The organism is Microcoleus sp. w2-18bC1 (genome assembly GCF_036700365.1).
In the GTDB taxonomy this organism is placed as follows: domain Bacteria; phylum Cyanobacteriota; class Cyanobacteriia; order Cyanobacteriales; family Microcoleaceae; genus Microcoleus.
On record NZ_JAUBOS010000006.1, the window covers coordinates 127,395 to 168,165 of the forward strand.

Consider the following 40,771-nt stretch of genomic DNA (forward strand, 5'->3'; position numbering starts at 1 on the left):
CCGTTAATCGCAAAGCCGTTGCTGCCGTTGAGCGTGGACAGGTTGAGGCCCGCACCAAAGCCACTGTTGCTGCCAAATACTACATAACTTTGCCCTGCATTGGTGATGCCGTTGGGGGAGGCACTTCTTGTCGCGGTAATCAGGTCATCAAAGCCATCGCCGTTGACGTCCCCGGCGCTGCTGACCGAGTAGCCTGAGAAGTGATTCGCCGCGATGCCGTTAATCGCAAAGCCGTTGCTGCCGTTGAGCGTGGACAGGCTGAGGCCCGCACCAAAGCCACTGTTGCTGCCAAACACCACATAACTTTGCCCTGCATTGGTGATGCCGTTGGGGTCGGCACTTGTTGCCCCGATAATCAGGTCATCAATGCCATCGCCGTTGACGTCCCCGGCGCTGCTGACCGACGAGCCTGAGAAGTGATTCGCCGCGATGCCGTTAAGCGCAAAGCCGTTGCTGCCGTTGAGCGTTGACAGGTTGAGACCCGCACCAAAGCCACTGTTGCTGCCAAACACCACATAACTTTGCCCTGCACTAAAGATGCCGTTGGGGTCGGCATATTTTGCCGCGATAATCAGGTCCTCAAAGCCATCGCCGTTGACGTCCCCGGCGCTGCTGACCGACGAGCCTGAGTTGTCATCCGCCGCGATGCCGTTAATCGCAAAGCCGTTGCTGCCGTTGAGGTCTGAGAGGTTGAAGGTTGGTTCAAACATAGTGTTAGTTCTTCCTTGTTAGGTTAGTTGAAAGTTTTCAGATCCCGACTTCTGTTGAGAAGTCGGTTTTCTTGCTTTAGCCGATCGAGATCACGCGGCGAATTTCGTCAGTTTTCAACCCGATCGCCATCGGTTGCCGCACTCCGGGCAAGACTTGCACGTCGTATAATTCCTCTACAACTCCTTCAATGCGTAACGAGTGGACGATATCCCCACTTCTGAGGTCAATCACCAGCAGTCCACATCGGGCTTGGGCCTGTTTTGTCTGCAACTGCTCGTCCAAGGCCAAACCGGAAAACGTCTTGTTGTGCCTGGGTTTGGATATCCCCACCACGGCAAAATCACCGCAGAAACTCAAACCCCGCAGATATCCCGGACAAAAGGCTACCGCTTCAAATACTCCCCGTTCCAGGTCTAGATAACCAAATTCCCCACGACCTGAATTGAGCAACCACAGTTTATCCTTGTACCAACGGGGTGAGTGAGGCATCGATAAGCCTGTGGCGATCGCCTGATTGGTGCTAATATCCATCACGCAGCCGCCATCTTTACGTTTATCCCGCCAGCCATCCGCCACATCCGACTGACTCACTGTCGTGACGTAACGGGGTTGACCATCTCGCATCGCCAAACCATTGAGATGGCATCGGTCTTCTGCGGCTAATTTGGAAATAAACGGCGGTTTCCACAAGGGGACAAAGCTTTTCGTTTCGCTAATTGTGGCAAGGCAGCTAAATAGGGTATTGACGAAGACTACGCCCCCTAACTCCCCGTTATTAAGGGAGGGAACTTGTGGTTCAACTTGTTGGTCCCCCCGAAGCTTGGGGGGCTGGGGGGGTTCAACCAGCACTAGATCATGAATATCTAAATCTCCCGTGATATACCCCACTTGCGGTACATAAACGGCATCGTAGCCATCCGCTATTTGTCTGGGTTCTAGGGCATTTTCAAGCCGCCACAGTTGATACAGCGAACTCATATACAGGCTGCTGTTGTGGGCATACAATCCCATACACCGTTCAAATGTCCGTTCAAATACCGACAGTTGCCCGTTTTGTCGTAATCCAATTAAAAAGACCTTCCCCGCCTGATAGGTGGTGAAAACTAAACTGAGATTTTGTGAACCTAACCAGGAAGTGAACTGCCGAGAGGCGTTGATTTCAAAAGCGGGTGTGGCGGTTGTACCTACTGCTTGTGGGAAATTACTAGACGAAGGTGCGGTAGATGGTGGAGTGCGATCGCTATCTGGCATTAATGACATAGTTCAATCTCTATGTGTACGTGGTTCATGGAGTCACGTAATGAGGCGCCTAAATTAGCGCTCCTGTCTTCAGGAATGCTTTGGACTGACTCATTGAGTCCCCCGACCGTGACTTTGATTGCCTCTTGAATTCGGTCTTAAGCTCGATCGGTGCTTTCTTTCACAAGCCGAGGTGAGCTTGGGGCAGCCAGGGCGATACCCTCAAAACAAGTCGCCTATCAATTGATTAATTCCATCTTGTGATCTGCCAAAAATATTATTTATTGCCTCAGTATAAAAAATATACCTGATCGCACTCCAAGCTGTAAATGTATAAAACTTCATCTGTTTTTCACGAGTTCACCTGAACAAATTCACTGACTTCATAAAAGACTTGCTGCCCAATATCAGCTTTTTGCGATCGATAAAACCGTGTGGCGATGCTTTCCCACGAACCATAACGTTCACCGCAGGTATCGCCACGGGGCAACAGTTCTGAGTATCCTGAGAATGCTGTTCACCACTTGTCGGTGGTCGCGATCGGGTTTACCTGTTCGGGGTTTCAGTGGTGGAAGTAGCGGTTTTAACGAATCGCACTGTTCGTTGCTGAAGTCTCCAAGGGTTAATGAGCGTTAACAGCTTGCTCGCCTATTTTCTAGGATACAACGAGGCAAGAAAACACGCCCTAGCCTATGCAGGCTGGTTCATTCGTCCCGCCGCAGGTTTCAATCTGTGACTGAATTATCCATTTTCTGCCTGACTTCTTATCAACTTTTGCACGCTGGCTAAAGCTCGATTTAATTCGTAACTCTTTATTTCTGAATTCTGCAAAAAAGCCTGCTGTTCTTCTTCAATCATTAACACATCCTGCCGCACCAAACCATCTAATAACTTTTGAGCAGCACCGAAACAACGATTTTTGATAAACCTGCGAAACCAAATCGGCAATTTGTGCAGCCGCCAAAACCCATTTAATGAGGTAAAATGAATTAAATAAGCGCGAGTTTCTGTCTCGCTCACCGGACAAACCAAGCAGTAAATCTTAAAATCGCTCCCCAAAGTTGAAACCCAGTGCGGGTAAACATAACTCACCTCCAGCGGTTCCGGGTGCAGTCGGCGCAGAGATTTAAAAAATAACTGAGAAATAGACCAAATTTTATCTATTTTGTAATAACTTTGTGCCTGATAGCGAGCAGTTACTTGATGCTCGTTTTCTTCTAAAGTATCTAACACTGGATTTGCCCAAGCTTGCCAATCATCGTGCAAGTGTCCGTGGTACATATCCATCAAGTTTTCAATTAAAAATGAATAGTGTGCCTGACAGTCGATGGCTGAAACTGTGGCAATATAATTGAGATGTTCCCACTCGGGCAAATCCAGTAAATCTATTTTTTCGGCTTGCATTTCTTCGCCGGGAAACAGCCAGATAAAACCGTTTTTTTCCTGCACTGGATAGGAGCGAATTTTGCAGTTAGGTAGCTTTTGATTTTCTGCTAAATAATCGACTTCGGCACATTCTCCCCTTGCATTTAACCGCCATCCGTGGTAAGCACACTCGATTAAATTGCCTTTAATTTTGCCATGGCTGAGTTTAACTTGTCGGTGCGGACATCTATCTTCTAAAGCGTTGATTTTGCCAGAACTGTCGCGGAAAAGTACGATCGCCCGATTCCAAATTTTCGCAGCTAGCGGCCCAGTTTGCACCTCGCTGCTGCGGGCGATCGCATACCAGCGATCGAGATTAATGCCCAACTCGCGGATATGAGTTTTTTGTCCCCTTACAGAACCCGATTTTATCACGTTGTTTTGCATTACAGATGTTCCCAGATTACGCCCATAAAACAACCCAATTTTACAAAATAACAGCCCGGAAAGCAACGACCGTAAATTTTTCTAAATCTCCGTTCTGACAAATATCTATCGCTAGCTAAATGCTTCAACCATCCAGGCGACAATCGAAATTTTAATAATCTTAAAGCATTGCGAAATCCGTAGTTGGAACAGTCGGGTCTAAAATCTCTGGCAGCACCTAATATGTAGCCTATTGTACCAGGTGTTTCCACTTCCGAAATTTTATCTAAAAAGACGATTTTTCCGTGCGGATTTAACATTTTTTTAATTGCATCGAGGGCGACTGGGAGGTTGGGCAGGTGGTGAAAAGTTGCAGAACTAACTATTAAATCAAATTGGCGATCTAGCGCTAATTGACTGGCATCCATTTGGATGTATTCGATATTGGGAGCGGAACGTTTTTGACTGGCGATTGCCAGCATCTTTGCTGACAAATCGACGGCGACAACATTATCGTAATACTGGGCTAATTCAAAAGCAAGAATTCCAGAACCGCAGCCAATATCTAATGCTGCACCTTTGCTGGTCGATAGGTTGTTAGTAAAGAAATCGTTCTGGTTTTGCAAGGTGGCGGCGAAATCGTATTCTGTTGCAAAAGCATCAAACATTACAGATTTTTTACCAATTTTGCAGTTACTATTCAGCATCTATTATTGCTTTATACTCATTCAATAATATTTTAACCGCATATCCACCCCGCTCAACGCAGATATTTTTTTTGTTCGCAAGCTCTGCCTTTTCCCCTCAGCTAAACCACACCCACAAACCGTAACTCATCTTAGAAAAAGAATGCAACTTTAGGAAACCTCTAAACCCTTAGATAATCAGTCATTCCCATTTTTTCAAATCTAAAATCTAAAATCTAAAATCGTATGACAGGGGGCGGATTTCACCGAGAATACCAGCCGATAATTGACGATTGACAAAACCCGCCCCCACTGCCAAGCTTAGATTTTTAACACGCCTTCGGGATTCACCGTCAAGAGCGATCGCCTCTGCAAACCCTCTTGATATAAAATAGCATTAGCGGCCAACAAACCGCTACTCACTGCTCTTTCCATTAAACCGCAAGGAAACGGCATTTTCACCCAATCTCCCGCAAACAAAAGATTAGGTACAGCGCAGCAAGTCTCCGGGCGTTCCGCATAACTACCGGGCGGATATCCAGAGAAATTCTTTTGATTTACCAATTCCCGGTGCAGCATATTTGCCTCTTTTAATTCCGGTACAATTTCGTACAATTCTTGCTCAAAAGTCGCCAGCAAAACTTCCTGATTCGGAAATTCCTTCTCCTTGTAACAATAAGCGTGTAATTCCACTACACTACCACCAGTTTTCTGATTCCACTCGATGAACTGATCCTGAATTCGGTGGTAAAGCGTAATGCTGTCAGTCAGTTTGTAGCCGGAAAGCGAACTGAAATTGCTGTGTTCCCACGGAAATTCGCGATCGAACCAAAAACGGCCCACCGCAAACGGATCTGCTATTTTTAAGCTCTCTATCCGGCTCTGCACCTGCGGATTTACCTCACCGCTGGCCAAACTAAACAAATGCTGCATCCCCGGAACATCGGCCGCAAAAACATAGTAATCAGCCTTCAATGTTTCCGCCAAATTTTGCGGCTGCGATTGCTTAACTACTGCTACTAACTGTATTTCATCTGCTTTTTCATCGACTACCTTAAATCGAGGCAAATCCCGCTGAGCAGGCCCACTGACAACTCGTCCTTCGGCATCAAAAACGGCCCCGTGACAAGGACAGTGAAATTGACCGTCGTTTTGTTTCTGAACTGTGCAGCCTTGGTGAGTGCAGCTCAGAGAAATTGCCTCTTTCCCCGACGGTGCGGCGGCAAATACGCTGTCCCCAGCGCCGAAATATTTGGTAGAGTTGCTGTCAGTTAATAGCGCGTTTCGCTTCACCCAAAAAGGTATTTTACTTTGCACGTCTCCAGACTGGTAACTCAGAGAATCAATCTTGCCGTTTTCCCAGCGAATCTCACTGACTGCGACATCTGTCAATACTTTGCCACCTTTGCTTTCAATGGCTTTGGCAATAGGCTGCACCAAACTCGTGCCCATATCTTGCCGCGTGCCGTTGAAGGCTAAACCCTCTGGATTCCCGAAAAAGTAAAAGTGGAAAAATTGCATTAATTCTCCCGCGCTCAATTCGTCGGGATCGTTGAGGCTGGATTTGGCAAAAGGCAGAAAATATAAGTCATAAAGTCCGCGCGGGAATTCACCTTTTACCCAGTCGGCAACGGATATATTGTCGAGGCGAGCGAAAGTTTTTTGAGTTTGAAAACCGCCTATTTCTCGAAAGACTTCCCAGTGAGCAGGTTTTGTCAGATTGATTCCCCACTTGAGCCGGTTGGGAGAAGATATCCCCAAATCAACTATATTCCAGGGAAAAGCTGAATGGTTGGGACGGAAAACTTCGGGTTTGTATTTGCCGTCTCGAAACACAACGGCGTAGGATTCTAAAGATACAAAATTATCGGTAATTTCTAGTTCTTCTACCACACTTTTGAGGTTGTAGTATTGCGGAAAAAAACCGTGGAAACCGTGTTCCATCATAAAAGTTTCGTTCCCGACTTGTATCTGCCAACTAGCAATTTTGCCGCCGAGTTGGGGCGATTTGTCGAGCAATGTTACGGCGAAACCCCGCTGGGAGAGCTCGTAAGCACAGGCGAGCCCGGCCAAGCCTGCCCCTACAACTGCAACGGTTTTGCGCTGATTCAGCATTCGCGGCAAGTCAAGAGAATCTTGCACAAAAACGGTGGGCTCTGGCTTGGAAAATCGAGAATAGCCCAGCAGCCCGCCGGCGGCACCGACTCCGAGGAATTTGAGGGCGGTTCTTCGAGAAAATGGTTGGGATAGCGGTGAATTGGTTGATTGACTCATCAGCGGTACGCGGTAACGGGCTTTAAACACAAATACGCCATAAGGCATATATCATAGACCGAAATCAGGATATGTGAAGAAATACTAAGACACATCCCCCAATTGGATCGCGATCGCACTTGGCGCGGTGCGATCGCACACAATGTATAGTGGAAGCAAAAAGGCTTCAGTTATCTAGGAGAGAAGCAAGAATCAACAAGGAAAAAGCGATCGACCGCATAGCGTAAAATCCTCTAAATAATTAAGTGTTTTTATTGATGTTGCTCAACTATTAGCATCCGCCGCCCATGATGTTAAAAAACTAGGAGATTTTCAGGCTAAATCTTAGGCCAAAAGCAGTTTCGGCGAAGTGTACGAAATAACGGGGCCGATATCCAAGGCAAAACAATTAACCAGTCGAACTTTAAGTAAGTTTGCCCGAAAAGACTTAACTCTTTTAAAGTAAGTAAATACAGAGAATATATCTACTGAGGTAACTAAATAGATCGGCGCTCGATTCAGGGGATTTTTCACTTAATACCAAGACCAAGCCCGATTCAACTTGTGAAGTGCAGAGGTGCCGCAAAAAGTCAAAGACGGCCCTAGAGGTAATGCCGGTTAAACTCAGATTTTGCATCATTTTTAAGAACGGCCAAGATGCCCGTTCCACAAGAGATAAATTTTTTGTGGAACAGGCCGGACAGCCTGTTCATAAAAAGATTATTGAGAATGGTGCAACATCTCGGTTAAATGCACCTGGCTGTTATGTAGAAAATAGGACTTACGTGAAGAAATCCGGTTTTTAAGTAAGTCCTGTTTATGCAAAACTTCTGCATAATTTACAAAATTTTACATAAATCGCGAATTTCTTGGTGCGGGGACTTTGTTGGTGCTGGTGTCCACACCCTAGGGCAGAGATTCGCGGTTGGCTTTGAATGCTATAATCGTGCCGCGATCGCCAGCACAGTCAAAATTCCCACCTACATCCAAACTTTTGCCAACTGCTGCCGCCAACGGCGCCCTTAACCGCCCCAAAATCATGCACTACCAATCCCAGCAGCAACGCCAAAAACACACTACTCAGAAAAAAATTAAAATAGCTATTTTTTACTGTTTGACAGCAATATTTTTCTGCTGGAGTACCGCGAACCTCGCTACAATTGCCCAAAACACAGGCCAGGGCGGGCTTAACGGGCAAGAAATGAGAAATTTGCTCGATCGGGGAAACCTCACCGAAGCCGTAACCAGAATCGAAGAAAACTGGGCAGAAGACTATCAAAAATACTTTGAACAAGACTTTGCAGCCCGTGCTAAAACCGCCGAAGCAATATCAAAAACTCTCTCCCGCCTAGCAGTTCAAACAAAGAAAAAACCAGCTTTAATTTACGCTATCCCGCGCACAGACCAACTAGAATTAATCTTAATATTGCCCGATCGCCCCCCCATTCTTCGCAGCGTCCCGTCAGCCAAACAACAGACACTGCTGTCAGTCGTCAAAGAATTCAGCAGCGAAATCACCAACCCCGTAAAACTCAACACCACTAGCTATCTAGAACCAGCCCAACAACTTTACAAATGGATAATTGCACCCTTAGAAACAGATTTGCAAACAACAAAAATTGAAACCTTGCTGTTCTGCGTCGGCCAAGGTTTGCGAACCGTACCGCTAGCAGCAATGCACGACGGAAAGCAATTTTTGATCCAAAAATACAGCCTCGCCCGCATCCCCGCGTTCAAACTCACAGACAGCAATTACACCGACCTCAGAAACGTGCAAGTCCTAGGAATGGGAGCATCAGATTTCCCAGAAACGGCGAAAAAAGAACCGCTGCCAGCAGTTCCATTAGAACTAGGCGCGATCGCCCAACAGTGGCCCGGTCAATCCTTTCTCAACCAAGACTTCACCCTAGTAAACTTGCAATCCCAGCGACTGCAACAAAAATACGGCATCATCCACCTTGCCACCCACGCAGAATTCCGACCCGGAACCCCAAATAACTCCTACATTCAATTTTGGGACACCCAACTGGACCTCGATCAAATGAGAGATTTAAAATGGAACAATCCGCCCCTTGAACTATTAGTATTAAGCGCCTGTAGAACCGCCTTGGGAGACAAAGAAGCAGAACTCGGATTTGCAGGTTTAGCGCTGCAATCAGGAGCCAAATCAGCCCTCGCCAGCCTGTGGTACGTCAGCGATGCGGGGACTCTCGCCCTGATGACAGAGTTTTACCAGCAGTTAAAAATCCGCAGGCCAAACGACCCTCCAATCATTAAAGCTGAAGCTCTCAGGCAAGCACAAATTGCCGCGATCGAAGGCAAAGTGACGATCGAAGGCGGTCAACTGCGAAGTGCCCGAGGCGACATTCCCTTGCCCCCGTCCATCCCCAAACTCGACAGCAAAGATTTATCCCATCCGTATTATTGGGCAGCTTTTAGCATGATCGGCAGTCCTTGGTGAATTCTGATTGAAAATGGCTAAGTTAAAATAACGTTATCCCTCCTCTAATGCAACCATTCTCCGATCGCATATGACCGAAGCCGCCACGATCAACACTCAACTCATCGATACCCTCACCCAAATTATCCTCGCCCTCACCGAGGAAGAGCGCCACATCCTCATCCATAAACTTCTAACTCCAAATCAAACTTCAGACACTACAAAGGCCGATCGAGAAACTCTTAAGCAGGAAATAGCGATCGGTGTAGAACAGCTTCAGACAGGACAATATACAGAGTACGATGACAATTCTCTGCCGAATCTTCTCCTCACTATCAAACAACGCGGACAACAACGCCTACAACAGGAGTAAGTGCCCGTGAATCGCTATCGCCTTTCCCAGCAAGCGGAAAAAGATTTAGAAGATATATAAATTTATCTGGCACAGCAGGACGAACTTGGCGCCGATCTCCAAATGGTGCGATTGCTAGATCGCTTTTCCATGCTTGCCCAATTTCCGAATATGGGGCGAGGGCGAAATGAACTCCTCACAGGATTGAGAAGTTTTCCCGTCAAACCTTATATTATTTTCTACATAATTCTCCCAGAGAGAGTCGAGATTGTGAGAGTCCTGCATCAATCGCGGGATATAGAAGGACAATTTTAGCGATCGAGCCAAATGCCGACTTCTCGATGCCTATCTATCATTCTGAACGTAACTCTTGACCGATCAAGGTGATAAACTGTACAACATATAGTAATTCAATGCCTGTAGCTGCCAAAAAACCACCTACCGCAAACCTTTCAGCAACATAGCGGGGGTCTTCAAGGGGAAAGAAAGATGAAAAAATTAGAATTTTTGCTACAGAAAGAAGGCGATCGCGCCTGGTTGCCCCTAGAAACCTCCGACGTGGAAATTCTAGAAGGTAAATACCGCGTGGTTGCTCGCATTCAGCATCCCAACACCGACATCGAAATTCGCGTTACCCATACCTCCTTCGACCAAGGAGCGCAGCGGAAAGTCCAAAGCCGATCGGCCCGCACCAACCCCGAAGGATTAGTCGTGATCATTCCCTACACCAGGCTCAAACCCGGACTGTGGGAACTATCCTGCTTGCCAGATCCCCAATCAACACCACTAAAACCTTGGCAGTACGGCGTTCAGTTGGAAGTATTGCCCGCAGAATCGGAAACCTCCGAACCCCTACCGCCGATCGACCAAATCGAACCTGCTGCTTCCACCGCAGCCCCACAAATCGCAGTACCGGTCGATCGCCCCGCACCACAAATTGCAGCACAGGTCGATCGTCCCGCACCAACCGAAATCCCAGCAGCCGATTCAGCACCGCAGCAGACCAAAATCTACCAATTCCCAATTCCCCAAACCGCCCAACCTAAACCGCACGTCAAACTCGAGCTCGTCCTCGATCAAGAAACCTTCGTCACCCAACTCGGTCGCCCCTTAATCATTTCCGGCAAAATCGACATTCCCCAACACCCGCAACAAAGCAGAAAAACAGCAACTCTCATCCCCGAATCCGAAGCGCTAGAACTCAAACAACTCATCGGTTCAGCACAACTGCAAATTTACCTGCGCGACCCCCAAACCTCAAAAATTCTCGCAGAAATCCAGCAGCCGATGCCAGAACAAGTTCCCCCCTGCATCTTTGCCTGCGTCACCTACATCCCAAGCGAGTGCAAAAGCCGCCTAATTTTAGGAGAAGCAATTCTCAGCAGCGGCGGCGTCACCCTAGCCACCAAACTATTCACAATTACAGCTCGTTTAGAGCACCTTCTACAGGAAATTAAAGACAATTTCATCGAAGAAAAGCATCAAGCTGAACCCTCCCCAACAGCCTCAAAACCGTCTGGAAGCGCCAAAAATATATCCTTCCTCAAGCTAGTAGAAAAATCCTTAGACCCTCCCTCCCCCGCCGAAGTCCCAACCACTGAAGCCCTACCCCCTCTACTGGCTTCGCGTCACACCCCAAGTGCAGGCGGTTTAGAATTGCCCGCCTTCGGTAACAAACTGCCCGATAGCAGCCGATCGCAATTGCTTTCGGAAATCTCCAATTCGCCTCGAACTACCGAAGAGTCGATCGACCCACAAACCAAACCCTCAGACATCCCAAATCCCACTCAAACAGCCGAAATCGGAGCGATCGACCAAAAAACCGAAAACATCCCCCAACCAGAAACAACCGCCCCAGAAACCCCGCCAGCACCCACAAAACAGGCATTTCAAACCTTAAACGTCGAAAGTCGATTTTGGTCGCGACTGAGTTCCTTAGCCAGCAACGGCGAATCCTCCGACTGGCTGAAAGCAACCACCCTGTCACCAACTCCAACAGCCGCCGCAAATAGCAGCGACGAAATTGCCGTTGTGGAAGAAAGTAGCCCAACCCAGCAGCAACCCGAAACCAGCGAAACAATTTCCGATCCCCAATCCACTAGCCCGGAAGCCAGAGAATTTGTGGTTTTTGACGAGCCCCCGCAACCAAAACAAGTTGCTCAAAAAACCGCAACTGTCGTAGCAGAAGTAAATCCCCCAACTCCCTACGTTTTGCCAGAAGACGAGTTAGTACCGATGCCGGTTTTGGAATTGCCGCGCGCCGAAATCATCGCGGGCCAGGCTGTAAAAGTGCAAGTGCAACTGCCGGAATTAATGCCCCGGATTTATGTAAAAGTTTGGGTGTACGATCGACAAACCTACCTGATTCTCGACGGGCCCCGCTGGATTACCGAATTTAAAGCTAACGGGTTGGGAAACGTGCGAGCAAGTATCGAGTTAGAGATTCCCTACGGCTGCATGGAAGTCGAATTTGAGGCGATCGCCGTCGAAATGCAAACTCAGCGGGAAAGCCACAAAATAAGCGTTCACCGCCAAGTTTTACCCCCAGCAGGGCCAAGTTTACCCCTCGAAGGGTAAGCTCAAATCCCCGTGCATCCGCGTTGCTCCGCTAACATCTGCGGTTAAAAAATCCTACTTACTTCCCGCCAACTGCCGAAACTTCTTCTTAAACTTATTCTTATACACGTAGATCAATCGCTGTAAATCCTCAACTTGCAGCGACATCTCGGCAGCCAAACCCGTGCGGTTCCAAACATCTTCCTGGCACTTGCGGCGACAGAAATTCATCGGTTCCGAGTAAACTTTCCGACTAGATAAAGTCGGCTTCGGGCCGCACCAGTGAATCACCGTCCCCTGAGTACGATCGACTGCAGGCCCGCTTTCTTCCACCGGAAACTGCTTTCTCAGCAAATCCTGGTCAAAATCCGGCACCAACAACTGCATATCCACATTCTGCACCCGCAGTTTGCCTTCTTGAGCGGCGCGGAAGACCATCAGGTTAAAAAAGCCCATGTCTCCATACTTAAATATGTCTGGATGTTCATCATTAAAATCCAGAATCTTTCTATACTCCTCTAAGCTGAAAACACCTCGTTTCCCAAAGAATGTGCCTGGACAGACATAGCGAGAGCGATAGTCTTGCCAACGAAAATCTGGAAAATACTTTTCGACTCCCGGAATGTCAAAGAAAAATTCCGTGATATCCGCATCCGAGTAATCGTAACAAGGCTGGTCAATAATAAAGTCGAAGTCTTCAAAATTAGCCAATTTGAGGACATCTCCCCACACAATTGTATCTGCATCCATCAGGAGAAAATTTTGCCAAGGACTTTCCCAAAAGGGAATCATATGACTTTTTCCCCAACCAAAGCTTCTTTTTCTCAGAAGTGGCTCAGAGACGGTATCGTGATTAATGACGCGCACTCCGTAAACTTTTTCTAGGGGACTCACGGAAAACGTACCGTCAATCAACAGGCAGATGGGAACATCTCCCAGGAAATATCGGATGCTAGCACAGCAACCCTTTGCTAACAAATAATCTTGGTCGCAGCAAGCAATAATAACACCAAAATCTTCCATAAACCCTCACTATTTTACTAACTTGCCTAGCCACAGCGTTTCGTTTTTTTGTTCTGAAAGCAGCTCGATTTTCAAGTTTTGCATTTTAGCCAGCTTAGCACTAAACTTCTGCGATAGCCCGTAGACAAAAACATCACTAAAACCGCTAGGAATATTGGGTATAGTTGGTCTGTCAAACAACTGAGCTCGACGGCGCGCTTTCGGGTCAAGCAACACCAATTGCAGCCGCACTTTCGGTTCTAACAAATGACTCATTGACAGTATATTTCCCAGACTGACTTCCGAGATATCACTGACAAGCAGCGGCTTTGGGGCACGATCGATCCTGCGAGTAATTTCGGGATTTTCCCGGCCCCATTCCTTAGTCCACCAAGTCTCGGCTTGAGAACTAACGGCATTCGACAGCACCCCGCCCGTTAACAGTACAACTGTCAAAACTTTCCACATTTGTCGTTTCCAGCTTGGCACACCCAGCGCGGTAATTTTAGTTGCTAACAGGTAAGCCACAGCGATTTGCATCCCCAAATAAGTCGGAAATAGGTAGCGAGCTTTAGTCGATCGGATTCCTCCCAATATAACATCCGGCAGCACGAGTGCCAGTGCTGTCACCGCCATCACCGTCACCACAAACAGCCAAACCTGTTTCTTCGTCTCTGAACACAGAAAATAAACTGCATACCCTACGATTGTTAATAAAATTAAAGTCGCTGCCACTAAACCAATAAGCTCTACGGATATCGCATTAGAACTTAGCCCGACATCAAAAAAAAGGCGACCGATATTTCCGGCCCAATTCTTAACTACTGATAGCCTCTGAATTTTTAGATTAGCCCAACTTGTTGCCCCGGATGCTGCACTTTTATTTACCAGTAAAATTACCATCCAAGGCAGCAATGCTAGCAACGACACAGCCATTGCGAGCAAGTAACTCACTAGCTTTTTGTTCGATCTAAAACCGTGAGTTCCTACGATATAAATTCCGTGGCCTAATGCAACTAACAGACCAAATAAATGAGTGTAAACTCCCATAATATTGGCTACTGCGTAAATGCTCCAACTCAGCTTGTTTTGCAGCCGCAGTGCTCGCAGCAGAGACGCACAAGAAAGCAAAATCAGCGCCGACCACAAACTGTAGGGACGTGCTTCTTGAGCGTAAAGCACGTGCAAGGGAGAAACTGCTAGCAATCCCACGGCTATCCACGCCACTTCCGGCGGTGCAAACAATTCTCGGCACAGCCAGTACAGACCCGGAAACGCTAACAAACTCATCCAAGCTGAGAAACTTCTTATCGCCGCAGGAGAATCACCGAATAGTTTTGCCCAACACTTGACTGCCAGAAAATACAGTGGTGGTAGTTGAGGTTCTTCTATTGCCAGACTTTTAACAGTATCACCAAAATTTTTTGTCGCATTGAGGCGCTGATATTTCATTAAATCTTTTGGTGCTACTAACTGACCGCTGCTTATTTCACGAAGCACTTCTGTTTGCGTGTATCCAGAAATCCGCAGGGAAGTAAATGCTTCATCGTACCAATAAAACTTTTTGTCGATGTTGACGAAGCGAAAGAAAAATCCTAATAGCAATAATACCAATACTAACAGCCGCAGTTTTCTTTTCATCCCAGTCAGAGATGGTGTAAAAAATATATATGGTACGCCTCAATTTAACATACCATAGAAAGAACGAGTGCATTGCCCAATCTACAGGTTGTTCGATCGCCCTCCCATAACTTACGGCATTTACTTGTGTTCCTCGCAAATTAAAACCGTCTGGGATGCACTCCTTACTCTCATAAACCCGGTTTTTTAACTTCGATTGAGCGCCTAAAAGGAAGTATTTGCATTCCTCAAACTCGGTTGATGCGTCCTGGACGCCCGGAGAATCAATGGATACTTTGACAGTATCCGCTCCATAATTCGGGGCGTACTACCCACTCAGGAAGGATTTTGCGTCATTTGAGGTGCATCGTTGAGCGATTTATCCCGGATTATTGAGCGGATATCTTTGGCAGTGGCATAAATCACGGAGAAAATGTGCTTTGAGATCCCGAGGCTGTGCCAAAAAAATAACTGGTTGTCAAACGCAAGACAGCGAGGCCACAAAACTATAATTTCAGCTAACAGGGATTCAGTCGGCTGCTGCTGCCAGACCGCAAAAAAATTGTGTTAAAGTAGCGGGAAATTAAACCCGCCGACGGTTAGTCTCAAAAATGGCGATCGTCCTGGCAAGTCCCGGTGGCAGCGGGCATCAAAAAACCAACATTGGTCAAGCCTGAACTTTGGTTTGGATCGGGTAAATCTACCAGCCTTTAGCTCTCAGTTCCCCACTCATGGCGGGAAAATAGCCCCTGCCGGGTCGCGAGGTTTAAAGTTAGGTTAAAAACCTTGACATTATAGGATATAAAGCTGTATAAGGGATGCGACAAGCAGCCACAATCCTACCTATAACTGTCTATTAAGTCTGGCGTAACCGAGGACGCTGGGCAGTTGTCAGTTAGAGGCAGATTGTGGTCGAGCCCGTAGAACCAGTTGTCGATCGTCCGTAGAGCAACTCAAGCAAGTCGGGCGATCGAGAGATGAAATTAGCACGTGATGGTATAATCAACTGTAATGTAATGTGGGCTTGACCTGAATTGATGCCGGGGCGGTATAAGGGGTGGGCCCCCTACGTTCAAGCAGAAGTAGACACGCCTACTGTGAATCAACAGTTATGGATAGGTTCTATTTTGGCAATTATTGTCAACAGGCAAGCAACCACAAAAAATAGCAGTTGGGAATTGCTGCTCGTCGAGTTGAATAGAGTGTGAAGGTGTGAGGAAAATGAACAGAACTTTTTGGAATTTACTGCTAGTATCCCCGGCAATACTGGGGCTATCATCAGTCATGAGTGCCACTGCGATCGCCGCAGAAGCGACCGCAACCCCTGAAGCCAACCAACTAGCTACAGCTCAGTCATCTGAGTCAAAAATTGCAGAAATAGTTGGAGAAATAGTTGCAGAACCAGTTGCAGCAGCCCCTGCTGCCCCAGAAAACCTGGCTTTAAACAGCAGCGTCGAAGCGGCCCAAACCCCGGTCGTTAACGAAGCAGACGCTGAAAAAATCGCCTCAATCGAACCAGAAACCAGCGCAGCAGCACTGCAAACAACACTGCAAACACCAGGGAGCGACATCGGGTTAGCAGCCCCAATCGCTCCGGCCAGCGCAGCAGCGACTGAACCCCTAGCAGCGGCTGGCGCAGCCGAATCCTCGCCCCAAGCATCAGACTTGGCAGAGCAAATCAGCCAGACAGAAACCCCTGGGAAAATTGAAGTGCCAGCAGTCGCCAGCACCCCAGCTACTAAGGTAGAAATTGCTCAGACACCAGCCGCCGGAATGGGCGGCCCCATCGTCCCTGTTGCTCCCCAAGCGCTGCCGGCTCAACCGTCGGGAACCATGTCCCAGGTGACATCAGTCACTCAGCTCTCCGACGTGCGACCGACAGATTGGGCATTCCAAGCCCTGCAATCCCTAGTCGAACGCTACAGTTGTATCGTAGGTTATCCCGACGGCACCTACCGCGGCAACCGCGCCCTGACTCGCTACGAATTTGCAGCCGGCGTCAACGCTTGCTTAGACCAGATAACCCAGCTAATTGGGTCAACAGGTAACTTAGTTACCAAAGATGACTTAGCCATCCTGCAACGCCTGCAAGAAGAATTTGCAGCCGAACTCGCTACCCTGCGCGGACGAGTAGACGGCCTAGAAGCTCGCACTGCAGAACTCGAAGCAAACCAGTTCTCCACCACCACCAAACTGGCTGGAGAAGCCATTTTTGCTGTCAGCGACACCTTCGGAGATCCTATACAAGCTCGTGACGCCAACGGCAATCATATCCGCGATCGCGACGACCAAACGTCTACCAACTTCGGCTACCGGGTGCGGTTGAACTTCAACACCAGCTTCACCGGTCGAGACTTGCTCAGAACCCGCTTGCAAGCCCTCAACGTCGCCAACTACTCAGCAGCAACAGCTACGGGCACTAACATGGCTCGCCTAGCGTTTGATGGAGCTGAGAACAGCAATTTCACACTAGACGAGTTGTACTATCGGTTCCCGATGGGTAAAGCTACAGTCTTTGTCGGTCCTAAAGGGCTTGACCTAGATGAAATTGCAGACCAGGCTTCTACCTTTGGTAACTCTACGAGTAACGGTTCACTTTCCAGATTTGGAGTTCGCAACCCGGCCGTATTCCGCGGCCCGCAGGGAGCAGGCGCAAGTGTGAGTTTCAACTTGGGCAGCTTCCGAGCTACCGCGGGCTATCTCGCAGGCGACGGCGATGCTCCCAACCCCGCAGATGGCAGGGGCGTTTTCGACGGTTCTTTCAGCGCTCTGGGTCAGATCGGCTTTTTTAGCAGACCGTTTGACTTGGGCTTGACTTACACCCGGAAATACAATCGGGCAGGCGATGTTAACCTCATGGGCGGCGTCGGCAGTTTGTTGGCTAATCGGCCCTTCGATCAATCACCTACCGCATCAGATAACTATGGCGTGCAAGTTAACTTCAAACCCAGCAGTCGCTTTCAGATTGGCGGTTGGTACGGTTATACGAAGGCTGAACAACTGCGGGGTGGCAACAATGACGCTACCATCCAGAATGGTGCTATCACTGTGGCCCTGGGAGATTTTGCCCGACAAGGCAACGTCCTCGGCTTCGTCTTTGGTGTACCGCCAAAAGTTACCGAGAGCGATGTCGCCAGAAATCGCAACACCTCTTATCACTTAGAGGGTTTCTATCGCTTCCAAGTCAATGACTTTATTTCGGTGACACCTGGCGTTTACGTGATTCTGAATCCGGAACACAACAACAACAACGAGGATATCTGGGTCGGACTCCTCCGTACTACCTTTAGTTTCTAAGGTTTCCAGACATCTAGTTACAGGTAAAAGCGGCAGGCGACTGCCGCTTTTATTTATTGGTCATGAGTGGCTAGATTTTAGATTTTAGATTGTCAACAGTTAACACTCATCAGTCAACAGTCATCAGTCAACAGTTCACAAATTATGAATTTTGGCGGCAAATCCCGAATACGGATGTGTAGCCGTGCAGAAATGTGCTGCCGCCGACGGGACCAATTTCGCCGTTGCAGAAAAAGCCGCTCAAGGGGATGTTTTTGAGGTATCGGCCAAACAGTCGGGAGTCAAAGTTCGATTCGCCGTAAAGCCCTTCACCGCGCCCCAGACAAGAGAACATCAAGGCGCCGGCGCTGGATGTACCACTGTACTCGGCGGCCCGCTGATAGCGATTGAGCAGCATTTCTAGGTCTTCTGCGGAGGTGCGCGCGTCCCGCAGGTGAAATTGGATGCGCTGTCCGGGACGGACTCGATCGCCGATCGCTATTGCCCCCACTTTCGGATCTACTCCCAACAGATTGCGGATCAAAAAATCTCCCGGCTCTAATTTCAGCTTGAATTCATCGCTGACTAAGCCTACAAATAACGAGTGCTGGGCTAATTCTCGGTCTTCTTCGCTCAAAGTTTGAACTAACTCTCGCAAAGCCTCTAAGGGCGATCGTTCGATGCCGGCGCTGCCCGTATCGTCGGTTTGTTCTTCGAGTTTCAGCAAAATATTGCGATCTCCTTCCGTCACCCGATAAGGATGCCCGATCGGCCTGCAGCCTTGAGCGACGATCGTTTCCAAAACTATATTGCCACTCAAAGCTACCCCAACCGTCCCTTCTCGGTAAAGCTGATAGTCGCAAAACAGCGCCGCGCCTCTGCCCGCACCGTCCCCCCCGGCGAGTCCCCCTACCTTAGCCGCGCCCGGATAGGCATAATCGAGCCCTTGGAGCAAATCGTTAATTTTTGCGGAAAAGGGGTCAGCCAAGATGATGAACTGCGGTTCTTCCTGGGCCGGCACGCCCAAGAGATCCACCCAAGTATCCGGGGGACTATCTAAGTCCGGCAGTTCTTCTGCACCGACGTGAAAAGTTCTGACATTCACTCCCGGCAAGCGCGCCAGACTCAGGCTGACTGCGGGAGATCCCTCTACTTCTTCGGTGAGGCCGCCCCGGTTCGTGCCGATGACTCCTCCCCCGCCACATCCCAGGATCGCGGTCACTGGCAGCAGTTCTCGGAGTAAAGGCATCAGCCGAGAATACTCGCTGGCAAAGGCAGACGAAATAAATATCAGCGCTAAATCAGCCGGGCCTTCTAGGTTGCGATCGGCTTGTTCTATAACTTCTTTAAGGGCGGATTCCAAAGAGGGACGGGTTGATAAAGCGCTGACCCATTGCATTTGGTTTTGGGTGTACATAAGGCAAATTTCTCTATAAAACTATCTCTATACATTAGGCTAACCGGAACTGGCCACTGGGGGGAGGCTATTCTTGGGCGATCGATTCCCCCTCGATTGCCGTTCTTGTGTTAACATAAGTTAACATGAGTGTCCCGCTAATCTGTTTCGTGTTAAATGCCGTATTCAGCTAAATCTTAAAAGATAAAGCTCAATACAGTTTGACACACCAACATCGTGTAATGTTTTCATCAAAAGTAAGGTCAGCTCGACCTACATTGATGCCTGTGAACCCTTCCCCCGCCGACGGGGTAGAGTAAAGCAGGAAGTAGAGACGGCGGCTGCGATCGCAGTTATGGATGGTTTCTCTCTGGGCTGCTGCAACAGCAGCGCATCTCAAGCTATTATTAGCTGGGGTTGCCAGACCGAAACAGCAAATCCCACCCAAACTAACATCCAAAAAGAAAACCTTTCTTACTTAATAAGGTCAACGATCCAGGTCTAAAGACACGCTCGCTTCGAGCCTAGACTTAAACCACAGTTGACCCGCCGTATACTTTAGAAGTCTACGTTTTTTGAGTTATGACACCAAGCGGCTGCTTAGCTACTCCCTTGCTCTGTCGTTAACGGTTAAACATCTTTATTTGGGTTAAGGACGTGCCGTTAGCCGAACAAGCTCACTAAACAAAGGCGCGTGCTAACATTACCTAGAAATAGGTCGGGGACCACCATATTCTCCTACACATTCATACCAACAAGCTTTATGACAACAACACCCGCAGGCAACATCCAAGAGAAAATTGAAGAAGAACTAGAAAGCGCTCGTACCGTCTGTGACCTAAAGGGCGCAACTTCCGGGGAATGCGCGGCGGCGTGGGACGCAGTTGAAGAACTGCAAGCAGAAGCTTCCCACCAAAAGCAAGTCAAACCTAAGAATTCCTTTGAAAAATTTTGCGACGACAATCCTGACGCTGCTGAGTGCCGCATCTACGAGGAATAAACGAGCCATTTAGCTCTATGCCTTCCCTCCCGCGCCGAAATCTAACTTTTGGCGCGGGAGAATTTTATTTTAGGGGTTGAGTCTTGAAATAATGGCGAGATTGGCCCTCTATCCCAATACGGTTCAAATCCGCCAGCTTCCCCCTCGCCCCCAAGGGGGACAATAATTTGCTCTTGCATCCCCCAAGGGAGGCGAGGATGGGAAGGAGATATCTGAGGAATAAACAGTTTTAACTCAAGGGTATTGCCGTCTATCGTGTCTCAAGTACCCTTCAAAGCGCGCCAAGTACCTTAGAAAAGGTAGCAGTAACTATAAACATTAAGACCGTGTTCTGGTTGCTGATTTTTTAGCATTTTTGTAGTAAAATTTGTGACAAATAAGTGAGTATATTTTCCCAAAGATGTTGAGTCTTTTATTGGCAGCCACCGGGCCTTGGTTTCAACCGCTAGTCTGGATGGATTACCGGTTGTCTGTGTTATTAACAATTTCGATCCCGCTGGTAGTGCTGATTTGGGCTGTTGTGGCAAAAGCTGAGGCGATCGTCCGTTTGTCGATTATTTATTGGCGGGTGGCGAGTTTGCTGGCCATTACACTTTACCTGATGATGGCTGCGCTGCCTGTGAGCTTTGTATCGTCGGTGATTGGGAGGACCTTAATTCCTGCTAGTCTGTGGTTTTGGGAGGATTTAAACGAAGAAATTGCCGATCGACCGCAGTCGCCCCTGAAACTGGCTTTTACAGCTTGGCGGTGGGCGATTACTGTTTACAGCGGTTTGGGCGCTCTAGCTCAACTTCCCTTCTTAAGCTGTGCTTTTAAATCTCAAATTCAAGTCATTGATGAACCTTTTTGCCGCGTTTGGTTAGACCCACCTTGGCTCTACAAACAAATGTTTCACCCTGCGGCAAACCCTCAATTTTTGGGATTGTTGGGTCTGATAGGTTTAGCAATTTATGTAATTTACTTGTCATATTTTGTGTTAATTAGACTAGGAAAACAGGGGAGATCAGCAACCGGAAATTAAGTTGATTTTAAGTAAGTATTTGCCTCCTAAATTACCGCTAAAGTCTTCAACAAAAAGCTCAAAAATCCTAACTCACAAAAGCCGGGCGCATCTATGAAAGAATCAAAATAACAGCATGGTGGCTGACGTAAACCGCCCACAAACGGGTACTTGCGAACGACTCCTGTCGTGGAGATATAAAAATTTTAGACTCAGGTACAAACTCCCAGATTCATCTGTGGATAAAATCTAAAATCTAAAATCTAAAATCTAAAATCGACTGACAGCAATGTTATTGGTAAAGACTGTGATGGATAGCAAACAAGCCTACTTACAGTGCTTAGAAAGGCTAATTTGGGCGCTCGATCGCCTGGAAGCAAAAGTCGAACCAAGTGAAGTCGCTCGGATTGCCGAACTGATTGTTCAGCCGATGATGGGGCCCTGGCGGTTTTTTCACACTCCCGAACATATTTTTGATGTGGGGGGAAAGGAAGACGCGATCGAGGTTTTGGCAGCTTTATTTCACGATACCGTCTACGTGCAAGTGGATCGCAGCATTAACTTTAACGTCAGCTACTACATCACTCCTGTTGCAAAAGAGGTTAACAAACAACTACAAATTCGGGATAAATCTGAACTGTCTGCCGATGCTACCTTCGAGATGGTGATGCTAGTATTCAATTTTGAACCGGGCGAAGTCCTCAATCCTTTCGCTGGACAAAACGAATTTCTCAGCGCTGTCGTAGCAGCAAAAGCTCTAGAACCATTTCTCACACGCGAGCAATTGCTTCAAATTGCAGGCTGCATTGAAGCAACAATTCCGTTTCGCGCCGCCGATGCAGGAGTAACGGTAAGCCAGCGCCTTTATGACCGCTTGCAAGCAATAAATAGCCTGTTTAACCTCAGTTTGACTGACGGGGAAATGCGGGAAACGGTGAAAAAAGCTGTGCGAATCTCTAACCGGGATGTGATGAGTTTTGCTCACCATAGTTCAGCCCATTTTTTGGCAAATACCTGGAATTTACTGCCGGAAACCAATCACAATCTCATCTGGTGGGGTTTTTACACGGTTCGCGACTACCGAGTTGCTTTGCTCAAGATGGAAGGTTTTCTGAATTATCTTAAGCCAGAAATAATTTTCCGACAGTTTGAGGGATATCCAAACGATCGCACCTATCAGCGCTGGGAAGCTACTGCTAAGTACAATATCGAAATTGCGAAGCTTTATTTGGGGTGCAAACTGTCTGCCCTAGCCCTACTAGAAGCTCTTTCTTCGGATTTGGAGATTGAGGTTTCTCTGGCGATGATGATGGGAGGAATTCCGGCTCAAGTTCCTAACTGCGTGCGCCTGGAAAGCTTTTTTCCCGAAATAGAGAAACCTTATAAACCTAAAATTAGTTTAGAAGCGGAAGTATTGAATTTATTAGAAAATGGGCGGGCTAAAAGCACTTCTAATACCGATTTGGAGAGTTCGCCCCTGACAACGTTTGTGGTAAAAATTGTTGGCTTTGACGAAATGCGCTATCAGTGCGATCGAGCTAAGGAATTTTTTCGAGAAAATCTCAACGCCGACGACTTTATTTCCGATTTTAACCCGATAGTTACAGAAATTGTCATTGATTCAATTCTCAAGTTGTTTGACAGCCGGAAATCTACTATCTACCGATTCTACGATATCACTTCTAAGTTAAAGTCCCAACCCCAGAGCTATTTTCCCGATCGGCCTTTTCGCTCACATGGTTAACTAGCTTTAAATACAGTATTTTTGCCTCCTCTATAGAAAAGACCATTACTCAGCTTATACAAGAGTGGAGCGATTACACCGTGACAGGATTGATTGCCTCGCTTTCCCTACGTCAATCTGCCTATCCATCCCGACACCAACAGCCCTACAGGTATGGTGTGGGGCTTCCGGCAAAGATGCTAAAAGTTGATAAAAAATGGAAATTAGCTGCTGTTTGCCTTTGACAATTATTTTATACAAAACGGATTTGATAGCTGCCTGTCACTCATCTGAGCTACCCCAGATAAGCGTCACTATAAAAAGCGACTGTTAAAGCACTTCCCCCCACAGCTACAACTGGGGAATAGCAAGTTCAAACGACTTGCAAACCACTAATCCCCAATCAAACCATGCAAACCACAAATTCAATTTACGCTCAATTGCCTCTTTGCTCTTCACTACCCACACTGAAACGAAATAATAGCACCACTGCCAATCAAAACGTGCGCTATCTCCAACAATCCTTAGTTAAAAACGGATATCCCGTCTCAACTGATGGATTCTTCGGCCCAAAAACCGAACAAGCAGTCATCAAATTTCAAAAGGATAATAAGATTGCTGTTGATGGTATTGTCGGCCCTCAAACTTGGAGTCTATTAGGCGCTTGTTATACAGGTGAACCCGGATGTTAAATCCAAGTTAACTAATCCTAGGCCCACGGGTAGCAAGAAACAAGGTTTTTTCACAGCAATACTTTTTTTCCGCCCTCATAAACGCTAAAAAACCTAGTGGTTGAGGGAAGCCGAAACCTCGTTTATGCCCGTCAAAAGTGCATCCAGGACTATTAATTAACATCTTTTCCGCACTTCTCTGCTTTTAAACAACTTGCAAACAACCAATGGAGAATTAAACCATGCAAACCACAAACGCAATTCGCACTGAATTACCTTCCTGCCGTTATTTTCCCCTACTCAAACGCAACGATGGCGTCACCCAAAATGAGGACGTTCGCTATCTTCAGCGACTCTTGAACGCCAGCGGATTTTCTGTAAATACTGATGGAGGATTTGGCCCAAAAACCCAACAAGCCGTTATCAATTTTCAAAACAAACAACAAATCGTTGCTGATGGCATTGTCGGCCCTAAAACATGGAATAAATTGGGTGTTTGTACAAATATATTTTAAAGTTTGTGCAACCATCTGTTAAAGAGAGTAGGGCGTGCAGTGTGCGCCCTATTTTTCCGTCGAAGTTTCCACCCCAGACCACCCCTCTGGGGCTCCGTACATTCGATACTTGCGAGAGCGTTTGAAATACAGCATTGCTACCCGATCGTCCGGATTGATTTGTAAAATGTTTTGAAATACTTTTTGGGCGGCAACAAATTTTTGCTCGTAGTAAAAATTGAGGGCTTCTTGAAAAACCTCCGCCGTTTGCTGCTTGAGTACAATGCTTTCCTCTGTTTCTGTATCGTAAATTTCAAACACCGACACAGCATTTGTCTTTCCTTTCACCGTTACTCGATCGACAAATCTGTACTTATATTTTTCTGGATCGTCTAGGCGATCGATAATTGCACCGCTAACTAGAATGCCCGATCCGTAAACCTTAGTCAATCCTTCCAAACGAGACGCGAGATTGACGGCATCAGCAATCACCGTACTTTCCATCCGTTCTCGTTCGCCAATTGTACCCAACATCAAATTGCCCGCGTGCAAACCGACGCCGATCGCGATCGGAAACAAGCCATTTTTTTCTCGCTGCTGGTTGTAGATATTCACTTCTTTCTGCATATCAATTGCTGCTCGTACACCATCATCAGGAGATGTAGGAAACAGTGCCATCACTGCATCACCAATGTATTTGTCAATAAACCCGTTGTTTTTCCTGATGGCAGGGCTAACCTTTCCCAAATAAGTATTAATAAATGCAAAATTTTCAGGTGGTGTCATCTGTTCTGAAAGCGCCGTAAACGAGCGAATATCAGCAAACAGCACTGTCATATCTCTTTCCTGATTTTCGCCTAGTTTTACTTCAATAATACTCGGCTTTTCCAGCAAGTTTAGAAAATCGTGTGGCACAAACCTGCCGTAGGCTGCATTCAGTTTTGCTAGGCGAATTTGCGTATTAATTCTCGCCAACAATTCCTTTTTGATAAAAGGTTTAGTTACATAATCATTTGCTTCTAAGTTAAAAGCTTCTACCAAGTCGGTAGTTAGATTTTTGGCCGTCAGCATCAGAATCGGCATTTCTAACGGCGAGTATTTTTTGCGGACTTCTCGACACACTTCATAACCCGTCATCTGCGGCATCATTACATCGAGTAAAATTAAGTCCGGCTTAAATCCTGATTCAATCAGATTTACAGCTTCTAAGCCGTTGCTCGCTTGAGTTATTTCGTAGTTTTCTATAGAAAGACTGTTAATGATAACCTGAATATTAATGGGTTCATCATCGACTACCAAAACTTTTATTTTTTCAGTTTCTAGCAAGTCGCTATTGTCTGAGATCGGAGAATTTATTAGAGATGATTGGCGACCCAATTCAGGAGTGAGAAAAATGGGAGAATTCTCGCTTAAAAGCGGCTGCAGCCTGCTAACATCCGGTTGACTCTCAGATACGGGCAAAGTAAATATGAATTGGGAACCGACGCCTACAGTTGAAGATACCCAAATTTTACCTCCGTGCAATTCCACTAATTGTTGGGCAACCGTTAACCCTAAACCAGTGCCGCCATATTCTCTAGCAGTGGAACCGTCAGCTTGTTCAAAGGATTCAAAAATTCGCTCTAATTTATCTTCGGGGATGCCAATACCGGTGTCGGATACAGTAATTGCTAATTGGGAATTAAGGGGTGATTGTGCCTTGCCAGTTACCAATTCTGCTGAAATTTCTACTCTGCCACTTTCGGTAAATTTAATCGCATTGCCGATTAAGTTGTAAAGTATTTGCTGCAACCGATTCTCGTCTGCTGCTATTGGCGGCAATTCAGGAGCGACTGAGTTAATCAACTGCAAGTTTTTTTTTCCTACTAATGGCTGAGACAAAGTGAGAATTACAGAGACGATTTCTCGAAGGCCGATGGACTTAATTTGCAGTTCGAGCTTTTTGTGTTTGAGCTGAGAAAAATCCAGAAGATCGTTAATTAAAGAAGACAATCTTTTCCCTGAAGATGTAATCAAAGCTAAGTTAAAATTTGTTGAGTCTGGCAGTTGTCCGGTAGCACCGTCTATTAAAGATTCTGCAATCCCAATAATGCCGTTGAGGGGAGTGCGGAGTTCGTGGGAAGTATTGGCTAAAAATTCGTCTTTCAGTTTGTCGAGTCGCTGCAATTCGATATTTTTAGTTTCTAAGGCAGTAAAAGATGCTTGCAGTTGTGCTGCCATGCTGTTAAAAGCAGCGGCAAGTACGCCCAACTCGTCGGAGCGATCAAGCTTTACAGTTTGGTCAAATTGTCCTTCAGATAAAGCTATTGCTGCATTTTTTAATTTTATAAGAGGTTTGATAATCCAGCGAGAAGTGAGAAGCCCTAACACAGTTGCCATGCCCAAAGCTGCCAAGCATAGCAAAACTGTAGTTCGGTTGCCGGCATGAATTTGTTCCATAAAGTCGGCTTCTGGAACGACGACTACAATCAGCAAATCTAAACCCTTGTCGTCTTGGAAGGGCAGGACTTTTAAAAATTTCTTCTGGTCGTTTATCTCAACATTTATTTGCTGGGCTTTTGTAATTTGGTGTAAGTTTTGAAAGTGAGTTTCTAAATATTTAGCTGTAGTTTGCGTTACTGCATCGCTGCTTTCTGTAACTTTAAACAGTTCTTTTTGACCGTTTTGGCTGCGGAAAGGTTTTTCGGGTGTGGAAGTTGCCAGCAGCGTGCCGTTTCTTTCGATAATAAATGTTTGACCAGATTTACCTATTTTGAGGCTGTTTAAAAATTGACCGATACTGTCGAGACGTAACGCAGCAATTAATACTCCTTCTAGCTGTTTCTGGCTGTTGTAAACTGGTTGCAGGGCGCTGAGAATCAAGGTGGGTTCTAGGAAGGATATATAGACTGAGCTCCAAGTTGGTTTGGCTTCTAAAGCTGCATAGGCGTAGGAAGGGTGCTGCCGGATGTCGAAGTTTTTAACGGCGGCGGCTACTGTAGTGCGATCGCCCGTATCATTAGTATTGTAAGAATAAAAATCAAAATTTGTCGATGGGCCCGATGCGTTAATCAATAAAGTGCCGTTAGACATCTTTTCGCCAGTGCGATATTCTCCATCTTGATTAGCGATCGACGTAAAATTGATATAAGGATATAATTGCACTTGTCGCCACAGATACTTTTCCCAAGCGGACAAGTCTTTCATGTTTACAAAACCCAGTTTCACCGCATCCAGCTTGCTTTGATTGATTTGGTGCGGAGTTTGCAGATAAGTTCTCAAATTTTGCTCAATGCGATTGCTCACCTCCCCCATCAATTGATCCGCCAGGTCATTCACTGCTCTTTGAGAGTTCCTAAATGATAAATATCCTACAATACCCACCGCTGCAAATACTTGCAAGACAAACGGAACTATGAGTACGGTTTGCAGCGTTGCTTTTCTTGAAAGTTTTCCCACTAAGTGCTTGAGAGAAGGAGTGGACATAACATTAGTTTAGGTTGAAAAACCCAGTTAATACTTGGAGCGAGTCCTTACCGCTGGTAAGCATTATAAACCATTTTGTACTTAAACACAACTTACACAAGGAAGAGCCGATCTCGTTTCTACAATATTTCATCTTATACCAAATTATTAAAAGTCAAAGCGAACCGTAGAGACACGGGATTCCCGTGTGCTACTCTCCGCGCCAGACAAGGCATTTCTTTGTCCCTACCGATGTTGACATACAATATATCTGTATCACTACTTTTCATCCAAAGCTTCTATCCCCCACTATCCTTCAGGCACTCCAGACATTCCATTCTTTAGAGAGCGCTGAGAGTAAATTGCTGCTAACTTATCTTGAGGCTTTCTTTCGCAAATCTTATTGAATAATTTTTGCGTCTCAGGAAAATTTTTCTAGAAATAAAGCTCCAGACATTTTTGAAATTCAGCAGCATTTGCCTGTTTTAGTTGAATCCTTTGTTCTGTTTCTGCATCATACAGAATATTCTAGGTTGATGAATTAAACCGCGCTCTCACGGGGTTTCTTTACAGTTCTCCCATTTGGTACTGATTCGGTTGATCGAAACCCGGTTTCTCCATACTAAATCTACATAGAATATGCTGTAAAATATTGAACAAGTAAGTTTTGCCGACGGGAAATATTGCAGATGTTTTTTACAAAATTTATATGATTTGTGCTTACTTCCTGCGGTTAAAAAAGGTCGAATTAAAAATAAAAATTTAGCGGGCTGTCCCTGAAATTAGCCACAAAATTAAGCTATATTATAGCAGATTTCAGGAAAGTGAGATTTGCTATGGCTGACTCTATTGCTCGTCGCTTGGAACAATACACGGTAAAACGATCGCACGAAGTTTTAATCGTTAAGGCCGAAATTGACGGCGAATTCGATGAAATTGCTATTTTTAAAGGCTTTTCTAGCTCCCTGACGCGATCGACCGCTTTCGATCCAGATGTTCCTGTTTTGCCGGAGGAAGCAAAAATTGTCAGTGTCGATCGCGTGGAGAGTCCCTACAATCCAAATAACCCCCGCTATCTTCAGCAGGGGTTATCTTGGGAAACAATGCAATCTCTATTGTCCGAGGCGGGAGTTTAGCGAAACATTAGGGACACAACGCGAGAAAAACAGTAGGGACACAACATTGTTGTGTCCCTACTACAAAAGCACTATGTCCTTAACCTTAGAGCTAGAGCGTGCCGCCAGCAGCTTGGAAACGAGCTCTCGCGCGTTTGATTGCTTGCTTAGCTTGAATTTGCTCTTGCAAAGTGCCGCTAGTAGCCTTTTCCAAACGAGCTTCTGCCTCGGTGTAAGCAGTACGAGCAGCTTCTTTATCAATGGTTTCGCCTTTTTCAGCGCCGTTGACAAGAATAGTAACTTTGTTTTCTTGGATTTCTGCAAAGCCACCCATCAGAGCAATAGACACCCATTCCTTGCCGGGACGGACGCGCATCACTCCGGTATCCAAAGCTGTCAACATTGGAGCGTGACCGCTTAAAATACCCAGTTGGCCTGTGGTGCTCGGCAGAATTACTTCTTCAGCATTAGAATCCCAAACAGTTTTGTCTGGGGCCACTACGCGCACAGTTAATGTCATAAATTGTCCTTAGTCATTAGTCATTAGTCAGCAGTCAGCAGTCAGCAGTCATTAGTAATTAGTCATTAGTCAGCCGTCGGCTATCATCAGTCACTTAGTTGTTAACTGTTAACTTTTAACTGTTAACAACTAATGACCAATGACTAATGACTAATGACTAATGACTAAAATTACTTGGCGTCAGCTTTCATTTTTTCAGCTTTGGCGATCGCCTCGTTGATATCGCCCACCAAATAGAAAGCTTGTTCCGGTAAATCATCAAGTTCACCAGCCAAAATCATCTGGAAGCCCTTAATGGTGTCTGCCAGCTTGACGTACTTGCCGGGGGAACCGGTGAACACTTCAGCCACAAAGAACGGTTGAGACAAGAACCGTTCAATTTTGCGAGCGCGAGAAACGGTCAAGCGGTCATCTTCAGACAGCTCATCCAAGCCCAAAATTGCAATAATGTCTTGCAATTCCTTGTAGCGTTGCAGAGTTGACTGCACCTGACGAGCAACACCATAGTGCTCTTCGCCGACAACGCTAACTTGCAACATCGTAGACGTAGAATCCAGCGGGTCAACAGCAGGATAAATCCCCTTCGCAGCCAAACCGCGAGACAACACAGTTGTAGCGTCCAAGTGAGCAAAAGTCGTAGCCGGTGCGGGGTCAGTCAAGTCATCCGCAGGTACGTACACAGCTTGAACCGAAGTAATCGAACCTTCGGTAGTCGAAGTAATCCGTTCTTGCAAGTCGCCCATGTCTGTACCGAGAGTCGGCTGATATCCCACAGCCGAAGGCATCCGACCCAACAAAGCCGATACCTCAGAACCCGCTTGCACAAACCGGAAGATATTGTCAATGAACAGCAGCACGTCTTGCTTGCTGACATCACGGAAGTATTCGGCCATCGCCAGAGCCGACAGGCCCACGCGCATCCGAGCACCAGGCGGCTCGTTCATTTGACCGTAAACCAGAGCAATTTTTGATTTGCTGCGGTCTTCTTCGTTAATAACCCCCGACTCGATCATTTCTTTGTAGAGGTCATTACCTTCGCGGGTGCGCTCGCCCACACCACCGAACACGGACACGCCGCCGTGAGCCTTGGCGATGTTGTTCACGAGTTCCATCATAATCACCGTTTTGCCGACGCCTGCGCCGCCGAACAAACCGATTTTGCCGCCGCGACGGTAGGGGGCCAGCAGGTCAATCACCTTGATCCCCGTTTCAAACACCGAAGGCTTGGTTTCCAGTTCGGTGAAAGCCGGCGGGTTGCGGTGGATGGGCATACTTTCGGAAGTATTGACCGGGCCGAGGTTGTCTACGGGTTGGCCGATGACGTTAAAAATCCGGCCGAGAGTTGGGATTCCGACGGGAACTTGGATCGATGCCCCGGTATCTACTACTTCCATGCCACGCACCAAGCCGTCGGTGGTACTCATGGAAACTGCACGCACTTGGCTGTCTCCGAGCAGTTGCTGAACTTCGCAGGTAACGGCAATGTCTTGACCTGCTTCGTTTTTGCCGGAAATCGTGAGAGCGTTATAGATTTGGGGCAGTTTGCCGCCTGGGAATTTTACGTCTACAACCGGCCCAATGATTTGGGTGATGTAGCCTACGTTCGTTTTTGTTGCGGTGGATACCATGAATAGTGCCTTTGTTAGGATGCTATTTTTCCCGTTATGGAAAAAGTCTTAACATTTAGAAATGCTATTCCTCAGATTACCACTGAACAGACGCACTATTTAGATTTGTATGGGGCTCGTTAAGAGTCATTTTTAGGGTTCCTGCCCTCGCTTTTTTTTTCTGCGAGTCGCAGCCAAAGCCCCGATACCCAGCATAGTCCCGAATACTGTGACTGGTTCGGGGACTGGTTCGGGGACTGGTCCGGGGACTGGTCCGGGGACTGGTTCGGGGACTGACTGAGCCGACACGGTGAAGTCTTTGAAGTCAAGCCCGGTTCCTGGTTTGGCATCGTGCAAATCGTCGAAGGAGATTTGTGTGCCATTAGCCAGTTGGGCCATTGTGAGGGATGAAAATTGCTCTGGGCCTTTACCGCCGTTGATGTTTGTAAATGAGTCGCTGGAGTTGGGGTTGAGCATAAAGTTACCAAACACAGCAAGCTGACATCCGGCCACCCCACATTCATCTCTTCGGAACTGGGTGTCGGGGGTCCACCATAGGGTGCTGTTCATGAAGGTGCTTGACGAGACGTATTGCTCGCGAGAGTTGCCACTACCCGTGTCGCTCCACAGCAGCAGGGCATAAGTTTGATTCTTCAAAAATCTGAAGGTTTGGGTGATGGAGCCGTTTTCGGAGGTGACTGCGTTGCCGAAGGTTCCTTCCCAGTTGTTGGCAGAGCCGTTATCTGAAGCTTTAGTCTCGTAAAACAGTCTAGCGATGTTGGTGTAGCCATTGTTTTCTGGCTCAGCTTGGGCAACCCACAAGTTTGACTGGTAAGGGCTGCGAGATCGGTCGAATGAAAAGTTTATATTGGTATCTTGATCGAACTGGATGCCGGCAGTGCCAAACGTGAAAGCTCGGACGGGCGTGCAGATGCTGAGCAACATTGTGGTTGCCAAGCTGGCGACTGTAAAAGATGTTTTTTTGACTAGCGTTAAGGTAGTCATAACCCTGATTCCTCCAGTATTGTTAGGTAGTAAGGCGGAAAATGCCCTAAATGCCATGTTGCCGTGACGCGAATAGACGATCGCGAGCCTGCTATATTTAGGGCGATCGTCAAACCTAAAGAAGAGGCTCCACACCAGTGAATATACATACAGATGTCACTTAAGGGTGTTTTGGAGTAAATGAGTGCTTCTTCTAAGAGTTTTCACTGACACCAGACTGGCATAGTTTAATCTGTCAGAGCAAGATTTTCATCCTGCGTAGACTTCCAACCTACTACATTTACTTGGTTTCGGTAACGCTCTCAAGTTGAGTGTAAGACTTGCAAATATTGGCTTTCATCAAAAATACATAAAATTTTTGCTCGCGGTTTATAAAGTTTTAGTAAAGTTAATCCATAAAATATAAAGTTTTTGAGAGAAACTCGGCTGTTCGGTTAGTTGCTCCTCAAAGCGCGCTGCAAGCTGCTCGCCGGATGCAAAAATAAGCGGCAGCGGCCGCGAGTAGGAATTTGAGCGAGTTTTTTGCCAATCTAAGCAAGCTGTATAATAGGCGAGTGCTACTTACGTAGTCTTGACTAAAATTCAGACTTTTTTAAACCCATAAACCTCGCGTTCTGTGCCATATTTTCACCAACAGTCCCGGACGCTTTAACCCGGTTTTTTAAGGTAATTGGGTCAGGGAAGCAGTGAAAGTCAAAAAAAGAAACCAAGTTTCATTTCCCGCGCCTGATTCCTAGTAAAAAAACTGTTTTTACGTAAAGCATAGTAATTAAAAACATACATTTCATTTTTTTATTCCTAATTATTCGATCGCCAAAAATAGGCTGCTCCTATTGACATGAGAAATTTTGAGGAGTAAAAATAGTAGAAATAAATACGATCGCACTTTAAACACAATCTTCAGGGTAAGAGAATCTCAATCAAGCTTTACACAAGGAGTTGAGAAAAGTCATCATATAATCAGGGCCAACACATTTCAATTAATTTGACAAAAGCGTGAATTTGTAAATTACTAAAGAACTAAAAAAACCTTCTTAAAATTCTTAATTTTCACCCGAATTGAGCAGATGAAATCAGAACCTTAAAATTTGCTGTTAGCTCATGAAAAATTTTATCCCCTTTTTTGCCTAAAAATAATTGATGAGATGAAGACTAGGCAGTAACTATATGTAGCACTTTTTGCTGGTCATTGCGGTCATAAGATTGTTTCATTGTTTTGCCATCAATGGCAATCACTTCTAGTTAGACTTCCCGGACTATCGCATTTACCTAACTCAAAAAACATTTTTGAAACTGCGGCGGTTCAATTCGGGCAAATAAGAAGACTAAACTTGTCATGAGATGATACCATTCGGTAATTATATAAAGCTTTTCAACCATTCATATTTGGCATTACCATAAGCTTATATTCCTGCCCATCAGTCGACACCGCTGATGACAGCTAAAATCGCAATAGATCTAATATCTTTGAGCAAATGTTATTGACTTCTTTCTCTTCTTGGGTTCTTCAACTTGGCAAAATCTTCTAAAAAACTGGCATTTAAAATATTCAGGTAAGCCAATGAATCTATTTGTTTTTGTCGGGAATTTACAGCTTTACTAAAACCTCTGGCCATTGATAGCACCAATAAACTACATTAAACTACATTAAAATTTAGTCGGATTTAATTGTAACATATGTTGGGTTAAAGTTAAGATGCGTTTACCCTGCGGAGGGGGGTAGGATAGTCTTCTTTGAGGAATTTAAAGATGACGGCTTAGTTGTGCTGTTGGCGGATGCCTCGATAAACGGTGGAGTTGATACTTTCGTAGATTTGAGTGAGAATCTCGTAGCCATTAATCTCGATCATTTTCAGGTTTCAATGATAGAAGAAAATGTTATTAAAGATAGTCAGCAATCATGAGGGGCGAGCGCACTGATCTATTATAGTAGCTGAGGATGCTTTGATACCCATGCTAAATGTGAAATCTTCACATTAATATACTGGCGCACATCATCTATCACAGATTACCTCATGGCAATAGCAGGTAACTTTCATTACCTGCTAATTTACAACGAGAAAAACAAGAGTTTTCTCATCCTGATTGCTGGAGTATTTTTACGGTGAGATTTTTTTTGTAAGTCCCATATTTTAAGTAGCAAATCTGTTCATTGAACAATCATCTCTAACCCGCAGATGCTCTATCTAGGGTTGACTTGTCTCGGATTTGGTGCCGCAGTTCCGTAATTGACTCGACAGCCGATATTGAACAAACTCGAACTGCACTCAAGAGGGACAATCTGCTGATCGAGGAGGGCGCTGCAACTGACATACTCGTCATTATTAGTATCTCTTACCATACATTCGATCGGGTTAGCTCCCGATCGCGCCGACCAACTCTTCATACCTACCACTGCAATCATATGCTGCCAGTAGAAAGCAAATAGCAAAACTCCCAAAAGTACAGCAACGGCTAATCCTGCTTTCAACTTCCAACTATTTAGGACGTTTCCCAAACTATTTTTCACGTTTTCCACTCCAGAAATGGAGCTTTCGGTAGTTATTTCTGGAGTTGTCAAGTTTGTTTGTGTTTGTTCTGCTGGAATTTCAGACATAATGTATCTCCTATGATTGCTGGGATTTGGCTAAGCGGGCAGTTGCGATCGCTATTGCAAACTTTATCAAATTTTAGCAAAACTAGCCAGTACCGACAACCGATGCGGGCAGCACCGCCGGGGAAGTAGGTATATTGACCAAGTGCGAGCGCAATTTCTATGCCTTTTGAGGTATTGCCCAATTCGCGAGGGGCTATTTTCCACCTAGGGAAATAGAATGGTTGGCGATGTTCTCGGAAAACGGCTCAAGTGAATCAGCTTTTTTACGAACCGCAGAGGGCGCAGAGGGCGCAGAGAAAGAAAAAAGAGAGATATATTGACTTTCACCAATCATTTATGGTCTCGATAGCAGTTCTAATAACTCCGATTCCGAAAGTAGTTTTATCCCCAAAGATTGAGCCTTTTCTAACTTAGAACCTGCATCTTCTCCCACAACCACATAATCAGTTTTAGCACTCACAGAACTTGTGACTTTACCTCCTGCTTTTTGAATCAAATCTTTAGCTTCATCTCTTTTCAAAGTGGGCAAAGTTCCGGTAAGCACAAAGCTTTTGCCTGCAAGTTGTAAATTTGTGCTGGCTAAATTGGGATTTTTTACTTCTGACTGCAATTGCAATCCCGCAGTTTTCAACCGTGCAATTAAACTTTGATTAGCCGGCACTCGAAACCACTGATAAACAGCTTGAGCAATTTCCGGCCCGATGCCGTAAACGCCCTCAATCGAGGCCGCCGATACTCCTGCTAACTCTTCCACATTTGCAAACCTTTCTGTTAGCAATTGAGCATTCACGCTGCCGACGTGGCGGATGCCCAAGCCGTAAAGTACGCGCGAATAAGGTTGATTTTTCGATTGGGCGATCGCACTTACCAACTTTTCTGCTAACTTCTTGCCCATCCGTTCCAAACTCATCAATCTTTCCGCAGTCAAATCGTACAAATCCGCCGCAGAATGCACCAGATTGCTATCAACCATCTGCTGCACCAACTTTTCGCCAACACCGTTAATATCCAGAGCATCCCGGCTGCAAAAATGAATCAGCGAACCCCTCAAAATTGCCGGACAAGATGTATTGATGCAGCGAGTAACGGCCTCCCCCTTTTCCCGAACCACAGGCTGTTCGCATTCGGGACAGCAACTAGGCATTTGGAAAAGTTGAGCATTTTGGGGACGCAATTCCGGTAAAACTCGCACAACTTCTGGTATAATTTCCCCAGCTTTTCTGACAATCACAGTATCGCCAATATGGAGATTTAGGTCGGAAAGTCGATCGCTATTATGGAGAGAAGCCCGCGAAACCGTCGTTCCCGCCAACTGTACTGGTTTGAGTTCCGCTACAGGAGTCAGAGCCCCGGTTCTGCCTACTTGTACGGTGACAGATTCTACTATTGTAGGCACTTCGGCCGCGGGATACTTCAGGGCGATCGCCCAACGCGGAAACCTCTGAGTAAAACCCAATTGTTTTTGCAGCCCAACCGAATTAATCTTAACAACAACCCCATCCGTCATGTAAGGCAAATTCCGTCGCTCAGTATCCCAATATTCGTAATACTCGCGAACCTCATCCAAAGAATAGCAAATTTTGCGATTGGGATTCACCTTAAACCCCATTCTTCGCAACAATTCCAACGAATCCCACTGCGTATTACCCTCGTTACCCTGATCTAAATGCAGAGTATAAGCAAAGAAATCCAACCGTCGCTTATCCACAATTTTAGAATCCAACTGCCGCAGCGTACCCGCCGCAGCATTGCGAGGATTAGCAAACAATTGTTCCCCCGCTTTTTCCCGTTCCCGATTAATTTCCTCAAACACAGCTAAAGACAAAAAAGCCTCTCCCCGCACTTCCACAACAGGCGGCGGATTATCTAAATTGAGCTTTAAAGGAATCGAGCGAATAGTCTTGACATTTTGAGTAATTTCCTCTCCCGCAATGCCGTCTCCCCGCGTCGCACCGCGAACTAAAACCCCATTTTCATAGGTTAACGCTAAAGCAGAACCGTCAATTTTTAACTCGCAAACATAGGAACCCCCCCCCAGCCCCCCCTTGCTAAGGGGGGGAGTAATTTCCCTATTTTCCTGATTGCTAATGGAAGATGTTATTCCCTCTTGTCCCCCCCCTTGATAAGGGGGGGTTAGGGGGGGTGCATTTCCCTCTTGACCGGGGGTTAGAAGAGGTGCATTGCCATCAAGTCCCCCCCCTTGATAAGGGGGGGTTAGGGGGGGTGCATTTCCCTCTTGACCGGGGGTTAGGGGAGGTGCTACCCTTTGCCAGCGTTCCTGCCATTTAGCAAATTCCTCAAAATTAAAAGCATTTTCCAAACTGTAGAGAGGAATATTGTGTTTGACGCTAAAAAATTGAGTAGCAGGCTGTTCTCCCACCCGCTGAGTCGGACTTTCGGCAGTAATTAATTCCGGATAATCTGATTCTAATTCTTGCAACTGGCGATAAAGTCGATCGTACACCTCATCAGGAATAATCGGCGCATCGAGAACATAATAAGCATAGCTAGCTTCCTGTAGCTGCTGCCTCAACTGTTGAATTTGCTGCTGAATTTCTGCTGCCATATCAATTTAAGGTTTTCGATTTTCTATGTTAAATTTTTGATGATAACTCTTGATTTTAGCTCAAAAAAAAGGAGCAAGCAACCTATCTGCCGCTAGAGCAATTTTAGATTTGAGATAATTAATCTAAATTTGAGCTAAAAACCAATCTCCAGCAACTAAAAAATCAAAACTTATCCTGATTATCACGCTGCCAAAAAACGGATACTTAATTTCCGACTGGCAACGCCTGTCGGCCTAAAATTTCGACTCTTGTTTAACATCCCAGATTCATCTATGGATTAAATTTCAAATCCTTCGACTGATTGAAAGCAGAACGTTGCGCCAAACATATCACACAGAATTATCAATTTTAAAATCCACTGACTCGCCTTTATAGATGCCCCATTCTGGGCGTAAATAATCACAAATTTAAGTCTGGAAACTCGGTAAATTTCTTGTTTTCCCCGGACAGGGAATGCTGAATATTCGCACCATCTTTTTCGCCGTTAAAGTTGCTATTGGCGCGGGATTTGGTGAATTCTTGAGCGTTCGGTTTGGTGAAAGCGAGCGGTTCAGCGTGTTCTACCTGAAATACGTTGGCGTAAAGGTTGGCAATAATTTGTTTGCCTCCCTGGGTCAATTCCAAGTAGTTCAAAGCTGCTGGAATGTATGGAAAAACTCCATTCCAATAAAACTTGGCGTAATTTTGCCGCAAATCTCCCGGAGACTTGTAGCCCAAGATTTTATTAGTGCCGACTTCCTCAAATTCGTAGAACAGAGCACTTATTTTTCGTAGGTAATTTGGGTCGCTCAACTGACCGATCAAATCGGCTGCCCTAGCGAGTCCAGAATAATTATTTCGGTCTTGATGAGTTTCGCTAGCAGGAACTGGGAAGCGCGTCAATTCAATATTGCGCTTGATTTGTTCGGCATCAATTAATGTGTGGCCGCCGAAGCGTTCGTCAATTACGAGTTTGCCTCGATCGACATGATAAGGAGTTAAACTGGCTGAAGTTGCGCCGATCGGCACAGAAACCATGCCCCCGTCAATACCCGTAGCATATAGTCCCACAGCTTCTTGGTCTTGGCGGCAAACACCTTTGACGTAGCCGATATCGTGACACAGCAGCGAGATTAGGTAGTGCAGCCAATCTTCCGGCGACACTCCGCCTTCGCGAATATGCTTGCCCCGGAGAATCTCTTGTCCCACCAAAGCCACGAGCATTGTGTGTTCCACATTGTGGTAGAGAGCATCGCAGTTAGCGATATTTTCCAGAGCCATAGTCCCTGCCCAGGCGATAATTTCAGGGTAGTCAGGCTTGTACTTGCCGTAGGTGCGACGGTAGCCGGCCTGCAGCTCTTGCACAAAAGCGTCAATCAGGATAGCAGTTGCATTGAACATCATAAATTCTCCCACTCAGGCTGTAGTTACAAACTTGATCGAAAATATCTTGCATAGCTGAAAAAATAATCAATGGGCATTCCAATAGGTTTGACCCCTCGGTGTTGAATTTTAAATTTCAGCTAGTCTTGTCAGGTCAGAAAATTGCTTTTTTGGCTATGCTTCCCAAGATAACCTAATTTCCGAAGCATCCGAAGCAACAGATCGATTTTGTGGCATTAAATTTTGACGAAACAATTTACATCGTTTCACCGACTAATTATTAGAAGTCCTAGGTGTGAAAGTTATGAACTGTCTGTTTTCGAGCCTCTCCACTGCTGCCCTTCGCACTCGGCGGTCGATCGCCCAAAAATACCTAGGATTGTTTGCATTCACTGCTGTTTGCACTGCCGCACCGGCAATGGGTGCCGAGCGAATTTACGTAACTTACGGGCCGCTAGAAGAATCAGTTCCCATCGAATCTCTGGCACTTTTCGCCAAAGAAGGCAAAATAGACTCAAACTTGGACGGCTTCGCTCAGTACGTCAAAGAATCTCAGCTAGCTGAGATTCGCACCGCCCTGCAAGCAAAAGCTGAAATCAGCCAGGTGACGATCGCCCAATTCCTTTACACGCCTCAAGGAGAAGTGCTGCTGAGACGCTTGGGCCGAGTAATTCAAACCAAAGCTCGGCAGCCTGGATTTTATGCCATCCGAGCCGCCCTGATTTTAGCAGCCTCAGATCCAGAAGGCCTGACAATTCTCAACGTGCTGCGGAAATTCCCCACCTATGGCATCAGGATTGACATCGCCCGCGCCTTGGGTATCGCCAACGAGCTGACATCGCTGATCAACCGTTCCAATCAGACGATCGCCGGAGTAGCTCAATTGTCCGAAGCACAAGCAGCCTCAGAACCCGCCATACCGCCAGCCGAAATGCTGCAGCCCCAGCTACCGGGCCCCTATACTTGGAAAAAATCATCGGTAACTGTGACGAGTCCAAATCGCCCTCGCACGTTTGATATGGACATTTACCTGCCACAGGGCAGTCCGCAACCGGCCCCAGTAGTAGTAATTTCCCACGGTTTAGGTTCCGATCGCCTTTCCTTCGAGTATTTAGCCAAACATCTAGCCTCCTACGGCTTTGCGGTCGCCGTCCCCGAACACCCCGGCAGCAACGCCCAACAAATCCAAAACTTAGTAACAGGCAGAGCGAATGAAGTAGCAGAACCAGCAGAATTTATCAACCGCCCCCTCGACATCAAAGACTTGCTCGATTATTTAACCCAACTTTCTACCACCAATCCTGCCTATCAAGGGCAGCTCGACTTGCAGCGGGTCGGTGTCATCGGCCAGTCTTTCGGGGGCTATACGGCTTTAGCATTAGCCGGGGCGGGGATTAATTTTGCACAGCTAGACAAAGATTGCGGAGTCGAAAACGATAGTTGGAACCTCTCCCTACTGTTGCAGTGCCGCGCCCGCGGCCTAGAGCGCAACCAGTACAATTTCGACGACCCGCGCATCAAAGCTGTGATCGCCGTTAACCCGATCGTTAGCAGCATTCTTGGAGAAACAAACCTCAGCAAAATCCAAATCCCAGTCATGCTAATCGCAGGCAGCGCCGATACCGTCGCCCCCGCTTTGCTCGAACAAATTCAACCGTTCACATGGCTGACATCGCCCAACAAATATCTGGTGCTGATGAACAACGGGACTCACTTCTCAACGATCGAGGATTCCCCTCAAAGCCTCTTTCTGCCACCACCAGAGGTCATTGGGCCGGAACCTGTTTTAGCCCGCCGCTACCTCAGCGGACTCAGCCTAGCTTTCATGGAAAGCTATTTGAACAACAAATCCAATTTCCGCCCGTATTTGGAGCCATCCTACGCTTTAAGCATCTCCAGAGACACCCTCGGACTGAGAATTTTGCGATCGCTCACGCCACAGCAACTCCAGCAGTTCAGGATTTCTCCACCTGCTCGCATCCCTGCCTCTCCACCTGTCCTCGCTCCTGTTCCTCTACCTTCTCCGCCTCCGAGCGCTCCCGTTCGTTAGGGTTGAGGTGCGCCGCGTGTGCACGCTATCTTCATCTTTTCGCGCGGGGGCAATGGCGTCGGACCCCGCAACCTACGCCCCTGTCTCTCCTTACATCAGCTTTCCTAATCACAGTCATCAGTTTAACTGTCGTCAAACCCCTTTACAAACCTTAACAACACCGTTAATAATATAAACATCATCCGAACATTGACAACCAAATAAAGCAATCATAAAACAATGACAACAACCTTACAGCAGCGCGAAAGCGCCAACGTCTGGGAACGCTTTTGTGAGTGGGTAACATCAACCGACA

29 protein-coding genes and 1 pseudogene are annotated in these 40,771 nt (G+C 46.5%); 13 read left to right on the forward strand and 17 right to left on the reverse strand.

Annotated features, from left to right (window positions below):
* The 6 genes and pseudogenes from QT979_RS06455 to QT979_RS06475 all read right to left on the reverse strand — a co-directional run.
* The coding region (locus QT979_RS06455; RefSeq protein WP_445304753.1) for an integrin alpha at positions 1–710 on the reverse strand (710 nt) is incomplete at its 3' end.
* A 76-nt stretch (positions 711–786) separates the two neighbouring features.
* Positions 787–1,971 (reverse strand): TIGR03032 family protein, encoded by a 1,185-nt coding sequence (locus QT979_RS06460; protein WP_333230781.1) that lies wholly within the window; start codon positions 1,969–1,971, stop codon positions 787–789.
* A gap of 443 nt (positions 1,972–2,414) precedes the next feature.
* Positions 2,415–2,546, reverse strand: a pseudogene (locus tag QT979_RS28975) (transposase); the annotation flags it as partial.
* A gap of 145 nt (positions 2,547–2,691) precedes the next feature.
* On the reverse strand, positions 2,692–3,762 hold the full coding sequence (locus tag QT979_RS06465; RefSeq protein ID WP_333230780.1) for an aromatic ring-hydroxylating dioxygenase subunit alpha: 1,071 nt from the start codon (positions 3,760–3,762) through the stop codon (positions 2,692–2,694).
* A complete protein-coding gene (locus QT979_RS06470) occupies positions 3,762–4,448 on the reverse strand; it encodes a methyltransferase domain-containing protein (RefSeq protein WP_333230779.1) in 687 nt (228 codons plus the stop codon). Before QT979_RS06470 ends, QT979_RS06465 begins: the two co-directional genes overlap by 1 nt.
* Before the next feature lie 300 nt (positions 4,449–4,748).
* A complete protein-coding gene (locus tag QT979_RS06475) occupies positions 4,749–6,701 on the reverse strand; it encodes an FAD-dependent oxidoreductase (RefSeq protein WP_333230786.1) in 1,953 nt (650 codons plus the stop codon).
* A gap of 910 nt (positions 6,702–7,611) precedes the next feature.
* Here QT979_RS06475 and QT979_RS06480 point away from each other — a divergent pair.
* The 4 genes from QT979_RS06480 (at position 7,612) to QT979_RS06495 (ending at position 12,049) form a co-directional block, all read left to right on the forward strand.
* Entirely contained in the window at positions 7,612–9,141 is a 1,530-nt protein-coding gene (locus QT979_RS06480; protein ID WP_333230778.1) for a CHAT domain-containing protein, read from the forward strand.
* Positions 9,142–9,211: 70 nt separating this feature from the next.
* Positions 9,212–9,493: a hypothetical protein gene (locus QT979_RS06485; RefSeq protein WP_333153484.1), complete on the forward strand. Its 282-nt coding sequence runs from the start codon at positions 9,212–9,214 to the stop codon at positions 9,491–9,493.
* A gap of 66 nt (positions 9,494–9,559) precedes the next feature.
* Positions 9,560–9,787: a type II toxin-antitoxin system RelE/ParE family toxin gene (locus tag QT979_RS06490; protein WP_333308796.1), complete on the forward strand. Its 228-nt coding sequence runs from the start codon at positions 9,560–9,562 to the stop codon at positions 9,785–9,787.
* Positions 9,788–9,961: 174 nt separating this feature from the next.
* Positions 9,962–12,049 carry a hypothetical protein gene (locus tag QT979_RS06495; protein WP_333308773.1) on the forward strand — a complete coding sequence of 696 codons (2,088 nt, stop codon included), beginning with the start codon at positions 9,962–9,964 and terminating at the stop codon, positions 12,047–12,049.
* Between the two features lie 54 nt (positions 12,050–12,103).
* Here the strand turns inward: QT979_RS06495 and QT979_RS06500 are convergent, their stop codons facing one another.
* Positions 12,104–13,051, reverse strand: coding sequence for a hypothetical protein (locus tag QT979_RS06500; RefSeq protein ID WP_333209645.1), 948 nt, complete (start codon positions 13,049–13,051; stop codon positions 12,104–12,106).
* Positions 13,052–13,060: 9 nt separating this feature from the next.
* Positions 13,061–14,671: a glycosyltransferase family 39 protein gene (locus tag QT979_RS06505; protein WP_333308776.1), complete on the reverse strand. Its 1,611-nt coding sequence runs from the start codon at positions 14,669–14,671 to the stop codon at positions 13,061–13,063.
* 1,016 nt (positions 14,672–15,687) lie between these two features.
* Between QT979_RS06505 and QT979_RS06510 the strand changes: the two genes are divergently transcribed.
* On the forward strand, positions 15,688–15,858 hold the full coding sequence (locus QT979_RS06510; protein WP_333209641.1) for a hypothetical protein: 171 nt from the start codon (positions 15,688–15,690) through the stop codon (positions 15,856–15,858).
* Positions 15,859–15,871: 13 nt separating this feature from the next.
* A complete protein-coding gene (locus QT979_RS06515; RefSeq protein ID WP_333308779.1) occupies positions 15,872–17,947 on the forward strand; it encodes an iron uptake porin in 2,076 nt (691 codons plus the stop codon).
* 142 nt (positions 17,948–18,089) lie between these two features.
* Here QT979_RS06515 and QT979_RS06520 read toward each other — a convergent pair whose 3' ends face one another.
* On the reverse strand, positions 18,090–19,343 hold the full coding sequence (locus QT979_RS06520) for an FIST N-terminal domain-containing protein (RefSeq protein WP_333308781.1): 1,254 nt from the start codon (positions 19,341–19,343) through the stop codon (positions 18,090–18,092).
* A 742-nt stretch (positions 19,344–20,085) separates the two neighbouring features.
* On the opposite strand from QT979_RS06520, the gene QT979_RS06525 reads away from it, so the two are divergent.
* The 5 genes from QT979_RS06525 (at position 20,086) to QT979_RS06545 (ending at position 24,231) form a co-directional block, all read left to right on the forward strand.
* Complete coding sequence (locus QT979_RS06525) at positions 20,086–20,322, forward strand: Calvin cycle protein CP12 (protein ID WP_190662788.1); 237 nt, start codon at positions 20,086–20,088, stop codon at positions 20,320–20,322.
* 400 nt (positions 20,323–20,722) lie between these two features.
* Positions 20,723–21,343 carry a DUF3177 family protein gene (locus QT979_RS06530; protein WP_333308783.1) on the forward strand — a complete coding sequence of 207 codons (621 nt, stop codon included), beginning with the start codon at positions 20,723–20,725 and terminating at the stop codon, positions 21,341–21,343.
* A gap of 268 nt (positions 21,344–21,611) precedes the next feature.
* Entirely contained in the window at positions 21,612–23,066 is a 1,455-nt protein-coding gene (locus QT979_RS06535) for a hypothetical protein (protein WP_333308785.1), read from the forward strand.
* Between the two features lie 389 nt (positions 23,067–23,455).
* Complete coding sequence (locus QT979_RS06540; protein WP_333209635.1) at positions 23,456–23,737, forward strand: peptidoglycan-binding domain-containing protein; 282 nt, start codon at positions 23,456–23,458, stop codon at positions 23,735–23,737.
* A 221-nt stretch (positions 23,738–23,958) separates the two neighbouring features.
* Positions 23,959–24,231 carry a peptidoglycan-binding domain-containing protein gene (locus QT979_RS06545; protein ID WP_333082922.1) on the forward strand — a complete coding sequence of 91 codons (273 nt, stop codon included), beginning with the start codon at positions 23,959–23,961 and terminating at the stop codon, positions 24,229–24,231.
* 48 nt (positions 24,232–24,279) lie between these two features.
* Here QT979_RS06545 and QT979_RS06550 read toward each other — a convergent pair whose 3' ends face one another.
* Positions 24,280–27,675 (reverse strand): ATP-binding protein, encoded by a 3,396-nt coding sequence (locus tag QT979_RS06550; protein WP_333308787.1) that lies wholly within the window; start codon positions 27,673–27,675, stop codon positions 24,280–24,282.
* 815 nt (positions 27,676–28,490) lie between these two features.
* Between QT979_RS06550 and QT979_RS06555 the strand changes: the two genes are divergently transcribed.
* Positions 28,491–28,790 carry a DUF7734 family protein gene (locus QT979_RS06555; RefSeq protein ID WP_333075195.1) on the forward strand — a complete coding sequence of 100 codons (300 nt, stop codon included), beginning with the start codon at positions 28,491–28,493 and terminating at the stop codon, positions 28,788–28,790.
* Positions 28,791–28,881: 91 nt separating this feature from the next.
* Here QT979_RS06555 and atpC read toward each other — a convergent pair whose 3' ends face one another.
* The 7 genes from atpC to QT979_RS06590 all read right to left on the reverse strand — a co-directional run bounded on the left by atpC (position 28,882) and on the right by QT979_RS06590 (position 38,444).
* Complete coding sequence (gene atpC / locus QT979_RS06560; protein ID WP_006635885.1) at positions 28,882–29,289, reverse strand: ATP synthase F1 subunit epsilon; 408 nt, start codon at positions 29,287–29,289, stop codon at positions 28,882–28,884.
* A 170-nt stretch (positions 29,290–29,459) separates the two neighbouring features.
* The gene (gene atpD / locus QT979_RS06565) at positions 29,460–30,917 is read right to left on the reverse strand and encodes a F0F1 ATP synthase subunit beta (protein WP_333209629.1); all 1,458 of its coding nucleotides are present in this window, start codon (positions 30,915–30,917) and stop codon (positions 29,460–29,462) included.
* 132 nt (positions 30,918–31,049) lie between these two features.
* Complete coding sequence (locus QT979_RS06570) at positions 31,050–31,901, reverse strand: PEP-CTERM sorting domain-containing protein (protein ID WP_333209627.1); 852 nt, start codon at positions 31,899–31,901, stop codon at positions 31,050–31,052.
* On the reverse strand, positions 31,898–32,050 hold the full coding sequence (locus QT979_RS06575) for a hypothetical protein (RefSeq protein ID WP_333209626.1): 153 nt from the start codon (positions 32,048–32,050) through the stop codon (positions 31,898–31,900). Before QT979_RS06575 ends, QT979_RS06570 begins: the two co-directional genes overlap by 4 nt.
* A gap of 2,033 nt (positions 32,051–34,083) precedes the next feature.
* Complete coding sequence (locus QT979_RS06580) at positions 34,084–34,497, reverse strand: hypothetical protein (protein WP_333082927.1); 414 nt, start codon at positions 34,495–34,497, stop codon at positions 34,084–34,086.
* A 334-nt stretch (positions 34,498–34,831) separates the two neighbouring features.
* Positions 34,832–37,063, reverse strand: a complete 2,232-nt coding sequence (ligA, locus tag QT979_RS06585; protein WP_333308790.1) for an NAD-dependent DNA ligase LigA — start codon at positions 37,061–37,063, stop codon at positions 34,832–34,834.
* A gap of 400 nt (positions 37,064–37,463) precedes the next feature.
* Complete coding sequence (locus tag QT979_RS06590; RefSeq protein WP_333209756.1) at positions 37,464–38,444, reverse strand: Npun_R2479 family HD domain-containing metalloprotein; 981 nt, start codon at positions 38,442–38,444, stop codon at positions 37,464–37,466.
* Positions 38,445–38,730: 286 nt separating this feature from the next.
* Between QT979_RS06590 and QT979_RS06595 the strand changes: the two genes are divergently transcribed.
* Positions 38,731–40,476: an alpha/beta hydrolase gene (locus QT979_RS06595; RefSeq protein ID WP_333209622.1), complete on the forward strand. Its 1,746-nt coding sequence runs from the start codon at positions 38,731–38,733 to the stop codon at positions 40,474–40,476.
* Positions 40,477–40,771: the final 295 nt, after the last annotated feature.

Coding starts and splice junctions, on each gene's coding strand:
- QT979_RS06460 (WP_333230781.1), bottom strand. CDS start 1,971: ATGTCATTAATGCCAGATAGCGATCGCACTCCACCATCTACCGCACCT.
- QT979_RS06465 (WP_333230780.1), bottom strand. CDS start 3,762: ATGCAAAACAACGTGATAAAATCGGGTTCTGTAAGGGGACAAAAAACT.
- QT979_RS06470 (WP_333230779.1), bottom strand. CDS start 4,448: ATGCTGAATAGTAACTGCAAAATTGGTAAAAAATCTGTAATGTTTGAT.
- QT979_RS06475 (WP_333230786.1), bottom strand. CDS start 6,701: ATGAGTCAATCAACCAATTCACCGCTATCCCAACCATTTTCTCGAAGA.
- QT979_RS06485 (WP_333153484.1), top strand. CDS start 9,212: ATGACCGAAGCCGCCACGATCAACACTCAACTCATCGATACCCTCACC.
- QT979_RS06495 (WP_333308773.1), top strand. CDS start 9,962: ATGAAAAAATTAGAATTTTTGCTACAGAAAGAAGGCGATCGCGCCTGG.
- QT979_RS06500 (WP_333209645.1), bottom strand. CDS start 13,051: ATGGAAGATTTTGGTGTTATTATTGCTTGCTGCGACCAAGATTATTTG.
- QT979_RS06505 (WP_333308776.1), bottom strand. CDS start 14,671: ATGAAAAGAAAACTGCGGCTGTTAGTATTGGTATTATTGCTATTAGGA.
- QT979_RS06510 (WP_333209641.1), top strand. CDS start 15,688: ATGCCGGGGCGGTATAAGGGGTGGGCCCCCTACGTTCAAGCAGAAGTA.
- QT979_RS06515 (WP_333308779.1), top strand. CDS start 15,872: ATGAACAGAACTTTTTGGAATTTACTGCTAGTATCCCCGGCAATACTG.
- QT979_RS06520 (WP_333308781.1), bottom strand. CDS start 19,343: ATGTACACCCAAAACCAAATGCAATGGGTCAGCGCTTTATCAACCCGT.
- QT979_RS06525 (WP_190662788.1), top strand. CDS start 20,086: ATGACAACAACACCCGCAGGCAACATCCAAGAGAAAATTGAAGAAGAA.
- QT979_RS06530 (WP_333308783.1), top strand. CDS start 20,723: ATGTTGAGTCTTTTATTGGCAGCCACCGGGCCTTGGTTTCAACCGCTA.
- QT979_RS06535 (WP_333308785.1), top strand. CDS start 21,612: ATGTTATTGGTAAAGACTGTGATGGATAGCAAACAAGCCTACTTACAG.
- QT979_RS06540 (WP_333209635.1), top strand. CDS start 23,456: ATGCAAACCACAAATTCAATTTACGCTCAATTGCCTCTTTGCTCTTCA.
- QT979_RS06545 (WP_333082922.1), top strand. CDS start 23,959: ATGCAAACCACAAACGCAATTCGCACTGAATTACCTTCCTGCCGTTAT.
- QT979_RS06550 (WP_333308787.1), bottom strand. CDS start 27,675: ATGTCCACTCCTTCTCTCAAGCACTTAGTGGGAAAACTTTCAAGAAAA.
- QT979_RS06555 (WP_333075195.1), top strand. CDS start 28,491: ATGGCTGACTCTATTGCTCGTCGCTTGGAACAATACACGGTAAAACGA.
- atpC (WP_006635885.1), bottom strand. CDS start 29,289: ATGACATTAACTGTGCGCGTAGTGGCCCCAGACAAAACTGTTTGGGAT.
- atpD (WP_333209629.1), bottom strand. CDS start 30,917: ATGGTATCCACCGCAACAAAAACGAACGTAGGCTACATCACCCAAATC.
- QT979_RS06570 (WP_333209627.1), bottom strand. CDS start 31,901: ATGACTACCTTAACGCTAGTCAAAAAAACATCTTTTACAGTCGCCAGC.
- QT979_RS06575 (WP_333209626.1), bottom strand. CDS start 32,050: ATGTATATTCACTGGTGTGGAGCCTCTTCTTTAGGTTTGACGATCGCC.
- QT979_RS06580 (WP_333082927.1), bottom strand. CDS start 34,497: ATGTCTGAAATTCCAGCAGAACAAACACAAACAAACTTGACAACTCCA.
- ligA (WP_333308790.1), bottom strand. CDS start 37,063: ATGGCAGCAGAAATTCAGCAGCAAATTCAACAGTTGAGGCAGCAGCTA.
- QT979_RS06590 (WP_333209756.1), bottom strand. CDS start 38,444: ATGTTCAATGCAACTGCTATCCTGATTGACGCTTTTGTGCAAGAGCTG.
- QT979_RS06595 (WP_333209622.1), top strand. CDS start 38,731: ATGAACTGTCTGTTTTCGAGCCTCTCCACTGCTGCCCTTCGCACTCGG.